This is a genomic window from Hyalangium gracile (genome assembly GCF_020103725.1).
Classification (GTDB): Bacteria; Myxococcota; Myxococcia; order Myxococcales; family Myxococcaceae; genus Hyalangium; species Hyalangium gracile.
The window spans coordinates 170917-225245 of sequence record NZ_JAHXBG010000008.1; the positions used below are offsets into that span (position 1 = coordinate 170917).

57 protein-coding genes and 1 other RNA gene (2 of these 58 only partly in view) are annotated in these 54329 nt (G+C 69.3%); 27 read left to right on the forward strand and 31 right to left on the reverse strand.

The annotated features are described in order from the left end of the window. The 4 genes from KY572_RS18035 to KY572_RS18050 all read right to left on the reverse strand — a co-directional run. Positions 1-724, reverse strand: the 5' portion of a protein-coding gene (locus tag KY572_RS18035) for an isochorismatase family protein (RefSeq protein ID WP_224244037.1). It extends 158 nt beyond the left edge of the window; only the first 724 of its 882 coding nucleotides appear in the window; it begins with the start codon at positions 722-724; its stop codon lies beyond the left edge, outside the window. A gap of 13 nt (positions 725-737) precedes the next feature. Next, positions 738-2402 carry a (2,3-dihydroxybenzoyl)adenylate synthase gene (locus KY572_RS18040; RefSeq protein ID WP_224244039.1) on the reverse strand — a complete coding sequence of 555 codons (1665 nt, stop codon included), beginning with the start codon at positions 2400-2402 and terminating at the stop codon, positions 738-740. Further along, a complete protein-coding gene (gene dhbC / locus KY572_RS18045) occupies positions 2399-3622 on the reverse strand; it encodes an isochorismate synthase DhbC (protein ID WP_224244357.1) in 1224 nt (407 codons plus the stop codon). Before dhbC ends, KY572_RS18040 begins: the two co-directional genes overlap by 4 nt. Positions 3623-3701: 79 nt before the next feature. Beyond that, on the reverse strand, positions 3702-4475 hold the full coding sequence (locus KY572_RS18050; RefSeq protein ID WP_224244041.1) for a 2,3-dihydro-2,3-dihydroxybenzoate dehydrogenase: 774 nt from the start codon (positions 4473-4475) through the stop codon (positions 3702-3704). Between the two features lie 222 nt (positions 4476-4697). On the opposite strand from KY572_RS18050, the gene ftsE reads away from it, so the two are divergent. The 10 genes from ftsE to KY572_RS18100 all read left to right on the forward strand — a co-directional run bounded on the left by ftsE (position 4698) and on the right by KY572_RS18100 (position 15090). Next, positions 4698-5390, forward strand: a complete 693-nt coding sequence (gene ftsE, locus KY572_RS18055) for a cell division ATP-binding protein FtsE (RefSeq protein ID WP_224244043.1) — start codon at positions 4698-4700, stop codon at positions 5388-5390. Further along, complete coding sequence (locus KY572_RS18060; protein WP_224244045.1) at positions 5387-6289, forward strand: cell division protein FtsX; 903 nt, start codon at positions 5387-5389, stop codon at positions 6287-6289. Before ftsE ends, KY572_RS18060 begins: the two co-directional genes overlap by 4 nt. Further along, positions 6286-7401 (forward strand): murein hydrolase activator EnvC family protein, encoded by a 1116-nt coding sequence (locus tag KY572_RS18065; RefSeq protein WP_224244046.1) that lies wholly within the window; start codon positions 6286-6288, stop codon positions 7399-7401. The genes KY572_RS18060 and KY572_RS18065 overlap by 4 nt, the downstream gene beginning before the upstream one ends. A 68-nt stretch (positions 7402-7469) precedes the next feature. Further along, positions 7470-8330 carry an alpha/beta fold hydrolase gene (locus tag KY572_RS18070; RefSeq protein WP_224244047.1) on the forward strand — a complete coding sequence of 287 codons (861 nt, stop codon included), beginning with the start codon at positions 7470-7472 and terminating at the stop codon, positions 8328-8330. 46 nt (positions 8331-8376) lie between these two features. Further along, positions 8377-9705, forward strand: coding sequence for a S41 family peptidase (locus KY572_RS18075; RefSeq protein WP_407659971.1), 1329 nt, complete (start codon positions 8377-8379; stop codon positions 9703-9705). Positions 9706-9770: 65 nt separating this feature from the next. Beyond that, positions 9771-11666: a PEGA domain-containing protein gene (locus tag KY572_RS18080; RefSeq protein WP_224244048.1), complete on the forward strand. Its 1896-nt coding sequence runs from the start codon at positions 9771-9773 to the stop codon at positions 11664-11666. A 26-nt stretch (positions 11667-11692) separates the two neighbouring features. After that, a complete protein-coding gene (locus KY572_RS18085) occupies positions 11693-11962 on the forward strand; it encodes a hypothetical protein (protein ID WP_224244049.1) in 270 nt (89 codons plus the stop codon). Positions 11963-12297: 335 nt separating this feature from the next. After that, entirely contained in the window at positions 12298-13275 is a 978-nt protein-coding gene (locus KY572_RS18090; protein ID WP_224244050.1) for a D-alanine--D-alanine ligase, read from the forward strand. Between the two features lie 149 nt (positions 13276-13424). Next, entirely contained in the window at positions 13425-14222 is a 798-nt protein-coding gene (locus KY572_RS18095; RefSeq protein WP_224244051.1) for a sigma-70 family RNA polymerase sigma factor, read from the forward strand. A gap of 211 nt (positions 14223-14433) precedes the next feature. Next, entirely contained in the window at positions 14434-15090 is a 657-nt protein-coding gene (locus KY572_RS18100) for a class I SAM-dependent DNA methyltransferase (protein ID WP_224244052.1), read from the forward strand. Between the two features lie 20 nt (positions 15091-15110). Here the strand turns inward: KY572_RS18100 and KY572_RS18105 are convergent, their stop codons facing one another. After that, positions 15111-15494, reverse strand: a complete 384-nt coding sequence (locus KY572_RS18105) for a hypothetical protein (RefSeq protein WP_224244053.1) — start codon at positions 15492-15494, stop codon at positions 15111-15113. Beyond that, on the reverse strand, positions 15491-17767 hold the full coding sequence (locus KY572_RS18110; RefSeq protein ID WP_224244054.1) for a TonB-dependent receptor: 2277 nt from the start codon (positions 17765-17767) through the stop codon (positions 15491-15493). Before KY572_RS18110 ends, KY572_RS18105 begins: the two co-directional genes overlap by 4 nt. Before the next feature lie 505 nt (positions 17768-18272). On the opposite strand from KY572_RS18110, the gene KY572_RS18115 reads away from it, so the two are divergent. From KY572_RS18115 to KY572_RS18130, 4 genes are all read left to right on the forward strand, one after another. Then, the gene (locus KY572_RS18115; RefSeq protein WP_224244055.1) at positions 18273-18704 is read left to right on the forward strand and encodes a hypothetical protein; all 432 of its coding nucleotides are present in this window, start codon (positions 18273-18275) and stop codon (positions 18702-18704) included. 101 nt (positions 18705-18805) lie between these two features. After that, a complete protein-coding gene (locus tag KY572_RS18120; protein WP_224244056.1) occupies positions 18806-19102 on the forward strand; it encodes a hypothetical protein in 297 nt (98 codons plus the stop codon). A 16-nt stretch (positions 19103-19118) separates the two neighbouring features. After that, the gene (locus KY572_RS18125; RefSeq protein WP_224244057.1) at positions 19119-19748 is read left to right on the forward strand and encodes a TetR/AcrR family transcriptional regulator; all 630 of its coding nucleotides are present in this window, start codon (positions 19119-19121) and stop codon (positions 19746-19748) included. Continuing rightward, positions 19741-20226 carry a VOC family protein gene (locus tag KY572_RS18130; RefSeq protein WP_224244059.1) on the forward strand — a complete coding sequence of 162 codons (486 nt, stop codon included), beginning with the start codon at positions 19741-19743 and terminating at the stop codon, positions 20224-20226. Before KY572_RS18125 ends, KY572_RS18130 begins: the two co-directional genes overlap by 8 nt. A 218-nt stretch (positions 20227-20444) precedes the next feature. Here the strand turns inward: KY572_RS18130 and KY572_RS48130 are convergent, their stop codons facing one another. Beyond that, on the reverse strand, positions 20445-20729 hold the full coding sequence (locus tag KY572_RS48130) for an MYXO-CTERM sorting domain-containing protein (RefSeq protein WP_407659972.1): 285 nt from the start codon (positions 20727-20729) through the stop codon (positions 20445-20447). A gap of 5 nt (positions 20730-20734) precedes the next feature. On the opposite strand from KY572_RS48130, the gene KY572_RS18135 reads away from it, so the two are divergent. Then, on the forward strand, positions 20735-21319 hold the full coding sequence (locus KY572_RS18135) for a superoxide dismutase (protein ID WP_224244061.1): 585 nt from the start codon (positions 20735-20737) through the stop codon (positions 21317-21319). 7 nt (positions 21320-21326) lie between these two features. On the opposite strand, the gene KY572_RS18140 is transcribed toward KY572_RS18135, so the two are convergent. Beyond that, positions 21327-21464 (reverse strand): hypothetical protein, encoded by a 138-nt coding sequence (locus tag KY572_RS18140; protein ID WP_224244063.1) that lies wholly within the window; start codon positions 21462-21464, stop codon positions 21327-21329. Between the two features lie 153 nt (positions 21465-21617). Here KY572_RS18140 and KY572_RS18145 point away from each other — a divergent pair, with 153 nt between their 5' ends. Further along, positions 21618-21884 carry a GlsB/YeaQ/YmgE family stress response membrane protein gene (locus tag KY572_RS18145; protein WP_224244065.1) on the forward strand — a complete coding sequence of 89 codons (267 nt, stop codon included), beginning with the start codon at positions 21618-21620 and terminating at the stop codon, positions 21882-21884. Here the strand turns inward: KY572_RS18145 and KY572_RS18150 are convergent. Then, complete coding sequence (locus KY572_RS18150) at positions 21881-22477, reverse strand: S1 family peptidase (RefSeq protein ID WP_224244066.1); 597 nt, start codon at positions 22475-22477, stop codon at positions 21881-21883. The genes KY572_RS18145 and KY572_RS18150 overlap by 4 nt on opposite strands. Positions 22478-23100: 623 nt before the next feature. On the opposite strand from KY572_RS18150, the gene KY572_RS18155 reads away from it, so the two are divergent. Beyond that, the gene (locus tag KY572_RS18155) at positions 23101-23643 is read left to right on the forward strand and encodes a hypothetical protein (RefSeq protein ID WP_224244067.1); all 543 of its coding nucleotides are present in this window, start codon (positions 23101-23103) and stop codon (positions 23641-23643) included. Between the two features lie 32 nt (positions 23644-23675). On the opposite strand, the gene KY572_RS18160 is transcribed toward KY572_RS18155, so the two are convergent. Then, positions 23676-23915: a DUF2188 domain-containing protein gene (locus KY572_RS18160; protein WP_224244068.1), complete on the reverse strand. Its 240-nt coding sequence runs from the start codon at positions 23913-23915 to the stop codon at positions 23676-23678. A gap of 210 nt (positions 23916-24125) precedes the next feature. On the opposite strand from KY572_RS18160, the gene KY572_RS18165 reads away from it, so the two are divergent. From KY572_RS18165 to KY572_RS47250, 3 genes are all read left to right on the forward strand, one after another. Beyond that, positions 24126-25514 (forward strand): cation:dicarboxylate symporter family transporter, encoded by a 1389-nt coding sequence (locus tag KY572_RS18165; protein ID WP_224244069.1) that lies wholly within the window; start codon positions 24126-24128, stop codon positions 25512-25514. A gap of 130 nt (positions 25515-25644) precedes the next feature. Further along, positions 25645-26238 carry an ATP-binding cassette domain-containing protein gene (locus tag KY572_RS18170; protein WP_263451770.1) on the forward strand — a complete coding sequence of 198 codons (594 nt, stop codon included), beginning with the start codon at positions 25645-25647 and terminating at the stop codon, positions 26236-26238. Between the two features lie 9 nt (positions 26239-26247). Continuing rightward, positions 26248-26373 carry a hypothetical protein gene (locus KY572_RS47250; RefSeq protein ID WP_263451771.1) on the forward strand — a complete coding sequence of 42 codons (126 nt, stop codon included), beginning with the start codon at positions 26248-26250 and terminating at the stop codon, positions 26371-26373. A 223-nt stretch (positions 26374-26596) separates the two neighbouring features. Here KY572_RS47250 and KY572_RS18175 read toward each other — a convergent pair whose 3' ends face one another. The 5 genes from KY572_RS18175 to KY572_RS18195 form a co-directional block, all read right to left on the reverse strand. Then, positions 26597-27100: an AAA family ATPase gene (locus tag KY572_RS18175; protein ID WP_224244070.1), complete on the reverse strand. Its 504-nt coding sequence runs from the start codon at positions 27098-27100 to the stop codon at positions 26597-26599. Positions 27101-27110: 10 nt separating this feature from the next. After that, the gene (locus tag KY572_RS18180; protein ID WP_224244071.1) at positions 27111-27494 is read right to left on the reverse strand and encodes a VOC family protein; all 384 of its coding nucleotides are present in this window, start codon (positions 27492-27494) and stop codon (positions 27111-27113) included. A 195-nt stretch (positions 27495-27689) separates the two neighbouring features. Further along, on the reverse strand, positions 27690-28514 hold the full coding sequence (locus KY572_RS18185) for a hypothetical protein (RefSeq protein ID WP_224244072.1): 825 nt from the start codon (positions 28512-28514) through the stop codon (positions 27690-27692). Then, on the reverse strand, positions 28511-29845 hold the full coding sequence (locus tag KY572_RS18190; protein WP_224244073.1) for an AAA family ATPase: 1335 nt from the start codon (positions 29843-29845) through the stop codon (positions 28511-28513). The genes KY572_RS18185 and KY572_RS18190 overlap by 4 nt, the downstream gene beginning before the upstream one ends. Before the next feature lie 65 nt (positions 29846-29910). Beyond that, positions 29911-30456: an NUDIX domain-containing protein gene (locus tag KY572_RS18195; RefSeq protein WP_224244074.1), complete on the reverse strand. Its 546-nt coding sequence runs from the start codon at positions 30454-30456 to the stop codon at positions 29911-29913. Positions 30457-30512: 56 nt separating this feature from the next. Between KY572_RS18195 and KY572_RS18200 the strand changes: the two genes are divergently transcribed. After that, entirely contained in the window at positions 30513-31169 is a 657-nt protein-coding gene (locus KY572_RS18200) for a pilus assembly protein N-terminal domain-containing protein (protein WP_224244075.1), read from the forward strand. Positions 31170-31406: 237 nt separating this feature from the next. Beyond that, positions 31407-32924: a cellulose synthase family protein gene (locus KY572_RS18205; protein ID WP_224244076.1), complete on the forward strand. Its 1518-nt coding sequence runs from the start codon at positions 31407-31409 to the stop codon at positions 32922-32924. 22 nt (positions 32925-32946) lie between these two features. On the opposite strand, the gene KY572_RS18210 is transcribed toward KY572_RS18205, so the two are convergent. Further along, positions 32947-33537 carry a hypothetical protein gene (locus tag KY572_RS18210; RefSeq protein ID WP_224244078.1) on the reverse strand — a complete coding sequence of 197 codons (591 nt, stop codon included), beginning with the start codon at positions 33535-33537 and terminating at the stop codon, positions 32947-32949. Between the two features lie 81 nt (positions 33538-33618). Here KY572_RS18210 and KY572_RS18215 point away from each other — a divergent pair, with 81 nt between their 5' ends. Continuing rightward, positions 33619-34668, forward strand: a complete 1050-nt coding sequence (locus KY572_RS18215) for a PEGA domain-containing protein (RefSeq protein ID WP_224244080.1) — start codon at positions 33619-33621, stop codon at positions 34666-34668. Between the two features lie 12 nt (positions 34669-34680). Here KY572_RS18215 and KY572_RS18220 read toward each other — a convergent pair whose 3' ends face one another. Further along, the gene (locus KY572_RS18220) at positions 34681-35271 is read right to left on the reverse strand and encodes a hypothetical protein (RefSeq protein WP_224244082.1); all 591 of its coding nucleotides are present in this window, start codon (positions 35269-35271) and stop codon (positions 34681-34683) included. A 51-nt stretch (positions 35272-35322) separates the two neighbouring features. Between KY572_RS18220 and KY572_RS18225 the strand changes: the two genes are divergently transcribed. Then, positions 35323-37101, forward strand: a complete 1779-nt coding sequence (locus KY572_RS18225) for a M1 family aminopeptidase (protein WP_224244084.1) — start codon at positions 35323-35325, stop codon at positions 37099-37101. Between the two features lie 12 nt (positions 37102-37113). On the opposite strand, the gene ftsY is transcribed toward KY572_RS18225, so the two are convergent. Beyond that, positions 37114-38691 (reverse strand): signal recognition particle-docking protein FtsY, encoded by a 1578-nt coding sequence (ftsY, locus tag KY572_RS18230; RefSeq protein ID WP_224244086.1) that lies wholly within the window; start codon positions 38689-38691, stop codon positions 37114-37116. Positions 38692-38756: 65 nt separating this feature from the next. Between ftsY and KY572_RS18235 the strand changes: the two genes are divergently transcribed. Next, a complete protein-coding gene (locus KY572_RS18235; protein ID WP_224244087.1) occupies positions 38757-39311 on the forward strand; it encodes a hypothetical protein in 555 nt (184 codons plus the stop codon). 9 nt (positions 39312-39320) lie between these two features. Here KY572_RS18235 and rnpB read toward each other — a convergent pair. Further along, an RNA gene (gene rnpB, locus KY572_RS18240) (RNase P RNA component class A) lies at positions 39321-39715 on the reverse strand. Positions 39716-40005: 290 nt separating this feature from the next. Here rnpB and KY572_RS18245 point away from each other — a divergent pair. Then, positions 40006-41772 carry a sensor histidine kinase gene (locus KY572_RS18245; protein WP_224244088.1) on the forward strand — a complete coding sequence of 589 codons (1767 nt, stop codon included), beginning with the start codon at positions 40006-40008 and terminating at the stop codon, positions 41770-41772. After that, the gene (locus KY572_RS18250) at positions 41769-43364 is read left to right on the forward strand and encodes a sensor histidine kinase (RefSeq protein ID WP_224244089.1); all 1596 of its coding nucleotides are present in this window, start codon (positions 41769-41771) and stop codon (positions 43362-43364) included. Before KY572_RS18245 ends, KY572_RS18250 begins: the two co-directional genes overlap by 4 nt. A gap of 18 nt (positions 43365-43382) precedes the next feature. On the opposite strand, the gene KY572_RS18255 is transcribed toward KY572_RS18250, so the two are convergent. From KY572_RS18255 to KY572_RS18315, 12 genes are all read right to left on the reverse strand, one after another. Continuing rightward, a complete protein-coding gene (locus tag KY572_RS18255; RefSeq protein WP_224244090.1) occupies positions 43383-46511 on the reverse strand; it encodes an efflux RND transporter permease subunit in 3129 nt (1042 codons plus the stop codon). Beyond that, positions 46501-47694, reverse strand: coding sequence for an efflux RND transporter periplasmic adaptor subunit (locus tag KY572_RS18260; RefSeq protein WP_224244091.1), 1194 nt, complete (start codon positions 47692-47694; stop codon positions 46501-46503). Before KY572_RS18260 ends, KY572_RS18255 begins: the two co-directional genes overlap by 11 nt. Beyond that, a complete protein-coding gene (locus KY572_RS47255) occupies positions 47691-48920 on the reverse strand; it encodes a TolC family protein (RefSeq protein ID WP_317987865.1) in 1230 nt (409 codons plus the stop codon). The genes KY572_RS18260 and KY572_RS47255 overlap by 4 nt, the downstream gene beginning before the upstream one ends. Before the next feature lie 106 nt (positions 48921-49026). Continuing rightward, positions 49027-49335 (reverse strand): hypothetical protein, encoded by a 309-nt coding sequence (locus tag KY572_RS18275; protein WP_224244092.1) that lies wholly within the window; start codon positions 49333-49335, stop codon positions 49027-49029. Between the two features lie 72 nt (positions 49336-49407). Continuing rightward, positions 49408-49779 (reverse strand): DUF3703 domain-containing protein, encoded by a 372-nt coding sequence (locus KY572_RS18280; RefSeq protein WP_224244093.1) that lies wholly within the window; start codon positions 49777-49779, stop codon positions 49408-49410. Between the two features lie 51 nt (positions 49780-49830). Beyond that, positions 49831-50769, reverse strand: a complete 939-nt coding sequence (locus KY572_RS18285) for an alpha/beta hydrolase (protein ID WP_224244095.1) — start codon at positions 50767-50769, stop codon at positions 49831-49833. A 1-nt stretch (position 50770) separates the two neighbouring features. Further along, on the reverse strand, positions 50771-51283 hold the full coding sequence (locus KY572_RS18290; RefSeq protein WP_224244098.1) for an SRPBCC domain-containing protein: 513 nt from the start codon (positions 51281-51283) through the stop codon (positions 50771-50773). A gap of 8 nt (positions 51284-51291) precedes the next feature. Further along, complete coding sequence (locus KY572_RS18295; RefSeq protein WP_224244099.1) at positions 51292-51660, reverse strand: ArsR/SmtB family transcription factor; 369 nt, start codon at positions 51658-51660, stop codon at positions 51292-51294. A 101-nt stretch (positions 51661-51761) separates the two neighbouring features. Then, positions 51762-52652, reverse strand: a complete 891-nt coding sequence (locus KY572_RS18300) for an alpha/beta fold hydrolase (RefSeq protein ID WP_224244101.1) — start codon at positions 52650-52652, stop codon at positions 51762-51764. Between the two features lie 89 nt (positions 52653-52741). Further along, positions 52742-53305, reverse strand: a complete 564-nt coding sequence (locus tag KY572_RS18305; protein WP_224244103.1) for an imm11 family protein — start codon at positions 53303-53305, stop codon at positions 52742-52744. A 27-nt stretch (positions 53306-53332) separates the two neighbouring features. Next, a complete protein-coding gene (locus KY572_RS18310; protein WP_224244104.1) occupies positions 53333-53806 on the reverse strand; it encodes an SMI1/KNR4 family protein in 474 nt (157 codons plus the stop codon). Next, positions 53806-54329 carry the 3' portion of a hypothetical protein gene (locus tag KY572_RS18315; protein WP_224244106.1) on the reverse strand. It continues 106 nt past the right edge of the window, so only the last 524 of its 630 coding nucleotides appear in the window; its start codon lies beyond the right edge, outside the window; the stop codon is at positions 53806-53808. The genes KY572_RS18310 and KY572_RS18315 overlap by 1 nt, the downstream gene beginning before the upstream one ends.

The following is a 54329-nucleotide window of genomic DNA, read 5'->3' on the forward strand; positions in this document are numbered from 1 at the left end:
TCTCGTCATCGTGCGGGACGGCCTCGGACTGGAGCAGCTCGGCGACGTCCTCGCGTACCTGCTGACGGCTCAGGGCCGGCGTGGCCCGGGAGCGCAGCGCTTCGATCACCTGCTGCGTGGTGATGGTGACGGCGCACAGCTGCGACGCGTAGCGCAGCGCCAGGTGGTGGTGGTCCAGGGAGAAGTCGCCCAGCGCGTCGGCGATGAGGAACGGCTTCACGTCCTTCATGAACGCGTCGCTGGCCGTCTGCAGGCAGCCGATGTGAGCGTAGATGCCGCAGATCATCAGCTGGTCGCGCTCGAGCTCGTGCAGCGTCTCCAGCAGCTCCGTCTTGTGGAACGCGCTGTAGCGCCACTTGGTGAGGACGATGTCCCCCGGCTGCGGAGCCAGGGCGTCGACGATCTGCCGCTGGTGCGGCCCGGCGTTGATGCCCGGTCCCCAGAAGTCCAGCAGCAGGCCGCGCTGCTCGGGCGTCTGTCCACCCGGCTGGGCGGAGTACACCACGGGGATGCCCAGCTCGGAGCAGGTCTGCCGCAGCTTGCGGATGTTCGCCACCAGCTCCGTCACGGGAGACTGGCCCGCGGTGAAGGCCTCCACGAAGTAGCGCTGCATGTCGTGGATGAGCAGCGCCGCGCGCCGGGGCTCGGGCGTCCAGGACACCTTGTTCCTGGGGAGGTCGTTGGCGCCAGGCATGGGATAGGGGGCGATGGCAGGGAGCGCCATGGAGTGGTTCCTTTCAGCTCGCGGAGGTGGGGGCAGCGTTTCGGGGGGAACGGGTGAGGGCCTCGCGCAGCGCCTTCTTGCTGACCTTGCCCACACCGGTCTGCGGGAACGCGTCGATGAACTCGACCCGGTCCGGGATCTTGTAGGCGGCCAGGCCGCGCTCGCGCAGGAAGCTGGTGAGCGCCGTGGCGGGCGGGGGCGGGGCAGCGCGGGGGATGACGAACGCGCAGGTGCGCTCGCCGAGGAACGGATCGGGCAGGGCGACGACCGCCGCGTCACGGACGGCGGGGTGGGCCAGCAGGTGGTTCTCCACCTCCTCGGCCGCGACCTTCTCTCCGCCGCGGTTGATCTGATCCTTCGCGCGGCCCTCGACGACCAGATAGCCCTCGGGCGTCAGCCGCACCAGATCGCCGGTGCAGTAGAAGCCATCCGCCGTGAACGCCCGATCGTTGGCGGCCTCGGCCTTGTAGTAGCCGCGGAAGGTGTAGGGACCGCGCGTGAGGAGCTGGCCCGTCTCTCCCGGAGCCACCTCGCGGCCGTCCTCGTCGACCACCCGGAGCTCGTCGTCGGGCGAGATGGGCCGGCCCTGCGTGGAGACGATGAGCTCCTCGGGATCGTCCAGCCGGGTGTAGTTGACCAGGCCCTCGGCCATTCCGTAGACCTGCTGCAGCGTGCACCCCAGCGTGGGGCGCACCCGCCGGGCCGCCTCGGCGCTCAGCCGGGCTCCGCCGACCTGCAGCACGCGCAGGCTCGACAGATCGTGCCGCCGGGCCTTGGCGGCATCCATCCAGATCATCGCCAGCGGAGGCACCAGCGCGGTGATCGTGACGCGCTCGCGCTCGATGAGCGGGAACGCCTCGTCGGGGCTGGGGTGCAGCGCCAGCACGGCCGTCCCGCCCGCGTAGAAGGTGCCGAACACTCCCGGCGAGCTCATCGGGAAGTTGTGCGCGGCCGGCAGCGCGCACAGGTACACGCTCGACCCATCGAGCTGGCAGATCTCCGCGCTGGCCCGCAGGCTGTAGATGTAGTCGTCGTGGGTGCGCGGGATGAGCTTGGGGATGCCGGTGCTGCCGCCCGACAGCTGGAAGAACGCCACCTCCTCCGGGCGAGGCTTCGGCAGTCCCACCGGCGAGGCGTACAGGCTGCTCAGCGGGATGAACGTCCCGGCATCGCCCGCGACAATCACGTGCCGCAGCGTGGGCACCGCGCCGCGGACCTGCGTGGCCAGCGTGCGGTAGTCGAAGCCCCCGTGCTTGTCCGCGATGATGTAGGCGACCGCCTCGGTGTACTCGCAGAAGGAGGTGAGCTCCGCGCTGCGGTGCGCCGGCAGCGCGAACACCGGCAGCGCGCCCAGCCGGAAGAGCGCGAAGCACACCTCATAGAAGGCGGTGATGTTGGGCAGCTGGATGACCACCCGGTCTCGCGGCTGGATGCCCAGGGACTGGAACCCGGCGGCGAGCTGGTCGGCGCGAGCATCCAGCTCGCGGTAGCTCATGCGGACCGACCCGGCGACCAGCGCCGTGCGGTCCCCGTGGCGCAGGGCCCGCTCGCGCAGCAGTCCGCCGAAGGTCTCTCCGCGCCAGTAGCCAGCCTGGCGGTAGCGCGCGGCGAACTCCTCCGGCCAGAGCGTGCAGCCCGGAAGCGGGCCCGCCGGCCCTGGCGAGACAGGGACGCTCACGACTGCACCTCGACGCCCTGGCCCAGCCCCATCGCCTGGAGCATGGTGCGGAACTTCGCCTCGGTCTCCGCCAGCTCGGACTCGGGCTTCGAGCCGGCCACGATGCCCGCGCCCGCGAACAGTCGCAGCGAGTGCTCATCCACCTCCGCGCAGCGGATGGTCACCGCCCACTGGCCATCGCCCGTCGCGTCGCACCAGCCCACCGTGCCGGTGTAGAAGCCTCGGTCGAAGGGCTCGATGGTGCCGATCGCCTTGTGGGCCAGCTCCGTCGGGTAGCCGCACACCGCCGGGGTGGGGTGGAGCGCGACGGCCAGCGCCAGCGAGGAGATGGACGGATCCAGCAGCTCGCCGCTGATCCGGCTCGACAGGTGCCACAGCGTCGGGGTGTTCACGAGCGATGGCTTCGCCGGCACCTCCAGCGTCTTGCAGTAGGGCCGTAGCGCCTCCGCCACCGCGTCGATGACCACCGCGTGCTCGTGCAGATCCTTGGGCGACGCCAGCAGCCCGGCGGCCCGCTCCTGGTCCTCGATTGGATCGGCGCTGCGGGGGATGGAGCCCGCCAGGGGGTTGGCGAGCACCTGCAGCCCCGAGCGAGAGACCAGCAGCTCCGGGCTGGCGCCCACCAGCGTGCGCGGACGGGCCCCGGCCGCGTCCGCCTGCGCGGGCAGATCCACCGCGAAGGTGTAGCCGGTGGGGTTGCGCTGAGCCAGGTTGCGCAGCAGCTGGGGCAGGTTGATGGGCGTGGCGGCGCTCAGGTGCAGCGAGCGCGACAGCACCACCTTGCGCAGCGGGCCGGCCTGCATCAGCCGCAGCGCCTGCGCCACGCCGTGGAGGTACTCCTCGGGCCGGGGCACCGGCTGCACCGTGTAGCGAGCCGGGGGAGCGCGGTGCACGGGGATGGCCGTGTCGAACTCCAGCGGTCCGGCCCGCTGAATGGTCATCGGCACCACGAGCTGGGCGGGGACGCTGCCGTCGAAGGGCACCGCGCCCACGGCGACGGGGATGTCATGCCCGGCCTCCCGCGCGTCGCGCAGCACCGCCGCCACGCGCCCGGGCAGCTCCGCCAGCGCGTTGGCGCCCACCGGGCAGGGCACGGTGGCGAACGTGCCTCGCGTCAGCATGGTGCGGCGCGGGGAGGCGAAGAAGAAGGAGGAGCCGGCCTCGTAGCTCTCGAGCAGGTGAGTGGCCAGCGCCTGCGGTGCCATGTTTCGTGCGGTCATCACGGTCATTCCCTGATGTTGAAGATGAGAGTCATTCTCAAAATTCGGCTGCGGTAGGACTCCAGGCTGGAGCAGGGGGCTACGCGCCCAGCGTGGCTCCGCCGTCGACGCAGAGGTCGTGCATGGTGATGTGGCGGGCCCGGTCGGAGACCAGGAACGACACCGCGTCGGCGATGTCGGCAGGGGTGGCTATCCGGCGCAGGGGAATGCCCAGGCGGAAGCTCTCGAGCGAGCCGGTGATCACCGCCTGGGCGCCGTGCTCGTCCGCCCAGAGCGAGCGCTGCATGGCCGTGTCGGTGGAGCCGGGAGACACCACGTTGCAGCGGATGTTGTGGGGGGCCAGCTCCAGCCCCAGGCACTTGGTGAACATCGTCGATGCGGCCTTGGAGGCCACGTAGGCGGCCATGTGCATGCGCGGCACCGAGGCGGCGTTCGAACCCACGGTGACGATCACCCCCGCCTTGCGCGGCACCATGCGCCGGGCCACCGCGCGCGAGACATGGAACACCCCGTGGGTGTTGACCGCGAAGGTGGCGGCCCAGTCCTCGCTGCTGAGGGAGAGCACCGGGCCTGGCCGCAGGATTCCGGCGACGTTCACCAGGATGGAGATCGGCCCCAGCTCGCCCTCGATGCGCTCGACGGCGCGCTCCACGGCGGCGCTGTCGCTCACGTCGGCCACGAAGGCGGCGGCGCGGCAGTCCCGCGCGCGCAGCTCGTTCACCAGCGAGGAGAGTCCCTCCTCCTGGGTGTCGAGCGCCGCGATCGAGGCCTCGCCGGCCAGCGCCCTGGCGACGGCCGCCCCGATGCCCTGCGCAGCGCCTGTCACCAGCGCGACCCTGGGGGTCGTTCTCATGTTTCTCCTCCTTCGGTTCCGGCCCCCCAGGTCCGAAGTGATTCCGGGATAATGAAATTGGTTTTCATTATCGATATTGCGCGGTTTGTTCCCACACTCCCCGTGTTTTTGTCAAGAGGTCTACGGTCGGCTCCTGGGCGAACGAGCAGGAGGCGGGGGTGGGGAGGAGTGTCCGCCGTGGAGTGGAGCGATCGGCCACTTGGGGCCACAATCGCCCCGCCGATGATCCAGATGTTCCATGTCTACAAGGCCTACCCGGGCGATCCGCCCGTGCTCTCGGACATCAACCTGCATGTGGAGAAGGGGGAGTTCGTCTTCCTCACCGGCCCGTCGGGCGCGGGGAAGACGACGCTGCTGAAGCTGCTGTTCTGCGGGGAGAAGGCGACGAAGGGGCAGATCCTCGTGGGGGGCCGCAACATCGCGCGCATCCGCGAGTCGGCCGTGCCCTACCTGCGGCGCAACATCGGCGTGGTGTTCCAGGACTTCAAGCTGCTGCCCCACCGCACGGTGGAGGACAACGTGGCCTTCACGCTGGACGTGCTGGGGGTGCCCCGCGCCGAGGCGCGCGAGAAGGTCTACCGCATGCTCAAGCTGGTGGGGCTGGAGCACAAGGCGGGCTCGTACCCGCTGCGCCTGTCGGGTGGAGAGCAGCAGCGCGTCGTCATCGCGCGGGCGCTCGTGAATGATCCGACCATCCTGCTGGCCGACGAGCCCACGGGCAACCTGGACCCGGCGCTCACGGTGGAGATCATGGACCTGCTCAACCAGGTCAACATCCGCGGCACCACGGTGATGGTGGCCACGCACGACAGCACGCTGCTGGCGCGCTACCAGAAGCGCACGGTGCGGCTGGAGCGCGGGTTCATCGTCTCGGACGAGGACGGCGTCAAGGCGGCTCGGCGGATGGCGGTATGAGCGCGCTGGCGAAGGTCTCCTACTTCTGGCGCTCGGCGGCCGGAGGCCTGAAGCACTCGCCGTTCGTGCACTTCATCGCGATCTCCACCATCGCCATCGCGCTGTTCGCCGCGGGGCTGGCGAGGACGGCGGGCCGCGCGCTGGACGGGCTGCTGGCCTCGCTGGGCGGAGAGGTGGAGGTGACGGTGTACCTGGCGCCGGAGCTGCGCTCCGAGCAGGTGGAGGCCCTGCGCGCCAAGCTGGAGTCGGCCAGCGGCGGACACGCACAGCTGGTGAAGCCGGACGAGGCGCTGACGCGGCTGGCTCGGGAGCTGGGAGACCTGGGCGAGGCGCTTGCGCAGCTGCCGGAGAACCCGCTGCCGCCCTCGCTGGAGCTGACGGTGGCACCCGAGCGGCGCACCCCCGAGCTGCTCGAGGCGCTCTCCCAGGAGATCCGCGCGATGGCGGGCGTCACCGGGGTGGACTACGGCCGGGAGGCGGTGGAGCGGCTGACGGCCATCGCCCGGGCGCTGCGCTTCGGCGGGCTGGTGGCCTTCGCGGTGGTCCTCTTCGCCACCATCATCATCGTGTCCGCCACGCTCCAGCTCGCCATCTACGCGCGGCGCGAGGAGATAGAGATCCAGAAGCTGGTGGGCGCCACGGACCGCTTCGTCAAGGCGCCCTTCCTCATCGAGGGGCTGCTGCAGGGCGTGCTGGGCGCGGTGGTGGCGCTGCTGGGGCTGTGGACCTTCGGGCGGCTGGTGGGGCCCACGCTGACGTCCCTCTTCTCGTTCCTGCTGGGGCCGGGCTCCTCGGAGCCGCTGGTGCGTCCCGCGCTCGCGCTGGAGCTGGTGGTGGCCGGCAGCGTGCTGGGGCTGGTGGGCAGCTTCATCGCGGTGGGGCGCTTCCTCAGGGTATGAGCCGCTCGGTCCTCCTCATGCTGCTGCTGGGAGCCACCGCCGCGCTCGCTCAGGACGAGGCGGCGGAGCGGGCCGCCGTGCGCGAGCAGCTCGCCACGCACCGCGCCACCCTGGCCCTCATCGAGTCCAAGAAGGTCTCCGTCCTGGAGGGGCTGGAGCTGCTGGAGCAGATCTCCGCCTTCTCCCGCAAGCGCGTGCAGCTGGTGGAGAAGGATCTGGCCGCCTTCCGCAAGCGCGTCGCCGTCGCCGAGCGCGAGGAGGCGGTGGCGCGCCAGGTGCTCCAGCAGCAGCTGAGCCGGCTCACGCCTCGGCTGCGCGCGCTGTACCGGCTGACGCGCCGTCAGCCCCTGGAGGTGCTGCTCACCTCGGAGGACTTCTCCTCGCTCGTCTGGCGCGCCCGGACGCTGGAGGCGACGATGAAGAGCGACCTCGAGCTGCTGCGCGCCGTGCAGCAGGTGGCTCGGCTGGAGCACCAGGCGGTGCTCGAGCTGCGGCGCCTGCAGGGCTCGCTCGCCTCGCGCATGGCCTTCCTCAAGGAGCAGGTGAGCTTCGCCCAGCAGCAGCAGGCGGCGCTGAAGGACGTGGTGGCCACGCTCTCGGGCGAGGCGGACCTGGCGAAGCGGGCGATGCGCGAGCTGGAGCAGGCCGACGCGGAGCTGACGCGGATGCTGGAGGACCTGAAGGAGGGGACCACGGCCACCGGTTTCCGAGCGCTCAAGGGCAAGCTGCCCTTTCCCACCCAGGGCGTCGTCGAGGTGGGCTTCGGCAAGGTGATCAACCCGCTCTTCAACACCGTCACCGTGCAGAAGGGGCTGGACATCCGCGCGGCGGAGGGCGCCCCGGTGCGCGCGGTGGCCGCCGGCAAGGTCGTCTTCGCCGGGTGGATGCGCGGCTACGGCAACCTGCTCATCCTGGACCACGGGGGCGGCTACCACTCGCTCATGGCCCACCTGGGCGTCGTGACGCCCAAGGTCGGCGAGGACGTCGAGGCGGGGGCGGACGTGGGCACGGTGGGAGACACCGGCTCGCTCAAGGGCGCCTACCTCTACTTCGAGATCCGCAAGGCCGGCCTGGCCGTGGACCCTGCACCCTGGCTGACACACGGCTCCTGACGCGCTGCATGAAAATCCGAGGGCCGTTAGGCTGGGGCCCAGGACCTTCTCAGGAGCGAGCGAACACGGTGGACTTGCTGGGTGGTGTGCAGAAGGTGATGCGCCACATGCTCGTGGCGCGGGGCGTGGAGTCCAAGGTGGTGAACGTGGCCGGCCAGTCCGTGCACACGTACGACTATCGGGGGCAGGGCAAGGGGCCGCCGGTGGTGCTCGTGCATGGGCTGGGCGGCTCGGCCAACGGCTTCTCCCGGCTGTTCCACGCGCTGGGGCGCCGCTTCTCGCGCGTGCTGGCGGCGGACCTTCCGGGCCACGGCTTCTCCGCGGAGTACTGCGGCGGGCCGGTGTGCGTGCGCGGGCAGTTCGACGTGCTGCGCGCCTGGTGCGAGGTGGTGGTGGGCGGGCCGGCCTTCGTGGTGGGCAACTCGCTGGGCGGGGCCATGGCGGTGAACCTGGCCGCGGAGCACCCGGAGCTCGTCAAGGCCCTGGGGCTGGTGGCTCCGGCCGGCGCGGCGCTGACGCCCGAGGCCACGGACGCGCTGCTCTCCTCCTTCGATGTGCGCACGGCCTCCGAGGCGCGCGCGCTCACCCGGCGCCTCTTCCACAAGGCGCCGCTGTCGCTGATGCTCTTCGCCAACGAGATGAAGAAGTTCTACGGCACCCCCACGGTGCAGGCCCTGGCCGCCGAGGCTCGGGCCACCCGCGCCAGCCTGGCGCCGGAGGCCCTGCGCGGCCTGACCATGCCCGTCCTGCTCCTGTGGGGAGGGAGCGAGCGGCTGCTGCCCTCTGAGACGCTGGACTACTACCGGGCCCACCTGCCCCCCCACGCCGAGGTGCACGTGGTGAAGGGCTTCGGGCACGTCCCCCAGGTGGAGCGGCCCGACGAGCTGGTGTCCCACCTGGTGCGCTTCGCCGACGCGGCGGGGCTCTAGGCTCGGGTGTAGACTGCCGGAGCTACTCGGGGAAAGGACGCACCACGTGAACCGCCTGCTCCACTCGTGGCGTGTGGCGCTCGCGACGGGCTTGCTGCTCGTCGCCGCCACCGCGCGCGCGGACCGCGAAGACTCCACCTACAAGAGCCTGGAGGTGTTCGCCCGCGTGCTCTCGTACGTGGAGAACAACTACGTGGAGACGGTGGACAACCGCAGGCTCATGCACGGCGCCATCAAGGGCATGCTCGAGACGCTGGATCCCCACACCCTCTTCATGCCGCCCGAGGTCTTCAAGGAGATGAAGATCGACACCTCCGGCGAGTTCGGAGGCCTGGGCGTGGAGATCGCCCGCCGGGGCGAGCGCATCGTCGTGGTGGCGGCCATCGACGACACGCCCGCGGCCCGCGCCGGCCTGCGCCCGGGGGATGAGATCCTCCGCATCGACGACGAGAACACGCAGGGGCAGGACCTGGCCTGGGCGCTCCAGAAGATGCGTGGCCCGGCGGGCAAGCGGGTGCTGCTCACCATCATGCGCGAGGGCTTCAGCGCGCCGCGCGAGCTGGCCATCATCCGCGACCACATCCGCATCGTCTCCGTGGAGGGAGCGCTCCACGGGGGGATCGGCTACGTGAAGGTGAAGAACTTCCAGGACCGCACGGACCTCTACCTGCGCAAGGAGCTGGACCGGCTGCGCGGCCTCAACGGCGGCAAGGAGCTGCGCGGGCTGGTGCTGGACCTGCGCAACAACCCGGGCGGGCTGCTGGACCAGGCGGTGGCGATCAGCGACCGCTTCCTGCCGGGCAACCTGCCCATCGTCACCACGCGTGGGCGCAACGGCGCCAACGCCACCGAGGAGCGCAGCAAGGACCGGGACACGGAGCCTGGCTACCCGGTGGTGGTGCTGGTGAACGCGGGCAGCGCCTCGGCCTCGGAGATCGTCGCCGGCGCGCTGCAGGACCACGGCCGCGCCGTCATCATGGGGGCGCAGACCTTCGGCAAGGGCAGCGTGCAGACGGTCATCGAGCTGGAGGACGGCTCGGGGCTGAAGCTGACCATCGCGCGCTACTACACGCCCAACGGGCGCAGCATCCAGGAGCGCGGCATCACCCCGGACTTCTTCATCCCGGATGATCCGGGCGGCAAGCCCGGCCGGGAGACGCGGGAGAAGGACCTGGAGCGTCACTTCAAGGCGGAGCCCGTGGTCTCCAGCCCCGAGCATGCTCCTCCCCAGCGCACGCTCCCGGCGAACCTCAAGCCGTGGGAGGTGGCCGCGAAGCTCAAGGATCCGCCCCTCAAGGTAGCCCTGGAGTACATCCACTCCCTGGCCGGAACCGAGCAGGCGGCCCCCACCCGAGCGGGCGCCACGGAACGGTAGTTGCTTTCCCAACTGGCTTTTCGCCGCCTACTCCGTTTAATGCTCACCCCATGTCGGGGAGAGTGATGCGACGAACCTGGAACCGCGTGGTGGACGCGGCGTTGAGCGGCTTGCTGGTGGGCCTGCTCGCCGCCGGTCCCGCGCTCGCGCAGCAGCCCGCGCTGCGCCTGTTGCCCCGTGTCCTGCCGTCCGCGGCGGCGCCGAAGCTCATCGTCCTGGTGGTGCCGCTGGATGCGCCCGCCCAGGCCCAGGTGCCCCGGCTGACGTATCAGGCCGAGCAGCTGCTGGCGGCGGAGGGCCGCTTCGAGCTGCTGCGCCTGTCCGATGCGCTGGATGCGCGGGGCGCCCAGGAGCGCGAGGCGAAGGCGCGGGAGGCCGCCGAGGCGCTGAAGGAGGGCCTGAAGGCCTATGACGAGCTGGACACCCAGCGGGCGCTCCAGCAGTTCGACAAGGCGGCGCAGTCGTACGAAGGCAGCGACCTGTCCCGGCACTTCCCGGAGCTGAGCCGGGCGCGGGTGATGAAGATCGCCTCGTTCGTGGCCAACGGGGACAACAAGGGGTTCGTCCGCGAGCTGAGGGAGATGCTTCCGCGCAACCCCCGCGCCGAGTTCTCCTCCAACTACTTCCCGCCGGACGAGCTCGCCGTCATCGAGAGGATGCGCAAGGGCGTCCTCGCCGACGCGAACCGGACGCTTGAGGTGAAGACGGGCGAGGTGCCCGCTCAGGTCTTCGTGGACGGACAGTTCCAGGGCTTCTCCCCCGTGGCGCTCTCGGGCCTGACGCCCGCCGAGCACTTCGTCACGGTGATCGCGCCGGGCTACGCGCTGGCCCAGGGCAAGGTCCGCGGCGAGGCGAGCTTCACGCTCGAGCCCCTGCCGTCCGGGGATCGGCTGAAGGCGCTGGTGGCCCGGATCGCGAGCAATCCGGACGGGCTGGACCGGGACGCGGCGCTGCGCGAGGTGGGGACGCTCACGCAGGCGCAGCAGGTGGTGGCGCTGATGGTGCGGGGCTCTCCCGGGGTGGCGCCGCAGAACGCCACCGCGGTCCGCGTGGACGTGTCGGATGGCCACAACCTGGCCTATGCGACGGCGGCCGTGCCGCTCTCGGAGGCGGGCAAGGAGCTGGAGGCGGAGGCCCAGGCCCTGCTGACCGGTGTGCTGCAGGCGGACGCGCCGCGCGTGAGGGGCAAGCCGAGCCACCTGCCCGCGCTGCCGTCGACGGGCTCGGGGCGCAAGACGGCGGGGTACGTGCTGCTGGGCACGGGCGCGGCGCTCGTCGCGGGAGGCGTGTTCTTCGGCCTCCAGGCCTCCTCCAAGGCGAACGAGTTCAAGGACGCGCCCCAGAGTTCCTCGGAGGCGGAGCAGCTCCGCTCGGACGGGAAGACGTTCGCGCTCATCGCCGACATCGGGCTCATCGCGGGGCTCGCCTCGGCGGGGACGGGCGCCTGGCTGGCCTTCGCGGGAGGGGATGACGACGGCAAGGCCGAGGCGCGCCCGAACCGTCCGACGCCCACGCCTGCTCCTCGCCGCGAGCCGACGCCCGCGCCGCGCCGTGAGCCGGCGACGGAGCCTCGCCCCGCGGACAAGCCTGCCACCGAGCCTGCTCCCACGCCTGCTCCCTCCGGCAAGCCGGCCGCGAATGCTCGCGAGGAGGAGAAGCGCAAGCGCGAGGAGGAGGAGCGGAGGAAGCGCGAGGAGGAGGAGCGCCTCAAGCGTGAGGAGGATGGAAAGAAGAAGCGCGGGGAGGAGGAGCGCCTCAAGCGCGAGGAGGAGGAGCGGCGCAAGCGTGAGGAGGCGGAGCGCCTCGAGCGCGAGGAGGAGGAGCGGAAGAAGCGCGAGGAGGCGTCCAAGCGCGAGCAGGAGGAGCGGCGCAAGCGCGAGGAAGAGGAGCGGAAGAAGCGCGAGGAAGAAGAGAAGAAGAAGCGGCCTCCCCTCGACGAGGATGACCTCCGGAACTACTAGCCATGCGCTCTCAGAAACTTTCGTGGATGCTCCCGCTCCTGGCCGTGCTGACGGCCTGCAGCCTGCTCGTTGACTTCGATCCCGAGGGCCAGCCCTGCGAACCGGATGGCGGATGTCTGGAGGGCTATTCGTGCGTGGACATGCAATGCGTCTCCTCGCCCGGTGACACTCCGGATGGAGGTGTCTCCGGAGGCACTGACGGAGGGGGCGACGCAGGCACCGGCGGTACCGACGGCGGCCGCGATGGCGGTGCCGATGGCGGTCGGGATGGCGGCCTCGACGGTGGCCGCGGCTAGGGCGGGCCGAGGGAGTTTCTTCGCTCCCGCCCTCCTGTCGGTCGCGGTCTCTCCGAACTGGTCTGCTTGTCATACCAGTTGGGGGCCGGTTCGCGCCCAAGGCGTCGTCGCGCTGTCACGGGTGCCCTCCGGGGCATGCTGAATTGTTTGCCTGTCTGCTCGTGTGCGCGTGGCTGCGCTGCCGCGCCGTGGCTGGAGGGCCACAAGCTACAGAGATGTAACCCCGTGAAATTAAAGGGTTAGCCCCACTCGTGTTGGCAGTTTTCGTGACCTGTAGCACGAGTGATGTTGGCATCCGGCGTGCTGAAGAACGGACCCAGGAGGAAGTCATCAACATGGGCAAGCGCGTCGGAGTGCTGATGGGTGGGTGGGGCGAGGAGCGGGAGATTTCACTGAAGACAGGCGAGGCGGTCGTGGCCGCGCTGGAGGAGTCGGGCCACACCGTGACCCGCGTCTTCGCCGGGCCGGGGCTGGACCGGGTGCTGCGGTCGGCGGAGATGGACGTCGCCTTCCTCGCGCTGCACGGGCGGATGGGAGAGGACGGCAAGGTGCAGGGGCTTCTGGAGCTGCTCGAGCTGCCGTACACGGGCTCTGGAGTGCTGGCCTCCGCGCTGGCGATGAACAAGCCCTTCGCCAAGAAGCTTTTCCGGCTGCACAACCTGCCCACCCCGCAGGGCTACCGCATCGGCCGGGACGAGCTGGACAAGCTCCAGGAGCGCCACGGCGACCTGGGCTTCCCCGCGGTGGTGAAGCCGGCCTGCGGCGGCTCGTCGGTGGGGCTGGCGATGGTGAATGACGTCGAGGCGCTCACCGCCGCGGTGGCCCAGGCGTGCCGCTACGGTGGCGAGGCCCTGGTGGAGCGCTGCGTGCGAGGCCGCGAGGTGACGGTGGGCATCCTGGGCGGCGAGGTGCTCGGCAGCTGCGAGATCGCCACCCCCCGCGAGGGCTTCGACTTCGACGCCAAGTACAAGAGCGGCTCGCGCTACCACCTGCCGCCGCGCATGTCTCCCACGCGCGTGGCCAACGTGGAGCAGCTGGCGCTCTCGGCGTGGCAGGCGCTGGGCTGTCGCGGCTACGGCCGGGTGGACCTCATCTGCTCGGACGAGGACAACGACGTCGTCCTCGAGGTCAACACGCTGCCGGGCATGACGCCCACCAGCCTGCTGCCGAAGATCGCCGCGCAGCGAGGCCTGAGCTTCCCGCAGCTCTGCCAGCGCATCCTCGACCTGGCCAGCCGCGACGAGGCCGGGGTGACCGAGGCGCCGGAGACGGCCACCGTGCAGCCCGCGCCGCGCCGCGCCGTGGGGGGCTGAGGCGGGAGCGGGCCGTGCTCCCAGCAACCGCACGGCTGTAACAGCAGCAGTCCGCTCGCACGAATCGTCGGGGAGTGCTCGCTTCACGAGCGAGCCTCCCGAGCATGAGGGTGGGTGAACTACAATGGTCGGCCCTCCGACTCCTGCTCATGGCCGACTCTCCCTCCCTCCCGGCACTCGAAGCGCTGGCTGCCCACGCTCAGGCGGTCTTTCCTGACTTCAACGTGGGGCGAGAGGCCTTCCTCCGCTTCCTCGCCGAACGGCCCGAGGGCCATTCCCACTCCGCGGAGCTCTACCTCGCCTTCGCCTGCGTGCAGGGGGACGCGGCGGCGCTGGAGGAGTTCGAGCGGCGGCTGGAGGGGCTCGTCGGAGCCGCCATCACCCACCTGCGTCCCAGCCGGGCCTTCGTGGACGAGGTGCGGCAGCGGCTGCGCCAGAAGCTGCTGCTGGCGCAGCCGGGCAGCCCACCGAAGCTGCTGGAGTACGGCGGGAGAGGCTCGCTCACCCAGTGGCTGCGGGCGGTGGCGCTGCGAGAGGCGCTCAACCAGCTGGCGCGACAGCAGGCCCGCCCCGCGCCGGACTCCCTCGAGGCGATCGCCGAGATGAGGGCTCCGGGGCCGGATCCCGAGCTGGCCCTGCTCAAGCGCCGTTATGCCCCGGAGTTCAAGGCCTCGCTGGAGGCCGCGCTGAGGGATCTGCCGCCGCGCGAGCGCAACTTCCTGCGCCTCTTCTTCATCGAAGGGCTCACCGTGGAGCAGATCGCCCGCATGGATGGCACGCACAAGTCCACCGTGTCGCGGCGGATGGCGAGCGCCCGGGAGAGCGTGCTCGCGGAGATGCGGCGTCAGCTCCAGGAGCGCCTGGAGCTGAGCATGTCGGAGCTCGACAGCCTCATGGGCCAGCTGCGCAGCCAGCTCGACCTGAGCCTCGCCCGTGCCCTGAGCTAGCGGCTCGGCCGTTTCGGTGGAGCGGGCGCTCTGGGTTGACGTGCCACGCCCTCGATGTTACCCAAGGGACGTCGTACCGCAGCAGTGACGCTGCTGCGGGTCTCCTCTCCGAGGGGGCGCACAAAGCTACGTCACCTGAACGCACGGGCCGTGAGGCCCGAGACGCGGTGGGGTGACGAGCTCTCGTCATCTCCCCGCGGAGGAGCTGGAGATGACCAAGAAGACGACCCCTGACGAAGTGGCCACCGCGTACGACGTCTGGTCAGACGTGTACGACACCCAGAGGAATGCGACGCGAGACCTGGATGCCATCATCCTCCAGGCGCAAGCCCCCTCCTTGTTTCGAGGAGACGTCCTGGAGCTCGGCTGTGGCACCGGGAAGAACACCGAGTGGCTCGCACCGAGAGCGCGCAGCCTGCTGGCGCTGGATGGCTCGGAGAAGATGCTGAAGCGCGCCCGCGAGCGCCCCGGGGTGCAGCAGGTGCGCTTCGTTCAGCATGACCTGCGCGAGCCCTGGCCGACCGGGGATGCCTCTCACGACACCGCCACCTGCAACCTGGTGCTGGAGCACATCGAGGACCTCTCCTTCATCTTCTCCGAGGCGAGGCGTGTCCTCAGGCCCGGCGGCGCCTTCTTCATCTGCGAGCTGCACCCGTTCCGGCAACTGCAGGGCAAGCAGGCCCACTTCGTGAACCCGGAGTCCGGCACGGTCCAGACTGTGCGCAGCCACCTGCACGACGTCTCGGACTACCTGAACGCGGCCCTGGACGCAGGCCTGGTGCTGGCCCGCGCTCAGGACTGCCGGGACGACGAGACCGAGAGGATGTCGGTGCCTCGCCTGATCGCGCTGCTCTGGCGAAAGCCCTGAGCGGGCTTGGGCTCAGTGGGTCATGGCGGCGCGCAGGTCCCGTCCAGCGCGCTGCCGGAGGCGCCCTCGCAGGTGCCGCTCACACAGTCGCGATCGGCGAAGCAGGCGCTGCCCTCCTCACGCGGGGCCACGCACTTCCCATAGCGATCGCCGGGGGTGAAGTGGTTGGAGCAGGTGAGCGACGCCTCGCACTCGGCGGACACCGTGCAGGGCTCGTCGAGGCCCCGCCGGGGGTAGTCACACACTCCCGAGGGCGCGGGCTCATTGCCCTGGGAGGGCTTGGAGCAGACGAGCTCGTCCGCGCAGTCGCCATCCGTCTCGCAGCGTTCACCCAGGCCGATGCTGCAGCCGGTCCCCAGGAGGGCAACGAGCATGAGCCAGCCATACCGCCAGCCTCGCCTCATAGCGCAGCCTCCACCGCGAGCACGAAGGAACGTCCGGCCTCTTCCACGCCGGACCCGTGGGTCCGGTACGTGGCATTCAGCAGGTTCTGCAGCGTCCCGGACACGCGCAGGCGCGGGCCCCACTGCACGCCTCCGCGCAGGTGGAACGCGACGAAGCCCGGAGTGCCGTTGCAGTCGGGGACCTCCGCGCAGGTGCGCACGTCGAGGCGGTCCGCCGCGGACAGCTCGCGCTGCGCGGTCGCCCAGCGGGCCACGGCCTCGAAGAAGAGGGAGTCGAGCGGCGTATAGGTGGCGCGCACCAGGCCGTTGAGCGGCGGCGTGCGCGAGAGCGGCTCGAGGATGAGCGGCTCTCCGGGCAGGGTGAGATCCTTGCGGCGCTGCTGGGTATATGTCCACGTCGCGTGGGTGGCGAGGCTGAGGCGGGGGAGGACCTGGAAGGCCACGGCGGCCTCCAGCGCGTGGAGCTGGGCCCGGTCCCGGTTCTGCCGGGCGAGGTAGGGAAGGCCGTCGGGGTTCTCTGTCGCTCCGTCCAGGGCCGTTGGCACGTTGCCCACCAGCCCCGAGACGAGGGTGTACGCGTAGAAGAACTCGGCGCTGAGGCGCTCACGGTGCGCGCGAACACCGAGCTCCGCCGTGTAGGACTGCTCGGTGCGCAGGGCGCGCCCGGGCACGAGGAAGCCCGGGCCCTCGGCGCCCAGGCGCAGGTAGTCGTCGATGTTCGGGGCTCGGAAGCCGGAGCCCAGGTTGGCCAGGAGCGACAGCCCCCGCGCGAGCCGGTACTGGGCGCCGAGCTCGGCCGCCACACCCACGGCGTTCAGCGTGTCCTCCGGCAGCACGGGAGGAGGGGTGGGCGCGGAGGCGAAGAGCTCGGCCAGTCGCGCGTCCTCCGGCAGGTGCGTGGAGTTGAACTGCACGCGGCCGCCGAGGTGCCAGGAGAAGGGCTCCCGGGCATCGCTCGTCAGCAGGCCGAACACTCCCGTGGAGATGGAGGTCGGCGCTCCGGGGTAGCGCGCGTCCGCGGTCCGGGGGGAGAAGCTCTCCGCTCCGGCCAGGGGACTGCGCCCGGCGAGGCTGGTGACGCGGTCGCGGAAGAGGTCCAGGCCCATGACGAGCTGGGGGCGCAGGGGCAGCGACTCGAGCGGGGACGTCTCTGCCTCGATGCGCATGCCCACCGTCCACACGGTGGCGGCGTCGCGCTCGATGCGGTCGCGCGAGACGCGGAAGCGGTCGACCTGCTCGTTCTGCCGGTGGGAGCTCAGCTCCACCGCCCAGCGCCTCAGCAGTCCGTCGGAGGTGTGCTCCAGGCGGCCGTGGAGGAAGTCCCGCTGCTGCTCGGTGAAGCGGCGGAAGTCTCCGGGCGCCGAGCGGTCCAGGCGCGGCGCGTCGGACTGACGCACCCCCTGGTACTGGAAGGCGAGCTGCAGGCTGGGCGCCAGCCGGTGGCGCAGCTTGAGCGAGGCATCTCCCTCCTGGTAGCCCGTGTAGCGCTGGAGCCCCACGCGCTCTCCGCCGCGCAGATCGTTGAAGTCGCGGAGCGTCACGCCCGCGGCCACGGCCGTGTTCTCCAGCGAGAGCCCCGCGCGCAGGTGGCCCTGGAGGCTCATGTCCGCGGTGCCCGCCTGGGCTCGGAGCTGCCCGATGGGGGTCAGCTCCGAGGTGAAGCGCGGCCAGAACGTGCGCACGTTGATCACGCCGCCGAGCGCGTCGGAGCCATAGAGCACCGAGCCGGGGCCGCGGACGACCTCGATCTGATCGATGAGGAAGGGGTCCACCGTGTTGAGGTATTGGTTGGGCCCCGAGCGGACGGTGGCGTTGTTCAAGCGCACGCCGTCGACGAGCAGCAGGATGTGCTGTCCGTACAGACCGCGGATGATGGGGGCGCCTCCGCCGTGGTTCGTCTTCTGGAGGAACACGCCCTCCTGCTCGGCCAGCGCCTCGGGAGTGGTGCGCGCCGGCCTGCGAGCGAGCTCCTCCCGATCGACCACCGTCACCGCGCGCGGCGCCTCGTCCGCCGGCTGGGCAACGCGCGTGGCCGTCACCACCGTCTGGGCGGACGGCTGCTCGTCAGGCTCGAGGTTCGCGCTGGGCGCCTGGGAGGGTGGGGCGCTCTCCTGCGCCTGGGGAGCAGGCTCGGGCGGGGGAGGGGAGTCCGCGGGGGCTTGAGGGGGCGCCGACTCGGACTCGGTCGATACAGCCGGTGACTCGGCCGGGACCTGAGGAGCGTCGGGTGGTTGTTGAAGGAGCAGGACGCTGAGCAGCGAGATGAAATGCACGGGAACTCCGCACGGGGGGAGTGGAGGGTCAGCCGTCTCGCGGAGCTATAGCCTGCAAGGGCGTGTGAGGGAATCGGGTGGGAGCCCCTCAGGGGAGGCTGTCAGAGGACGGACTGTCGCCCAGGAGGTGCTGGCGGACGGAACCCGGCTCAGCCCAGGTTCAGCTCACGGCTCAACCCATCACGGAACGTTGACTCGGGGGGGAGCGAGCCTTCGAGCTTCCGAGCGATCATCTGCTCAAGCGCCAGCACTCCGAAGAAGTCGGAGCAGCCTTCACGGCCTGGGGCCAGCAGCTCCTCGTGCCCGGTGGCGACGCCCACGTCCCTGACCGTCTCGCGCTCCTTGGGATTTCAGCCCGCTGGAGGATGAGCGGTTCGGTCCGCTCGGTTCCAGTTCCTGACAGCCATGACGAAACCATGACAAAGACATGGAGCGCCCATGGCCATACTCCTTTCCCTACGCTGTAGGTTGGTCACCGTCGCCACCCAGCTCAGGTGAACCCGCCATGCCCATGCGTGTCATCACTGCCGCCCTCCTCGTGGAAGCGGTCACGGAACTGTCCAGGGGCTCCAAGCTGGTCCGGGTGAAGGATGTCTTCGCCTGGTGTGACAGGCACTCGGTCGACTACAAGGGAGACAGGCTCAAGAACCTGGCGATCTGGGAAGCCGACCGCGAGGAGGCCCGCGGACAGCGCCGACTCCTGAAGTTCAAGAGCGGGGAGAGCAAGCAGTCGCGGGTGGGGTGGGCGCTCATCGCTCACGGAGACAAGGCGCGTGAGGCCGCTGCGCGGCTGGGCTGGCGCGAGCAGCGCTGGAACGGCGAGGCCTGGGACTGGCTGGGGGGATGCCCACCGCCGCCGCGCCGTCCTGGGACGGATGAGGCCACGGACAGCGGAGAGCCTGACTGGGGCTCGGCGGCCGAAGGCTCCTGGCCATAGGCGCGCGCCCAAGGAGGGACGCATCCCCCCAATGGGGGTGGTTTGGAGTGAAGGAGGGTTCACTCTCGGGGCAGTCGTCCTCCCATACCCCGGAAGCCTGGGTGCTGAGCAAACCCTCCAACCGGCACAAGGCGGTGCCCCTGACCCCCGAGCAGTTCCACTACGCCTTCTCGAACACGCTCACCGCGGAGCAGTCCGCGGTCGCCTACGAGCGCTACCACGTTCCCGCTCCGGGCCGCTTCGTGTTTGACGGCGCCCTCGCCAACCTCAACCCTCACTCCGCCACGAAGGTCGACCTGCGGAGGGCAGCCGGGCCAGAGGCGGCCGGCCCGCTCTCAGGGGGAACTGCTCCTCGAGGAAGGGCCCGGTCTTCTCGTACTGGACACCATACCGACTAGTTGGTATGGTGGCTTCATGGGTCGTACACAGAGCAACTCCAAAACGAAGTTCCTGGATGCCGCGCTGCACGTCATCCGCGCCAAGGGTTACGAGGCGACGACGGTGGACGACATCTGCGCGGAGGCGGGGCTCACCAAGGGCAGCTTCTTCCACCACTTCGAGAGCAAGGAGGAGCTCGCGCTCGCGGCGGCCGAGCACTTCGCCACGATGGCGGAGGGCGCGTTCGCCGCGGCGCCGTACCGGCAGGCGGAGGACCCGCTGGATCGCGTCCTCGGCTACGTGGACTTCCGCGCGTCACTGATGAAGGGCGAGCTCCCCGACTTCACCTGCCTGCTCGGCATGATGGTGCAGGAGACGTACGAGACGCACCCGGAGATCCGCCAGGCGTGCGACCGGCACATCAGCGCGCACGCCCGGACGGTGGCGAGCGACATCGCCGAGGCGAAGAAGCGCTACGCCCCGCACGCGCCCTGGGAGCCCGACAGCCTGGCGCTCCACATCCAGGCCGTGATCCACGGCGCCTTCATCCTGGCCAAGGCCCGCAACGGCCCCGAGGTGGCCGTGGAGTGCCTCACGCACCTGCGCCGGTACCTGGAGACCCAGTTCACCCCACCCCAGCACAAGAGGAGAAGCGCCCATGGCTAGCAAGCAGAAGATCACCACCTGCCTCTGGTTCAAGAACAACGCGGAGGAAGCGGCGAACCTGTACGTCTCCACCTTCAAGAACTCGAAGGTGCTCAGCGTGTCGCGCTACGGAGATGCGGGGCCGGGGCCGAAGGGGGAGGCCATGCTGGTGACCTTCGAGATCGAGGGCCAGCCGTTCATGGCGCTGAATGGCAACCCGAAGTCCACGTTCACGGATGCGAACTCGCTGTTCGTGAGCTGTGAGACGCAGGAGGAGGTGGATCACCTCTGGAACAGGCTCATCGCGGACGGGGGCTCGCCGTCGATGTGTGGCTGGCTCAAGGACAAGTTCGGAGTGTCCTGGCAGATCATCCCCACCACGCTGATGGAGCTGATGGGGGACAAGGATCCCGCGAGGTCGAAGAGGGTCATGGAAGCCATGATGAAGATGACCAAGATCGACATCGCGAAGCTGAAGCAGGCCTACCACCAGGCTTGAGCAGGTTCGACGAAGCCTTCTGAAACGCGCAGCGGGCCCGAGTCCGCACCCGGTCCGCCCGCCTGCCGGGCGCACTTTGTCCGAACTGGTCTACTTGTCATACCAGTTCGGTACCGGTCCGCCCACAGGGTGCCCCCGGCTCCCGAGCCGGCCACCGGCCCGGGTGCGTGTGCCTCGGTCATTCGTCCCGACAGGCTCCGCGCCTGTTCCGGCCTGGCTCAGGCCCTCCGGCGGCGGCCACCCGCGCGCCCGAGGAGCGACAGGAGCAGCAGACCGAACATCGAGGCACCATCCCCCGACCCGCTGCAGCCGCAGCCACCGCCGTCGCCGTCACCATCGCCGCCGGGAGCCTCCACGCAGACGCCGCCTGCGCACACCGCCGCGGCGGTACCGGGCGCTCGCCAGCGGGTTGGAACCTTGCCAACATATTGGCAGCGCTGCTGACAGGAAGGCAGCGGGCGGGTAGAGCCGACACGGGACGCTTCGTCACCCCGAAAGGACATGCCCCGTGCCGTTCACACTGCCCGAACTCCCCTACAAGAAGGATGCCCTCGCCCCCCACCTCAGCGCGGAGACGCTCGAGTTCCATCACGGCAAGCACCACGCCGCGTACGTGACGAACCTCAACAAGCTGCTCGAGGGAAAGCCCGAGGCCCAGCGCTCCCTCGAGGAGGTCATCCTCGGCAGCGACGGGGCGGTCTTCAACAACGCCGCCCAGGTGTGGAACCACACGTTCTACTGGAACTGCATGAAGCCCGCCGGAGGTGGTCGCCCGACGGGTGAGCTCGCGGAGGCCATCACCCGCGACTTCGGCTCCTTCGAGCGCTTCCGCGAGGAGTTCGTCAACGCCGCGACGACGCAGTTCGGCTCGGGCTGGGCCTGGCTCGTGCTCGAGAAGGGCAAGCTCGCGGTCACCAAGACGGGTAACGCGGACCTGCCGCTCAAGCACGGCCAGAAGGCGCTGCTCACCATCGACGTGTGGGAGCACGCCTACTACGTGGACTTCCGCAACGCCCGCCCGAGGTACATCGACACCTTCCTCGAGCACCTCGTGAACTGGGACTTCGTGCTCCAGAACCTCAAGGGGCGCTGAGCCAGCCTCAGCGCTGGGTGACGATCACCGCGTGGGGGAGCTCCGGCGCGCGGATGAACTCGCTCCGGCCGAACCCGGCCGCCCTGAACATCCGCTCGTACTCGGCGAACGTGTACGCGTCTCCCGCCGGCGTGCTGGCGAGCATCGTCAGCGCGGCCGCATGGCCGCATGGCCAAGGAGCGAGGAGCCAGGCTCACCGGTCGCTCCAGGCGAGCTTGGTATCTCGCCCACGCTTGCACATCTCTACGGGAAGGAAACGCACCGCTGGCGGGACCTCGCGTCCCAGGGAGCGACACGTATGGAGATGATCGCGTACATCATCGTCGGCTGCATCACCGGTCTGCTCTGCCGGGTCGTCGTGACGAACGCCAGGAGCATGGGGCTCATCCGGTTCGTCCTCGTCGGCATGGTGGGCGGCATCGCGGGCGGCATCGTGGGTGGGGCCTTCAACGTCCGGCAGGAGCCCTTCGCCGTCGACATCCCCTCCATCGTGGGGAGCGTCCTGGGCGCAGCCATCGCCGTCTTCGTGGTGGTGGCGCTCAGTCGAAACAGAGCCCACGTCTAGAGCTCCGCGGCGAGCTGTCGCACGATGGGGGCGAAGTCGGCGGTCGGCGTCGCGATGCTGCAAGCGGCGCCCCCGTGGACGAGCCCCACGACGCGGAACCGAAGGTCCACCACCGGGGAGCCGGAGTCTCCCTTCTCCCCGTGCAGCGTGGTGAAGAGTGCCTGTGGGACGCCCGGAAGGGAGGGGCAGCGGCCCAGTCGCTGGAGCCAGGCCTGCTGGACTTCGCCCGGCGGATCGTAGCGTCCCGCGAAGAGGAGCCCCTCTCCCGGCTGGGGCAGCGCCGGGGCGACCGGCAGGGCCAGGACGGGCGCCACCGCATCGAGCTGGAAGAGCGCCACGTCCCGGTCCCGATCGACGAAGACGGAGGTGCCGCTCAGCTGCGATCCATCGTGCAGCTCGAGCTCGATGCGCTGAGCGCTCGAGGCGACACAGTGGGCCGCCGTCAGCACATGGCGGCCGTCCTCGACGATGACGCCCGCGCAGTGACCTGGCACCAGCAGCACCGTGGCCTCTCGGAGGACCCGCGCGTCCAGCTCCGGCGGCGCGGAGCCGCATGCCGCCACCAGGGCTCCCAGGAGGAGGCCTGGGTACAAGGAGAGTCTCTTCGCCCGCATCGTCGTCCCCCTCATCCCCGCAGGCACGAGCGGGCAGTGGTGAACACTCCGAGGGAAGGATGCGCACCGGCGGGAGCCATGCCTGGAGCAGGGTTGGCCTCCAGGCAGGGGGGCGCGGCGCGAAGCCCCCGTGCGGTACTCTGGTCGCATGGAGTTCGATGAGTCGGAGCCGCCGCCCCGCCATTCGCGAGCGCTGCGAGTACTGATGGCGCTGGGCGGCGGCCTGCTGGTGCTCCTCATCGCCTCGCTGTTCCTGGTCGATGCCTGGTCCCGACGACAGTACGAACCCACGATCGCTGGGTTTCAGCAGGACGTGACGGAGAACATCGACTTCTTCTGTGAGCAGCAGACCCTGCTCTCGCGCGAGCTGTGGTTCCACGAACCGCGCACCCAGGGAGATGCCGGGCCGCTCTTGAATGCCTGGGTGGCCTGGGAGTCAGGGCCGAAGCTGCCCAAGGACTCGCCCCTCGCCATTCCGATCCCACTGCCGCGACGGCTCGGTGGCTTCCGGGAGTGGCTGGCCTCCCAGTCCGATGTCCCCCAGCTGGACTTCGGCTGGATGGACAGGCTGCACGCGTACGACCGTTGGGAGCTCCGAGCGGATGCGCGGCTTGCGCCACGGCAGTCTGTCGATGCCGTCTCCGCCTGCCGAGTGGCGGCCGATGAGCGCCGAGCAGCTGGCACGGATGCGGGTGGTCGTGCTGAGCAGCATCACCTTCGCGAGCCTCCCCACGCCCGTGGAGGTGGCGAAGAAGGCTCGGAGCTGTGGCGAGCCCGCGGTGACACGCTGCGTGGCGCTGGGGGAGGCGGCGTTCTGGATGAAGTACCTCGGGAACTTCGCTCGGGATTCGTACCCGGAGGCCTATGCCTCGTTCGAGGAGGAGCTCGCGGCTGCGCCATGCCCTACCGGGCTCGCGCGGAGGATGTGGGAGCACGGCGTGACGCTCGAGGAGGCTGACGAGGCGCGCGGCATGTCCGGGCTACCTGCTGGGACGCTGCGGTGGACTCCGCGTGGTCCCTTGAGGGAAGTCCTCGTGGGGAACCTCCTCTCGCACAGCCTGCTCTCTCTCGAGAGGCTGAAGGACTTCCGCCAGACGCTCACCGCGGGAGGCTTCAAGGACGAGCCTCGAGCCCCGCGCCGGTGACGCCGCTTCATGGACCGGGACGTGTCGCCTTCTCAGCTTGGCGTCTCTCGCGGGTCGTCCCCGTACGTGGACTCGTAGTCCATGTTTCCGTTCTTCAGGTGGACCTTCACCTGGCTCGGCTCCTCGGTGCGAGCCCGCTCCTTCGCCGCTTCTTCCGCGCTCGCCTTCGTCTCGTACTCCTCGCGGAAGCCCCGGTCGTTCTCGCGTGTCACCAGCCACTTCGATTGATCCGCATTCGGCACGACATGGTAGACGGTCCTGTCACTCGCCATGGTTTCTCCTCTTTCACGTGTCTCCGTTTCAGGTGGGGATGATCCGTTCCTGGATCAACTCGCCCTCGATCGATCGGACGCACGCCTTGGCCTGCCCACTGTGTCAGGCTGCCCGCTTGCTGATCGGAGGTTTGAGCCGCTCCTGAGGTAGGCTGCCGCCCCGTGGTAGGCCCGCGCTTCGCGGCGCCCGCACCTATGGGGGAGCACGCGATGGGGAGCGACATCAACACCGGGACTTCGGAGACGGCGCGCCATGCGCCGCTGGGGACTCGCCGGGTCAAGTCGCACCACCTCTACGTGGCCGTCATCGTGGCCGCCCTCGCTGGCGTCGTCGTGGGGCTGGTGGCGCCGGAGTTCGCCAAGTCCCTCAAGCCGCTGGGCAGCGGCTTCGTCAGCCTCGTGAAGATGATGATCAGCCCCATCATCTTCTGCACCATCGTGCTCGGGGTCGGCTCGATCAAGCAGGCCGCGAAGGTGGGCCACGTCGGTGGGCTCGCGCTCGGCTACTTCCTGACGATGTCCACGATCGCGCTGGCGATCGGCCTCTTCGTCGGCAACCTGCTGCACCCGGGCTCCAACCTCCAGCTCACGGAGGCCCTGCGTGGCGCGGGCGTCAAGGCTGGCGGCGGCGAGAGCAAGGGGACGATCGACTTCATCCTCGGCATCATCCCCTCGACGCTCGTGTCCGCCCTGACCTCCGGGGAGGTGCTCCAGGCCCTGTTCGTGGCGCTGCTCGTGGGCTTCGCCGTGCAGGGCATGGGGGTGATCGGCGCGCCCATCCTGCGGACGATTGCCTACCTCCAGCGCCTCGTCTTCAAGGTGCTGTCGATGATCATGTGGGCCGCGCCGCTGGGAGCGTTCGGCGCCATGGCCGCCGTCGTCGGCGCGACGGGCGTCGATGCGCTCAAGAGCCTCGCGGTCATCATGGTGGGCTTCTACGTGACGTGCCTCGTCTTCGTGTTCGTCGTGCTGGGGCTCATCCTGCGGCTGGCGACCGGGTTCTCGGTGTTCCGGCTGCTGAAGTACCTGGCCCGTGAGTTCCTGCTCATCCTGTCGACGTCGTCCTCCGAGACCGCGCTGCCCCGGCTCATCGCGAAGATGGAGCACCTGGGCGTCTCGCGGCCCGTCGTCGGCGTCGTCGTGCCCACGGGCTACTCGTTCAACCTCGATGGCACGGCCATCTACCTCACGATGGCCTCGCTGTTCATCGCCAACGCGCTCGGAAAGCCCCTCTCGCTGAGCGAGCAGATCGGCCTGCTCCTGTTCATGATCGTCGCCTCCAAGGGCGCCGCCGGGGTGACGGGGGCCGGAATCGCCACGCTCGCCGGTGGCCTCCAGTCGCATCGGCCCGAGCTCGTCGATGGTGTCGGGTTCATCATCGGCATCGATCGCTTCATGTCCGAGGCTCGCGCGCTGACGAACTTCGCGGGCAACGCGATCGCCACGGTGCTCATCGGCAAGTGGACCGGGGAGATGGACAGGGACAGGGCCGAGAAGGTGCTCGCGGGCACGCTCCCGTTCGACGAGCATCACCACGAGGCCAGCGAGGAGCATCACGAGCCGGTTCCGGCCGCTGAGAGCGGGGGCAAGGCGGGATAGCGCCATCCGAGGAGCACGACGACGAGCACGACGATGATGTGCGTTGAGGCGCTCGAGTTCGCCTCCTGGAACAACGGGTCAACTCCGCCATCTGGAACCGTCAACGCCCCGGCACGACTTGGAGGCGCGTATGAAGGCCGCCGCACCCAGAGGGTCGAACACGCTGGTCTGTAGCACCCATCAGTTGACCCGGGGCTTCGACAGTGCCCCGGTCTTCGAGAACCTGCAGCTCGAGGTGCATGAGCAGGAGCGGGTCGGCCTCGTCGGGCCCAATGGCTGTGGCAAGACGACGCTGCTCCGCCTGCTGGCGGGCCAGGACAAGCCGGACGCGGGCAGCATCGCCATCCGCAAGGGCGCCCGGGTCGGGTATCTGTCGCAGATCCCGGTGTACGAGGACGGAGTCTCCGTCCGGCAGGTGCTCGAGCAGTCCTTCGCCGAGGTGCTGGAGGTCGCCGAGCGGATGCGCCGGCTCGAGGCGCGAATGGCCCAGCCGGAGACCGGCGCCGAGGCCGGGCTGATGGAGCGGCTCCTCAAGGAGTACGAGCACCTCCAGCTTGAGCATGAGCGGCTGGAGGGCTACAGCGTGCAGGCCAAGGTGACGGCGGTCTGCGAGGGCCTGGGCATCCCGGAGAGGCTGCAGTCCTCGATGTTCGTCACGCTGAGCGGTGGCGAGAAGACCAAGGTGGGGCTGGCGCGGGACACGGTGATCGGCTCGTTCCGCTAGAGCGTGCCGGTGGAGGAGGGTGAGGCGCGGCACATCCTGGCGCGCTTCCTCTTCTTCGGGCCCGCTGTGTTCCGCAAGGTGACGGAGCTGAGCGGCGGCGAGCGGGTGCGGCTGCGGCTGGCCCAGCTCATGTGAAGGAGCGGGAGGCGTTGGAGCAGGAACGCACGGCCCTCTACGACGCGCTCATCGCGGTCATGGAGGGATGAAGGCGGCTGCAACCTCCATGCCCAAGTCCCCACCGCCTCCAGTGGAGGGCTCGTGTCGGGCCTGAGCGCCAGGAACTGGTCTGCTTGTCATACCAGTTCGCAACAAGTCCGGCCGCCAGGGTGGGCGCTGGTTTCAGAGTCTGAGAAGGTGGTCAGGGAGGTGGGCCTGGGATGACCTCCGCGCCTACCAGCTCGTCGGCGGTCGGTCGCTCGAAGAATCCCTCCATGAAGTCGAACATGGCGTCGGTCACCTCGAATGAATAGGTGGCGGCCTGCTCGGTATTGCGGCGGCGGACGCGCTCGCGGCGGGTGTTGGCGTCCACGTCGAGGAAGTGAAGTCGGGTGGGGAAGCCCACCTGCGCGGCGCGGGCCCGGAACCTGTCCCGGTGCTCGCGCTTGGACAGCCCCACGTCGAAGATGACGTCATGCCCACGCGCGAGGAGCTGCTCGGCCATGCGCCACATCTGTGCCTCGCACCGCGCGGTTCTCTCCAGCGCCCAGGCCAGATCGGGCTTCAGGGGATAGTCCATCATGAACAGCGAGGCCATCCACTCATCGATGGAGAAGCGGATCGCCCCGACGCGGTCGGCGAGCACCAGCGCGTAGGTCGTCTTGCCAGCTCCCGTGGAGCCGCAGATCAAGTGCACCGTTGGCATGGCCCCTCCTTTACTCCTCCTTCGAGTACGGCACCGTGATGCACTCGAGGTGATTCCCGTCGGGATCGTCGAAGTACACGCCGCGCCCACCGTGTAGGTGGTTGATCTGGCCGGGCTTCGACTTGCGCGGGTCAGCCCAGTGCTCGATGCCACGCTCGCGTATCCGAGCGAGGATCGCATCGAACTCGGCGTCGCTGACGAGGAACGCGACGTGCTGACCGTGGAAGTCCACGGGGGGCTCGGCGTAATCGATGCTGGCCGCATCGGCGATGTCGATGACGTGGAAGAAGCCAGACCTGCGGGGCGCGGGAAGGCCCAGAACTTCAGCGGTGAAGCGTGCGGAACGTGCGGCGTCGCGAGACGGAAGGATGGTGTGGTTGAAGCGGATGGCCACGGGGAGGACCTCATTCTGCGCGGCAAGGCGCGCCGCGAGAAGGTAACGGCATCCCGGTACCGTCACCAAGCAAGTCGCTAGAACCTTGTAGACCTGTCGGAGTTCGTGCGCAGAAGGACTCCAGTGGCGGCGATGCCTGAGCACCAGACGCCCTGAGCACTGCCAGCATGGATGGCGGGTGACGAGAGGTGCCCCTCAGTGAACCGGGGTAGGGGGCTCTTCGTAGCTGTAGGTCCGCTTCAGGGCCTCGCAGAACTCGGCATCCTGACTCAGTGCCTGGACAACGGCTGCAAAGGACTTCCCCGCGCTACGCACTTCTCGGGCGGGGAAGCCCTGTGTGGCGAGCGCCAGGTTGTGCTTCGCGCCGAGGCACACGGATTCTTTCGGCTTCACCACTTCATCGAGCGCTTGCCGATCCAGTTCCCACTTCCGGAACTGCTCGACGTCTCGGCGGCTGTAGTGGGTCTCGCAGAGCCGGATGGCTTCCGTGGTGTTCTGGAAGAGCCACGCCTCGATGCTGTAGTAGGGCACGGTCTGCTTGAGTCGCTCCATGCGCTGCGTGGCTCGCGCTTCGAGGGCCGCGCTCTCTGGCCTCCTGCCCTCCTTCTTTTCCCACTCCTCGAGCTTCGACTGGATGAGCTGGCGGACCTTCACCCAGACCTGCTCCTTGAACTTCGTCACGTTCTCGCTGGAGTCACGATCCTTCCAGGTCCTGTCCCCATCGAAATGGAAGAACGCCCATCCGTTCTCCAGCAGTAGCTGGGTCGCGAGCGTTCTCACGAGTTCCACCTGCTTGTTGCGATCACGAAGCTTGGTGCTCTTCCAGACGTTTGCGTGGAGGGCCTGCAGGGCCTCCTTGTTCCGTACAGGCTCGAAGGTGATCTTGTCCTGTTGGGTCTGGACGTGCTCGTCAACCTGCTTGAGCAACTCCTTGACCAGCCGCTGGAGCGTGTCGAACGCGTCTGCCCCTGAATCTTCCGGCAGCAGCAGGATCGAAAGGCAGGGCGCGCGGCGGTTCACCACAATCCTCGGGTCCGGAGGATCTCGCTGACGTGCTGGATGCCCACCTGGTAGGCACTGAAGAAGCCTTCCGCGTCTTCGGCGGTCATGTTCTCCCAGCGCAAGATCTCGCGCTCTCCTTGTTGCTCCGATCGGCACAAGACGAAGGAAGAGCGGACCTCGTCGGCGGACTCGAAGCCCAGGTAGTCGAGCAGCAGCGGATTCTGACTCGTCAGGAAGGACTGCCGCTCTCCCAAATCATTGAGGCAGGCCTCGATCCACTCGTGGTGCATGCCGTTGACCAGTTCGTCCGCCACCACGCAGGTTGGGTTGCATGCCAGGTAGTAGTAGAAGGAGAGCAATCGCTTCTGCCCGTAGCTCAGCAGCGTGTGATTGATGATGGAACGATCGGACTTGGTGAAGTCGAAGCGCATGTTGCCGAAGTCGATGATCTCCATCCCTTGAGGCTCGGTCCTACGGGCGGTGCGTTGGAGACGAATCTTTGCGGACTTGAAGCCGAGGAGTTGGATCACACGCTCGAGGAATTCGGCTCCTGATGTACCTGTTTCGACCCGGAGTTCATCAGTGTCTGGAGCCTCCTGGATTTGCTGTTGGATTCTCGTAGCGAATGACGCGGGGCTTCCGTCACGGAAGCTGACTGCATACTGCCCCTTGTTCTCTAAGGAGTGTGCGGAGCAAGACTGCTCCGAGTGGGTAATTTCGTTGAGATATTCCAGGGATTCATCGAAGCGTTGAAGGAGTAGGAGGTTGTACCCTGCGAGGAGTGCGAGCGTCAGCGTCACCCCTCGGTACTCCGAGGCCTTCTCCGGAAGCTGAAACATCATGAGCTGCACGACGCTCCACATCATTTGTGCGCCCGCGATCGGAGCTGAAGAAATCCACTCGTCTATGAGGGAGCCATCCAGCTCACACAGGGTCAGTTTCGAGCCGTCGAACTTGAGAGCGCGCTCATGAGGCAATCTCTGCCCACTCAGGATGATCTCGCCCGAGGTCTCATAGCGCTCACTGCGCGCACGCAGACCTTCCTCAAAGAGCCCACGCATATCTGGAGTCAACCCTGGATCTGGCGGAGTTGTGCCTCCCGCTAGCCTGTTGCGAAGTCGGATTGTCGCTCGCGCGCCCGGTGCCTCCAGGTCATATTCGATCGAGAACGGGGCTCTAAGCAGTGGGCTGAAATTCCAGCTCAAGATCGACACGATGAGGTTCAGCAGCGTGGTCTTGCCCGTGCCGTTCTTCCCGAGCAGCACGTTGAACGAGTCCCGGAAGCGCAGCTCAGTCCCCGGCGTCACATTTCGGAACTGGTCGATCTTCAGGCGCTTGAGCTTGACCATGGCAGGAGTCCAGGACGCTCACCTTAGCGCGAGGCTCGTGTCGGTCCACTACCCGACTCGGCTCTTCAGCCGGGTGGTAGGCGCTTCTTCATCCGCAGCAGGCCGTAGGCCGCCAGGCTCGAGGCATCCTTGATGCGGCCCTCCAGCACGAGGGCCTCGAACTCCTCGACCGTCACCCGCCTGCACACCAGATCGCTCTCCTCCGGCGACAGCCGCTGTGGCCCCGGAGACAGCTCCTCCGCCAGGAACACGTGCATGCCCTGGGTGGAGTAGCCCGGCGCGTTGAAGACGTGGCCCAGGTACGTCATCCGCCCTGCCACCAGCCCCGTCTCTTCCTGCAGCTCGCCCGCGGCCACCGTCTCCGGCGACGCGTCCTTCTGGTCCTCCCACATGCCCTGTGGGAACTCCAGGTAGCGGCCCTGCACCGGATACCGGAACTGCTCCACCAGATGAAACGCGCCGTTCTCGTACGGGATGATCAGCGCGAAGTCCGGCTTGCTCACCACCCCGTAGATGCCGCTCGAGCCGTCCTGCCGCTCGATGGCGTCCTCTCGCACCGTCATCCACCGGTTCCGGTACACCTCTCTCGAGGAGATTGTCTTGATGCTCATGGGCTGGCGCTCGCCACGGGTTTGAACTCCACGACCTGGATCCTACACTCCGCGGCATGCGCCTCCTTCGCTGGCTGCTCCTCCCCCTCCTCCTCGCCGCCCCGCCAGCGGTGGCTGAAGAGCCCCCCATCCGCCTGGCTCCCGGTGAGCAGCAGGTGCTCGACGTCCCCGGCCTCCGCCGCGTCGCCGTCGCCGCTCCCGACATCGCGGACGTCAAGGTGGTGGGCAAGGGCCAGCTCCTCATCACCGGCCAGCGCCGCGGGCGCACCACCCTCACGCTGTGGACGGACACGAAGCAGTTCCAGCGCTCGCTCCTGGTGGACGCCCCCCGCGCCGAGGACCTCATCCGCGAGCTCAAGGCCTTCGGCTTCACCGAGCTCGAGGTCCGCACCGTCAACGAGCGCCTCGTCGTCAACGGCCACGTCGAGTCCGTCCAGGACATGCGCAAGCTGCGCTCCGTCGTCGCCGGCCGCTCGGACGTGACGCTCCTGGTCGGCCTGGATGCCCGCGTCGTCCAGGCCGCCCTCACCGTCACCGCCGAGCAGATCAACACCGCCCTCGAGCGCGCCGGCATCGTCGCCGCCAAGGCCGTCGTCGTCGGCCAGCGCATCCTCCTCGAGGGCTCCGTCTCCGACGACGCCGAGCGCGAAAAGGCCCAGCGCATCGCCGACTCCTTCTATGGCGAGCTGCGTGAGGCGCTCGGTCCACCTTGACACACATGGTGGTCAAACGAGTGGCCCACTTCAGGGGTTTTGTTTGACACGACCTTGACGCATCCCTATTGTCCGGCGCCATTGTCTACCCAGGGGGTAAAACCCTGTGTTTTCGGGCAGATACACGCGGGGGCTCAGCGGACCCAAGGAGCGGCGGTCTGGGAGAGCGCAGATCCACGGCCGCCGCGCATGGAAGCACCGCGAGGAAGTCCCCGCGGTAGAGGCTGAGCGTCACCGATGACCACTGTCGAGATCATCTTCCTGGGCGTGTACTTCGCCGTCCTGTGTGTGCTGGCCGTGTACGGCTCGCACCGCTACCGGATGGCGTACCTGTACTACCGCCACAAGTTCAAGCTGCCCACCCCCAAGGGCGTGCTGCCTACCCTACCGCGCGTCACCATCCAGCTGCCCATCTTCAATGAGATGTATGTGGTGGAGCGCCTGGTGGACTCGGTCTGCCGCATCGACTACCCGCGCGAGCTGCTGGAGATCCAGGTCCTGGATGACTCCACGGACGAGACGTGCGGCATCGCCCGCGCGTGCGTGGAGCGCCACCGCCGGGCCGGCCTCAACATCGTCTATATCCACCGCACCAACCGCCAGGGCTTCAAGGCGGGCGCGCTGGAGAACGGCCTGAAGCTGGCCTCGGGCGAGTTCGTCGCGGTGTTCGACGCGGACTTCGTGCCCACCCCGGACTTCCTGCGCCGCACGGTGCCCTTCTTCGTCGACTCCAAGGTCGGCATGGTGCAGGTGCGCTGGGGCCACCTCAACCGCGAGTTCTCCATCCTCACCCAGGCCCAGAGCATCTTCCTGGACGGGCACTTCATCATCGAGCACACGGCGCGCAACCGCTCCGGCTGCTTCTTCAACTTCAATGGCACCGCCGGCATCTGGCGCCGCGCCACCATCGAGGACGCCGGCGGCTGGCAGCACGACACGCTCACCGAGGACCTGGACCTGAGCTACCGCGCCCAGCTCAAGGGCTGGCAGTTCATCTTCCTGCCCGAGGTCATCTCCCCGGCCGAGGTGCCGGTGGACATGAACGCCTTCAAGAGCCAGCAGCACCGCTGGGCCAAGGGCTCCATCCAGACGGCCAAGAAGCTGCTGCCCACCATCCTCAAGAGCGACCTGCCGTTCGAGGTGAAGCGGGAGGCCTTCTTCCACCTCACCAACAACATGGCCTACCTGTTGATGGTGCTCCTGTCGGTGCTGATGCCGCTGTCCATGGTGGTGCGCTTCCATCACGGGCTGTACGGCACGCTCTTCCTGGATCTGCCCTTCTTCATCACCGCCACCGCCAGCGTGTGCTTCTTCTACGTGGCCACCCAGCGCGAGCAGGGCATCCGCGGCTGGGAGCGGGTGAAGTACCTGCCGTTCCTGATGAGCCTGGGCATCGGCCTGGCCATCAACAACGCCAAGGCGGTGCTGGAGGCGCTGCTCAACCAGCAGTCCGGCTTCGCGCGCACGCCCAAGACGGGCTCCGAGGGCAAGAAGGTCGTCCAGGTGAAGAAGACCTACCTGGGCGCCAAGACGCTCATGCCCCTGGTGGAGCTGGCCTTCGCGGCCTACTTCACCGGCGCGCTGTGGTTCGCCATCGACGCGCGCATCTACACCTCGGTGCCCTTCATCGTCCTGTTCCAGGCTGGCTTCCTGTACGTGGGCGCCTCCAGCCTGCTCCAGGGCCGCCTGAAGCCCGCCGAGCCCGCTGCCAGCATCAAGGCTGCCGCCGAGGAGCAGGCGCACCGGGCGGCTTGAGCGCTCTGGCGTCCGGGGCTTGCTACCCGGCGTCCGGCACGCCCGCTCCGGCGTCCGGAGCCTGAGTCCCCGCGTCGGGGCCCGGTACGCCCGCGTCCGCCGGCTCCGGGCTCACCGCCGGAGGAGGGCCCCGGCGCAGCACCTGCTCCGTCCACGTGGGCGCCGGTCCGCTCGGGGGAGGGCGGCACGCCTCGTTGATGGACGTCTTCCACACCGAGCGCAGCGTGAGGGTCTCCCGGCCGCAGGCCGTCACTTCCGTGGGGAACTTCACCGGGCAGGGCGTGCCCGCGCTGAAGCCCGTGGCATGCGTGGAGCCCACGAAGCCCTCGGGCGTCCGGCCCAGCACGATCGTCACCGCGCCCCCATCCGGGGTTGCTCCCACGCCCCCGTCCGGGCGGGTGTGGAGCAGGGAGAGGGAGAGGATCCGGCCATCGTCCTCTGCGAGGTAGCGGAAGGCCGGGTTTCCTACATGGTGATACTCGCCCGCCTGGCTCTGTTCGCAGCCAGGAGGGACGTTCACGGTCGGCGGACCGACGTTACGGGTAGGGCAGGCGACGAGACTGGCGGAGGCGACAGCTCCCAGGGTGATCCCCAGGGGAAAGGGTCGAGACATGGCCGCGCATCTTTCATCACCCGGTGGCGGATGGCACAGGGTTTGACCCCCCAGTTACGACTCTCTAACCTTCGGGGTGCCATGTCTTTCTCCCGTGCCTTCGTCTTCGCGCTGGTGGCCACCCTGGTCGCGCCGCCGGCTCTCGCCCAGGACGACCTGTTCGTCCCCCTCCCGAACGAGGGAAAGACCAAGCCGAAGGCCAGCAAGCGCCGCCCCCCGGCCAAGAAGGCCACGGCGAAGAAGTCGGAGCCGGCGCCCGCGGATGACGATCTGTTCGTCCCGATTCCCTCCAACAACCCCAGCCCTGCCAACAACAAGAAGCCCGCCACGGCGAAGAAGCCGCCGGAGCAGGCCCCCGCGGATGACGATCTGGTCGTCCCCATCGCGCCGACGAAGACCGAGATGCTCGTGAAGCTGGGCGGCGGCATCAAGGGCGCGCGCCTCTTCGTGGACAACAAGGACATGGGCCCGCTGCCCATGTCCGCGCCCATCTCCATCGACACGGGCGAGCACACCATCGTCGTCCGCCGGCCGGGCTTCGCCGACTTCAACCGCCGCGTCACCGTCCAGCAGGGCAAGCCGTGGGAGCTGCCCGTGACGCTCGAGGCCGTGGCCGGCGTGGTGACGGTGACGTCGGACGTGCCGGGCGCCAGCGTGGCCATCAACGGCCAGACGCGAGGCCAGGTGCCGCTCTCCAGCCTGGTGCTCAAGCCGGGCTCGTACGAAATCGTCGTGAGCAAGGAGGGCTTCGAGCCCGAGACCAAGAGCCTCTCGGTGAAGGCGGGCAAGGACTACACGGTGACCACCAGCCTGCGGCCCTCCGAGAAGCCCACCGCCGTGGCCAGCTCGGACCGTCCGGAGCGCCCGGTGCTCACGCCCACCGACTCGGGCGTCGACACGAGCCCCAGGATTCCGCTCACGGACGAGGAGCCGGAGGTGAGCACCAGCTCGCCCTGGTACAAGCGCTGGTACGTCTGGGCCGGCGTGGGCGTGCTGACCGCCGCCGCCGCGGGCGCCGTGGTGGCCACGCAGGGCGGTGGTGCCAAGCCGCTGTCCGCCGACACCGTGTGCAACGGGCCGTGCGACGCCACCATCAACGGCAGCGGCATCATGCGGCTGGGCGGCCGCTGACGACGGCCAGGGCTACTGCCCGCGCAGATCGTCCTCGGCGCCCTTCGTCGGGGACTCCAGCAGCAGGAACACGTTGCTCACGCGGCCCACGCCCGAGTAGTCCAGCGCCGTCGCGCGCACCTTGAAGGGCGCGCTCTCGGGCAGCAGGCTCGTGATGTCCACCACGCCCGGCTCGAAGTTGAAGGCCATGGGGCCCACGCTGTCGACCTGCTCCTTGCCCACGCGGACCATGTCGGTGAAGCCCACCGCGCCGCGGTTGAGCACCTGGCCCTTCTCGTCCAGCACCTCGAGCAGGATCAGGTTGTCCACCGAGAAGCCCTCCTTGCCCGCCGCGTCGCCGTAGAGGCGCGCCCGGGCGCCCTCCAGCCGCAAGAGCGGCGTCTCTCCCGTGGCCACCACGCGCGGGGTGCGCTCGAAGTCCCGCGTGTCGATCTCCACGTCCTCGCGCCGGGCGTCGATCTGCGACGTCTCCCGCTCGGGCGTGTCCGCCAGCAGCTGCAGCGGCCGAGGAGGCCCGGAGCGGGTAGGTGTAGCGGGCACCTGTTTTACGCAGGCGAGAAAGGAGACAGCCACAGCGGCCAGGAAGAGTTTGCGGGCAGTCATGCCAGGGCTTGTAGCGAGCGCTTCGCGGAGGGGTCAACTAGCATTCCCCCCATGGCGCCAGCTCGTTCGTGGATCATCCTCGCGCTGCTCCTGTGCGCGGCTCCGGCCCTGGCCGGCGGTTCGCCCGAGGTGCAGCTCTGTCTCCAGCACCTCAAGCCCTCGGAGCGCGAGCGGGCCGAGAAGCAGCTCGGTCCCCTGAACGAGCTGCCGCTCTACCGGGTGCAGCTCGACGTGGATCCGACCAAGCGCGAGGTGACGGGCAAGGTGCAGGTGGAGGTGCTCGCGAGGAAGCGGACCCTCTCCGAGCTGTTCCTGCGGCTGACGCCCAACGCCTCCGGGAGGAAGGTGACGCTCTCGGACGCGAAGCTGGATGGCCAGCCCGTGGCCCTGGAGCGCCCCGAGCCGACGCTGATCCGCATCCCGGTGAATCCGCCCCTGGAGCCCGGCGCCCTGGCGAAGCTGGAGGTGACCCTCCAGGCGAGCGTCCCGCGAGGCAAGGCGAACACCGGCTCGCTGCTGGCGGCGCTGGGGGCCTCGGGGCCGCCGGGAGACTACGGCGCCTTCTCGGCCGTGCCGGACTTCCTGAGCCTGGTGGGCATCGTGCCGATGATGCCTCCGCTGAACCCGGATGGGACGCCGTGGGCAGGGCCGTCGGGCATCGGCGATCTGGCGCTCTATGAGCCGTCCAACGTGCTGGCCACCGTCACGGTGCCGTCCGGCTGGCAGGTGCACGCCACGGGCGTGGCGATGGGCGAGGTGCCCGAGAAGACGCGCGGGGTGCGCTACAGCTTCGCCGCGGCGCTGGTGCGCGACTTCCCCGTGTTCGTCTCGCGCGGCTACGAGAGCGTCTCGAAGACGGTGGGGGACGTCACCGTGGAGAGCTTCTATGCCTCCCGGGACGCGGCGGTGGGCAAGCGCGTGCTGCAGTACACGGCCTCCGCGCTCCAGACGTTCGAGTCGAAGCTCGGGGCGCTGCCCTACAAGCACTTCCGGGTGGTGGAGGCCCCGCTGTCGGACGGCGCGGGCGGCATGGAGTTCCAGGGCCTCATCACCGTGGGCACCTCGCTGTACCGCGGGGCGGCGGACCCCAACAGCATCTTCGAGGGCGTGAAGGGCATGGAGATGTTCCAGGGCATGCTGGAGCAGATGTCCGCGCTGGGTGGGGGGCAGGCCGGCGGCGCGGCGAGCCCGTTCGCGCACATCGCCAAATCCATCGAGCGCACGGTGGAGTTCACCGTCGCGCACGAGGTGGGGCACCAGTACTTCGCGGGCCTGGTGGGCACCGACCCCATCAAGGATCCGGTGGCGGACGAGGCGCTCACCCAGTACGCGGCGGTGCTGTACTTCGAGTGGGCGCACGGCAAGGCGGCGGCGGAGTCCCTGCGGCAGGAGGCGCTGGTGGCCGCCTACCAGATGCACCGGATGATGGGCGGCGAGGACGGCCCGGCCCAGCGGCCCACCGAGGAGTTCAGCAGCTCGGTGGAGTACGGCGCCATCGTCTATGGCAAGGCGCCGCTCTTCTACCACTCGGCGCGCAAGCTGGTGGGGGACGAGGCCTTCTTCCGGGGCCTGCGCTCGTACGTGGACACCTACCGCTACAAGTGGGCCTGCGTGGACTGCTTCCGCAAGGAGCTGGCGAAGACGAGCTCCGGCACCTCCGGGGCGCTGGAGCGCCTCCAGAGCCGCTGGTGGAAGGAGACGCACGGAGACGAGGACCTGGGCGCGCCCAGCCTCGAGACGCTCATGGGCAGCAGCATGGGGGACATGAAGCTCGACCCGGAGACCATGAAGCTGCTGGAGGAGATGCTGGGCGGCATGTCGGGCAAGTAGGCCCCGGCCGCCTCAGTCGAACAGCGCCTTCACGAACTCGCGCGGCTCGAAGCGGCGCAGGTCGGCGATCTTCTCGCCGACGCCCACCCAGAGCACGGGGATCTTCAGCTCGTCGCAGATGCCGATGATGACGCCGCCCTTGGCGGTGCCGTCCAGCTTGGTCAGCGCGATGCCGGTGACGCCCACCGCCTCCGAGAACTGCTTGGCCTGCTGGATGGCGTTCTGACCGTTGGTGGAGTCGAGCACCAGGAGCACCTCGTGGGGCGCGCCCTGCAGCGCCTTGCCCATCACGCGGTGGACCTTCTTGAGCTCCTCCATGAGCGGGGCCTTGGTGTGGAGCCGACCCGCGGTGTCCGCGATGACGACGTCCGCGCCCGTCTCCCGCGCCTTCTTCACCGCCTCGAAGATGACGGCGCCCGGGTCTCCGCCGTCCTCGCCCTTCACCAGCTCCGCCTTGGCCCGAGCGGCCCACACGTCCAACTGCTCGGTGGCGGCGGCGCGGAAGGTGTCTCCCGCGGCGAGCACCACCTTCTTCCCCGCGCCGGTGAGCTGCGCGGCCAGCTTGCCGATCGTCGTCGTCTTCCCCGCGCCGTTGACGCCCACCACCATCACCACGTGCGGCGGCCCACCGCCCTGCAGCGTGTTCGGCGTCGGCAGGTCGACGATGCGCGCCACCTCCTCGCGGATGAGGGCCTTGATGCGCTCGGGGTTGCTCAGCTCGTTGCGCTTGAGCTTGTCGCGCGCCAGCTCCACCAGGTTGGACGCGGTGCGCACGCCGATGTCCGCGGTGAAGAGGATCTCCTCCATCTCCGCCAGCACGGACTCGTCCACCTGGCGGTTCTGGCCGAACAGGCCGTTGAGGCGGGCCATGAAGCCCTGGCTCTTCGTCTTGTCCAGGCCCTGCGCCAGCGTCTTGCCGGCCTCGGCCTGGAGCTTGGCGCGCTCGGCCGCCGCCTCCGCCTGACGGGCCGCCTCGGCCTCCGCCGCCTCGCGGGCCTTCTGCTCCCCCAGGAGCCGCTCGGCCTCCTCGCGCTCGCGGCGCTTGCGCTCCTTGGCCTCCTCGTCGGCGGCCTTCCTCGCGCGGTACTCGGCGCGCTTCTCCTCCTCCTCCTTCTCCTTGAGGACGCGGGCCTCGGCCTCCAGGCGGGCGCGCTCGGTGGCGTCCGTGGCCTGGCTGGCCGCGCGGGCCGCCTGCTCGCGCTGACGGGCCAGCTCCTCGGCGCGGGCGTGGGCCTGCTCGGCCTCTCGCTGGCGGGCCAGCTCCGCCTCCGTCTTCGGCAGCTCCACGCGCAGCTGGGGCGTCTCGGCCGGGAGCGTCGGCTTCTCGGCCTCCGCGGGCACCGTGGGCTTGCCGGGCTTCTCGGGGACGCGAGGCGCCTTGAAGAAGAGCTTGCGCCCGGCCAGCACCAGCAGGAGCAGGAAGAGCAGCCCCAGCCCGTAGCCCACCACCTGGGACGCGGGGCTCGCCTCGGGGGCCGGCGCGCCTGGCGGGGTGCCGGGCTGGCCCGGTGTCGTCTCCGGGGGAGCGGGCACGGGGGCAGGGGCGGGCACCTGCGCGGCGAGGACGTCCAGGGCGGTCGGAGTCTTCATGGGCGGACCGCTTATACCAATCCGGTGTTGGATGCAGCGCCTCTGGACCGGTAAAACCGTCCCCCATGCGCCTCTCGTCCCTGTCCCTGCTGCTCCCCACGGCCCTGCTGTGCGCCTGCATCATCGAGGCACCGGGGGGCGTCTCCGAGGCCGAGCGCCGCCAGGCGACGGTGCCGCAGGTGCCGCCGTTGACGCTGAAGAACGGCGCCAACCTGGGCGGGAAGGTGGAAGTCGTGGGCGCCACGGTGCAGCCGGGCCGGATCGTCCCGGGCGAGGCGGCCCGCATCACCGTCTTCTTCAAGGTGCTCCAGCCCCTGGACGAGGACTACATGGTCTTCGTCCACGTGGAGGACTCGGACGGGCGGATGGAGCGGATGAACCTGGACCACAAGCCGGCCGGCGGCATCTATCCCACCACCCAGTGGAAGCCGGGCGAGACGGTGAGGGACGAGTTCTCCCTGTACCTGCCCTCGGGGACGGCCTCACGCGCGGTGAACCTGTGGATGGGGCTGTGGGATCCGCGCACCGACGCGCGCCTGCAGCTCAAGAACCCGGAGGCGGTGCGCAACGACGGGCGCGACCGCATCATGCTGGCGCAGGTGCCAGTGGCGCAGCGCTAGAGGGAAAAAAGCCGGAGCGGCCCTGTAAGCCGAGTTTTGTCCCCACCCCTTTCGGGGCAGGTGGCGAACATTCGTCTAGGGCCCTGGTTGCCCAGGGGCCTCATCAGCGAGCAACCCGAGCGCATCGGACGGGCCATCCTTGTCCCCCAACCGCGAGGACGCGCTCCTATTGGCTCTTGCTCCAGGTGGGGTTTACCGTGCCGCTCGAGTCACCCCGAGCGCGGTGCGCTCTTACCGCACCGTTTCACCCTTACCCGCCCCTTGCGGAACGGGCGGTTTGTTTTCTGTGGCACTGTCCTGCGAGTCACCTCGACTGGCCGTTAGCCAGCACCCTGCCCTGTGGAGCTCGGACTTTCCTCCCGCCACCCGTTCCTGCAGTGGCCAGCGTTCACCCGGGCCGCTCCGGCATCCGCTGCATACAACAGGTCGGGGGCCAGGGTCACTCCGCCTGACAGGACTTCTGTCGGCTTCCCGAAGCGTGCCTTCCGCCAACGGTCAGTGCCTGCCCGCCTGCCCTCTATGAGAGCTTTTCGGGGCTGGCGGTGTTACGAACCCCCCAGGGGAGTGCCCGGCCCGGTCCTTCCAACGTCGTCCCATCCTCCGCTCGCTCCTTCGCCTCATGAGGCCTTCGCACCCCGGTCCCTCCCACTCCTGGTCCCTGCGATGGCACCTCACCTTCCTGATCGGGGGGGCGATGCTGCCCGTGGTGGCGTTCTCGGGGCTTGTCGTGCTGCAGCTCGCCAGCGAGATGCAGCGCTCCATCGAGCGCCGCCTGCAGCGCGCGGCCCACGTGATGAACGCCTCCTTCGAGCGGGAGGTCGCGGCGACGGTGCGCACGCTCCAGGCGCTGGCGGGGGCCGCGTCGCTCGACCGGGGGGATCTCCACGGCTTCCGGGAAGAGGCCATCCGCGTGCAGGCGACGCAGCCCTCCTGGCTCACGGTGCTGCTGCTGACGCCGGAGGGCCAGCAGCTCGTCAACGTGCGCCAGCCGCCCGGAGCGCCCCTGTCCCAGGCCACCGAGCCCGAGAGCGTCCGTGGCATCGTCGAGACGCGCCAGCCCACGGTGGGCAGCCTCAAGCGGAGCCCCTCCTCCCAGCGGTGGGCCTTCCCCGTCCGGGTGCCGGTCATCCGGGACGGCCAGCTCAAGTACGTGCTCACGGCGGTCATCCCCCCTGAAGCGCTGGAGGCCGTCGCCACGCACGAGCAGCCCGCGGAGGAGGGGGAGTTCACCCGCACCATCGTCGACAGCCAGGGCCTCATCGTCTTCCGCACGCGCAGCCCCGAGCGCTTCATCGGCACGCCCGCCACGGCCACCTATCGCAAGAACACCCTGGCGGCGCTCGAGGGGGTGTTCCGCAGCGTCACGCTGGAGGGGACACAGTCCTATGTGGCCTTCAGCCGCTCGCCGTCCTCGGGCTGGGTCTCCTCCGTCGTGGTCCCCGTGGAGCTCATCGACGGCCCCCTGCGCAGATCGCTCTGGGTCGTCGCCGTCTCCGGGCTGCTGGCCATGCTCGTGAGCACCGGGGGCGCGCTCGTCTTCGCCCGGCGCTTCGCCCGTGGCATCCGCTCCGTGGCGGTGGCGGCGGACTCGCTGGCCCACGGGGAGCAGCCGCTCATCGAGCCCTCGACCATCGCGGAGGTGGATCGGGTGGGCCAGTCGCTCGTGGTCTCCGCCGAGCGCCTGCGCCAGCACGCGCAGGAGGAGCAGCGCGCCCGCGAGGGGCTCGAGGCGGCCGTGCGCGCGCGGGACGAGTTCCTCTCGCTCGCCTCGCACGAGCTGAAGACGCCCCTCACCTCGCTGATGCTCCAGACGCAGCTGCTCCAGCGCCGGCTCGAGCGCAACGAGTCCCTGCCGCCGGGGGGGCTGACCAGGCTGCTGGACCAGACGGCCCGGCAGACGCGGCGGCTGTCGCGGCTGGTGAACGACATGCTCGACATCTCGCGCATCACCGCCGGCAAGCTCGCGCTGGAGCGTGAGACGTTCGAGCTGGCGGCCTTCGCGAGCGAAGTCGTGGCCAAGCTCACCCCCCAGCTGAGCGAGGCGGGGTGCGAGGTGTCGGTGCGGACGACGGAGCCTGTCCTCGGGCACTGGGATCGCTACCGGCTCGAGCAGGTGCTCACCAACCTGCTCACCAACGCGGCGCGTTATGGGGCCGGCACCCCCGTGGAGGTCTCCGTCCGTCGCCTCGAGCAGCGGGCGGAGCTCCGGGTGAGGGATCAGGGCCGCGGCATCGCTCCGGCCGACCAGGAGCGCATCTTCCGCAAGTTCGAGCGGGCCGTGGGCGGCCATGAGGTGGCCGGGCTCGGGCTGGGACTGTTCATCGTGCGCGAGATCGTCGAGATGCACGGCGGGTCGGTTCACGTCGAGAGCGCGCTCGGGCAAGGTGCTACCTTCGTCGTCATTCTTCCTCTCCAGGCGTCTCTGGCCCTGGAGGACGTGTCAAAGGAATCCCTCGGATGAAGCTCACCACCAGCGTGTTGCTGGTTGCGGGCCAGCCGCCTGATCCCGCGCTCCTGGCGACCGTCCATGAAGTCCTGGGCGGGAAGGCCGTGCACGCCGCTTCCGGTGAGGAGGCGCTGTGGTGGGCCCAGCAGGAGGACTTCGTCGCCGTCCTCGTCGAGGCGTCCCGGATGACGGCGGCGCGAGAGGGCCTCGAGCTGGCGCGCAAGCTCCGCGAGCAGGAGCGCTCGCGGCACACGCCGCTCCTGGTCCTGACGGACGCTCCCCGGGACGTCATGCCCCTGTTCCAGGGACAGGCGCTCGGGCTGGTGGACTACCTGCCGAAGCCGCTGGAGGCCGAGCTGCTGCGCGCTAAGGTGTCGGCCTTCGTGGAGCTGTTCCGCGAGCGGCAGGAGCTGAGACAGCAGGCGGCGCGGCTCCACGAGGAGGAGCTGGCGCGGCGGCAGTCGCTGCACGAGGAGCGGCAGCGCTTCTTCGCCCTGGTGGAGAACTCGCCGGACTTCATCGGCATCGCGGATGTGGCGGGGGTGCCCGTCTACGTGAACCCGGCGGGCCGCCGCCTGGTAGGGCTGGGCCAGGAAGAGGACGTGGGGCGCATGTCCATGGTCCAGTACTACGCGCCCGAGGCCCAGTCGCTGGCTCAGGAGATCATCATCCCCACCATGGTGAGGGAGGGCCGCTGGGAGGGAGAGGCGCGCTTCCGGAACTTCAAGACGGGGGCCTCCATCCCCGTGTCCGACACCCACTTCAGCATCCAGGATCCCGGCTCGGGGCGGGTGATCGGCTACGGCACCATCACCCGGGACATCTCCGACAGGCGGCAGGGCGAGGAGGATCGCGAGCGCATCCTCAAGGAGCTGGGCGAGGCGGTGCGGCTGCGGGACGAGTTCCTCCTGGTGGCCAGCCACGAGCTGAAGACACCGCTCACGCCGCTGAGCCTCAAGCTGCAGTCCCTGGAGGCCGTGGCCCGGGCCGAGCCGGACTCACCGCTGGCCCAGCGCCTGGTGAAGGACGTGGAGCTGATGCGCCGCCAGGTGCGGCGCCTGGCCGATCTGGTGAATGACCTGCTGGACGTGTCGCGCATCACGACCGGACGACCGAGGCTGTCCTACGAGCAGGTGGACCTGCCGGTGCTGGTGCGGGAGGTGGTGGAGCGGTTCGAGTCCCAGGCCGAGCGCGCGGAGTGCACCATCGAGGTGACCTCGGAGAGCTCCATCCTCGGAGAGTGGGATCGGCTCCGGCTGGAGCAGGTGCTGACGAACCTGCTGTCCAACGCCCTCAAGTACGGCGCGGGCAAGCCGGTGCACGTCCAGGTGCGCTCCGGAGTCACCCGCGCGTGGGTGCTGGTCCGGGACGAGGGGATCGGCATCGAGCCCGAGGCGCTCGAGCGCATCTTCCAGAAGTACGAGCGGGCGGTGTCCTCGCAGCACTACGGAGGCATGGGCCTGGGGCTGTACGTCACCCGGCAGCTCGTGGAGGCGATGGGCGGCGTGGTGCGGGTCGTCAGCACGCCGGGGCAGGGGGCCACCTTCACGGTGGAGCTGCCGCGCTACCCGGGGCGCGAGCAGAAGGGCGAAGGCTTCCCCCTATAAAGGAGGGAAGCCGCGTCCTCACGCCGCGGGCTTCCGCGTGGCCTGGCGCGAGTCGAAGCGCTCCCGCAGGCCGTGCACGAAGGCATAGAAGGTGGGCAGCGCCAGCAGGGTGAAGAGGGTGGACGTGAGCAGCCCGCCCACCATCACCACCGCCAGGGGCCGTTCGACCTCGGTGCCGTGCAGCGGCAGCACCAGCAGCGGCAGCAGGCCGAGGATGGCCGTGCCCGCGGTCATCAGCTTGGGCCGGACGCGGCCGAGGCTGGCCTCGCGGATGGCCTCGGGGAAGGGTCGCCCTCGGGCCAGGAGCTCCTTCGTCTGCGCCACGAGCACCAGCCCGTTCTGCACGGCGATGCCGAACAGCCCGATGAGGCCCACGAGGCTGGAGACGTTCCATGTCTCTCCGGTGATGAGCAGCGCGAGGATGCCGCCCACGAAGGCGTCCGGCAGGGTGGCCAGGATGACGAGCGCCTCGGCCAGGGAGTCCAGCGCCAGGTACAGCAGGAGGAAGACGGCCAGGATCGCCACCGCGATGGCGATCGCGAGCGACTGCGCGGCGCGCTCCTGGCTCTCCACCCGGCCGCCCACGTCGAGGAAGTAGCCGGTGGGCAGGTTCAGCTCCGCCGCCAGCCTCTCGCGGACCTCGGCCGCCGTGCTGCCCAGGTCCCTGTCGGAGACGCTGGCCTCGGTGGCGATGCGGCGGCTGCCCGCCTCGCGGCGGATGCTGCCCGCGCCGAACGTCTCCTCGATGGTGGCCAGCTGGCTCAAGGGGATGCGGGTGCCGTCATGGCCGTCCACCAGGAGGTTGCGGATGGCGTTGATGTCTCCCCGGCGGTGGTCCGCCAGGCGCAGCACCAGGTCATAGCGCCGCTGCCCCTTCCACACCTGGGGGAACTCCTGGCCCACCAGCCCCACGCGCAGGGCTCGGATGACGTCGCCAGGGGTGAGGCCCACGCGGGCCACCGCCGCCCGGTTCACGGTGATGCGCAGCTGCGGGAGGCCGCTGAGCTTCTCCACCCGGAGATCCTCCACGCCCTCCACCTTCGCCATGATGGCGCGGGCCCGCTCGCCCAGCGTGGCGAGCGTCGCGAGGTCCGGTCCGAAGATGCGCACCGAGATGTCCGCGGGGCTGCCACCCAGGCCCTCGTCGATGCGCATGCCCAGGGGCGTCGTGAAGAGGGCGGACACGCCGGGGACCTTCTCCACCGCCTCGCGCATCTCCGCCTCCAGGGTCGCCAGGTTCCTCGCCCTGTCTGGCTTGAGGACGATGAGCACGTCCGAGATGGTGTGCGGCATGGGGTCCTCGGTGCGCTCGGCGCGGCCCGTGCGGCGCACCACGTCGTCGACCTCGGGGAACTCGCGCAGCACGTCCTCCACGCGGTGGTTGAGCCGGTCCACCTCCTCGAGCGAGGCCTCCGGGGGGAGGATCGTCTGGAGGAGGAAGGCGCCCTCGTCCAGGCGGGGCATGAAGTCGCTGCCCACCGCGAAGGCCAGCCCCAGCGCCGGCACGGTGATGGCGAGCGCCACCAGCCGCACGAGCCCCGCCCTGCGCATGCAGGCATCCAGGATCGGCGCGTAGACGGCCTTCACCTTGCGGATGAGCCACACGTCCTCGGGCTGGTCCGGGCGGTGGGGGCGCAGGAAGAGGCCGGAGGCGACCGGCACCAGCGTGAGGGCCAGGGCCAGCGACGCCGCGAGGCACGCCACCACGGCCGCCGCCAGGGGGCGGTACATGCGCCCCTCGATGCCCGTCATGGCGAACAGGGGGATGAAGACGGACACGACGATGAGGGTGGTGAAGGCGATGGGCCGGCCCATCTCCATCGAGGCGGCGAGCGCCTCCTCGCGCACGGACCGTCTGCCGGCGCCTTCCCGGAGATCGTGGATGATGTTCTCGGTCACGATGATGGCCGCATCCACCAGCAGGCCCACGGCGATGGCCAGTCCTCCCAGCGTCATGGTGTTGAGGCCGATGCCCGCGGCCTTCAGCAGCAGCCCGGCCAACGCCAGGGACAGGGGGAGGGTGAGCGTGACGATGAGCGCCGCGCGCCAGTCTCCCAGCAGCGCGAAGAGCACGAGCACCACGAGGAATGCGCCGAGCAGGATGGCTCGGCTGACGCCCCCCAGCGCGGAGCCCACCAGCTCGGACTGGTCGTAGACGATGCGCAGCTGCACGCCGGAAGGCAGGCTCTGCCGCACCTCGGCGATGGCCTGACGCACGCCCTCGGTCACCCGCATCGTGTCCGCGCCGAACTGCTTGCTGACGCGGCAGCTCACCACCTCGCCCTTCAGGCGGTGGGCGAGGCCTCGACGCACGGCCGGCGCCTCGCGCACGTCCGCCACGTCTCCCAGCAGCACGGGGGTTCCGGCGCGCACGGCCACCACGGCGCTGCGCAGATCATTCACCGTCTGGGCCCGTCCCACCGCGCGCACCGTCCACTCCATGGGCCCCTGCACCACGAAGCCGCCCGAGGCGTTGAGGTTGGCGCCCTCCAGGGCGTGCTCCACCTCGTCGAGGGTGATGCCTCGGGCCACCATCTCGTCCGGATCGAGCTGGACCTGGAACTGCCGCAGGTAGCCGCCCAGGCGCTCCACTCCCGCGACCCCTGGGACAGCCAGCAGCCGGTTCTTCACCTCGAACTCGGCCAGGTCGCGCAGCGTCATCAGATCGGCCGTGCCGGGCTCCGCCTCGAGGGTGAACTCGAACACCTCGTTGAGCCGTCCGGTGAGGCTGGAGACGAGCGGTGCGTCCGTGCCGGGAGGCAGCTCGCCCTGGGCCTGGGCCACCCGCTCGGCGACGTACTGGCGGCTGCGGAAGTAGTCCGCGTCGGGCTCGAACTCCACGGTGACCTGGGTGACGCCGAGCTGCGAGGTGGAGCGGACGCGGCGAACCTCCGGCAGGCCCGCCAGCGCCACCTCCATGGGAATGGCCACGGCCGTCTCCAGCTCCTCCGCGCCCATCGCCGCGTTCTGCACGATGATGTTGAAGATGGGGGCGGACAGGTCCGGGAAGACGTCCCGGCGCAGGCCCTGGAGGGCCACCGCTCCCAGCGCGGAAGCGGCCAGGGCGAGCAGCACCGTGAGGCCCGGCCGGGAGAAGGACGCCCGCAGGAGCCGGTTGATGGGCGAGGGGCTTGCTTCAGTGCTCATGCGCTTCCCCTCCGCCCGCGGACTTCTCCACCTCGGATCTGAGGAGGAAGGCTCCCTCCACCACCACCTGGTCTCCTGCCTTCAAGCCCGAGAGCACCTCCACGACTTCTCCGAGCGTCCGGCCTCGTCCCACCTGTCGCCGCGCGAACACTCCCTTCTCCTCGGTGGGGAGGAAGGCCACCCAGCCGTTCTCCAGGCGCTGGAGGGCCTGGGTCGGGACGGTGGTGATGGCGGCTCCGGCTCCTCCCAGGGGAATGGAGGCGGAGGCGGACATGCCGGGCCTCAGCAGGCCGTCGCGGTTGTCCAGCTCCAGCCGCACGGGGATGGTGCGTGAGGCGGCGTCCACCTGCTGCCCGACGTGGCCGACCCGGGCGGAGAACTCCTGGCCCGGGAAGGCCGCGAAGGAGACGCGCGCCTCGGCGCCCTGCTTGAGGCGTACCGCATCACGCTCGAAGGCGTGGACGATGAGCCACAGGTGGTTGAGGTTGCCGATGCGGAAGAGGGGCTGCGATGGGTCCGCCATCTGGCCGAGCCGGGCGTTGCGCTCGATGACCGTGCCCTCGATGGGCGAGCGCAGCGTGAACCCCGGCGCTCCCTGTCCGTGGAGCAGCTCCTCGCTGCCCGCGCTCAGGGCCACCAGCTGGGCCCTCGCGGCGGAGACCTCGGCCTCGGCGGCGGCGGCCTCCGCCTCGGCGGCCTGTACGTCCTTCTGGGCCACGATGCGCTCGGCGGCGAGCGTGCGCTTGCGCTCGGCGGCCTGACGGGCGGCGGTGGCGCGGGCCTGGGCCGACTGGAGGGCGGCGCGTGCCTTGCCCAGCTCGGGGCTCTGCAACTCCGCCAGCTTCTGTCCTTCCTTGACCTGCTGGCCCGTCGTCACCGCCACGGCGCTCACTCGGGCAGGGATGGAGGAGGCCACCTCGGCGTAGGCGTTCTCGTCGAACGTCAGCTCGCCCAGGACGAGGACGCTCTCGCCGACGGGACGCGTCGACACCGGCGCGATGGTGATGCGCAGGTCCCGGAGCATCTCGGGATCGATTCGGATGTGGGCCGCGTGCTCCTCTTCGGAGTGGGCCTCCTCCCGCGCCTTCTCCTGCGGCGTGGGGTGCTCCTCGTGCTGATGCTCTTCGCGCTTGCAGGCGGCCAGGGCGATCAACGTCATCAGGAGGCCATAGAGGGGCTTCATGGGAGGACTCCTGTCGCGACGGAGAGCTGCACACGGGCGAGGGCGGCTTCGAGGAGGCTGTCGAGGTAGGCGGCACGAGCATCGAGCGTGTCGCGGCGCACGATGAGGAACTCGGCGAGCCCCATCTCTCCGGCCTCGTAGGACTTACGGGCGAGCGACTCGTTGTCAGCCAGCAGCGGAAGGGCATCGCGCTCCAGCAGCGCCAGGGCCTCCTGCCGCTTGTGGTGGTGGGCGAGGGCGGCCTCCTGCTGGACGTCCCGAGCGCGGCGGGCGGCTTCCAGCGCTGCCTGGAGGCGGCGCACCCGGGCTTCTCCCGTCACCTGGGCCTCCTGTCCCCGGGCGAAGAAGGGCAGGGGCACGTTGAGGGTGCCGAGGATGGCGGACTCGCCGGCCTCGCGCTGGTAGCGCACGCCGACGCCCACGTCGGGCCACGCGCTGCGCTGACCCAGGCGCAGCTCCGCCTCGGCCTGCGCCAGCTCCGCCTCCAGGGCCGCGATGTCCGGGCGCACTGCTGTCCGCGAGGAGGGGGTCGTCGATGCAGAGGCCAGGGCCCGCAGCTCCCCGCGCAGTCCGAGGGCGTGCTGGGCGGGGAGTCCCAGCAGGGCCCTCAGCTCCCCGAGGATGGCGGCTTCCTCGCCTTCCGTGCCCGCGACGTCCGCCCGGGCTCGAGCAAGCGCCACGCGTGCCACGTTCACGTCCACGACGGGGACGTCCCCCGCCTCGAAGCGCCGCTGGACGGAGTGGGCCGTGTCCTGGGCGGCCTGCTCGACGGCGCGAGCCAGGCGCAGTCGCTCCTGGACGTGCAGGGCGCGCAGGAAGGTGGCGGCCACCTCGCCGAGGACGCGTCGCTCCACGTCCTGCCGCCAGGCCGTCTCCCGGGCGAGGCCCGCGCGGGCGGACTCCAGACGGGCCCCCCGCTTTCCTCCCAACTCCACCTGCTGGACGAGCCCCACTCCCACATCCAGGGCCTGCTCTCCATTGGAGCGGGTGCGCGGGCCCGCCTCCGTCTGCAGCGTCGGGTTGTCCCGGAGCAGGGGAGAGGCGCCGGCCACGGGCCCCTGGGCCTCGGCGACACGGCCCGCGGCTTCGAGCAGGGCAGGGGACTGCCGCCGGGCCATGGCCACGGCTTCGTCGAGAGTGAGCTCTGTCGGCTGTGCCGCACCGGAGCGCGGCCAGAGAAGCGCGGCGGTCAGCCCGAAGGCTGCCGTCGCAAGTCGAACGGACACGGAGAAGACCTCGCGTAAGGAGGCAGGCGCCAGGACGGCGGTACCCGGGACGGACGGGGGTACACCGGCCTGGAGAGGCCCGCGGACGGAATGACGGTCGTGTGGCCTACGCGAGGGCGACTATGGGCACGTGGAGGATCTCGCCCACCTCCAGGGAGGGCGGCTCCTGCTCTTCGTGCGAGATGCTCGGGGAGGGAGGGAGGTCCTGCTCGAGGGACGGGGAGAGAGAGAGCACCACCGGGGGCACATGGCTGCAGCAGGAGCAGTCGGTGCAGTCCGGAGCGCACTCTCCGCGCTCGTCATCATCCGGGCAGCTCTGCGCGCAGATGCTCCCTGGGGCTCCGGCGGACACGAAGCCGGAACCGCCGATGGAGGCGACGAGCAGCGCGATGAGGCAGAGCCAGATCCGGAACACTGGAGTGCTTTGTAACACCTTCAGGCCAGGGAGACCCAGGTGATCTTGCCGGAGTGTCCAGCGGACCGGCATTTACCCCCGGGCTCTCTCCGAGGACTCGCCCGGCTCACGCAGCAGGGCCTGCAGGTCCTCGGGGATCGGCATGGGCGTGAAGATGCCCACGTTGGCGCCCCCCGTGTTGCCCAGCGGCGCACGCCCGAGCAGGGAGCCCGGACCCGCGAGGACCAGGCGAGGAAGCTGTCCGAGCATCTCTCCCCAGTTCCTCCGGCGCCAGGCGAAGGTGAACATCGCCCAGTGGACGCGGAGGTGAGGCCCCGCGTAGGCCTGACTGAGGATGTGCGCGCGCTCGAGGAACCGCCAGGCGCTGCTCCACTCGCCTCTCGTCTCGGCCTCGACGGACTGGCGAAGCTCCGTCTCGAAGTGCCCGCGCAACCTGGGAGTCATGTCACGCCAGAGCCTAGCCGATCCGGCTTCGCGGCGGATGCGACGGCGCAGCTACATCACGCGGTCCAGGAACCCGGCCAGCCGCTGCTCGTAGTCCTCGCGATCGGCGTCCCAGATGGCGCCGTGGTCCCCCTTGTCCGGAAACCAGGTGGCCTTGGGCCCCGAGTACGCCTCCGCCAGCGCTTGGGTCTGCTGATAGGGAACCAGGCCGTCCCGCATGCTGTGAACGAAATAGACCGGCGTTCCCTTCGCGAGCGGCAAGGAGCGCTCCGGGCTGAGCCGCCCATCGAACCGGCCGCGGAGCATCGTCAGCTGGATGAGGAGCCGCGTGAATCCCTTGGGCATCGAGCGTGTCCCCGGAAACTCCTCGATGAGGCGCTGGAAGCTGGCCATCGGGTTCTCCGCGATCACTCCGTCGAGCCCCGGCATCTCGGGCAGCGCGACCAGGATCGACGCGGCCCCCACCGAGCTGCCCATGGCGTACACCTTGTCGTACTGGCTCGCGAGGTGGAGGTAGGCCGAGAGGACGTCTCGGGACTCGCGGTGTCCGTAGGTCAATCCGGGCACGGGGCAAGGCGCTTCGCCATGGCAGCCGAGATCGAACGTGAGCACGTCGAGCCGGCGATCCAGGAAGAAGCGGATGTGCTTCGTGAGCTGTCTGCGGTCCGAGCCGCCACCATGGATCAGCATGATGGCGCCCTGCGCCGTGCCCCTTCCATTCGCCTCCGCGCGGATGAGCCACCCGGGCAGCTCATAGCCGTTGATGGAGGGCACACGGACTTCGCTGAACTCGAACTCGTGGGTGCCGCGCAGGTTCCCGCACTCCTTGCCCCAGTGTTCCGCGAGCTCGGCGCCACAGACGGCAAGGTCCCGGGTCGCCCCCTTCCAGGAGGGGAAGAGCAACTGGTTGCTGGCGGACCAGAGCCCACCGGCCAACAGGAGCGGCACCACGAGCGCGACGATTCCCACCCATTTCAGTCGCCGTTTCATCTCAGTTCCCCGCGAGCGCCTTCACCAGGTCGTTGAACTTCTCGGTGCCCTCGGAGAGCACGGTGGTGAAGCCCATGCGGAGGGCGGCGTCACGGTCCGCGAGCGAGGTGAAGCGGGCGACCAGCTTCCACTTCGTCTGCCGGCCGGCCTCCTCCAGCGTCACGGTCATGAGGTTGTCGTGGGGGCCGCCGTGCTTGCCGTGGTCGACGTTCTTCCACACCAGCTTCTCGGGCTTCACCACCTCGACGAAGACGAACTCCATCTTGAACTCGGCGCCGTCCGGCGTGCGCATGACGTGACGCCACAGCCCGCCAGGGCGCACGTCCATCTCGCACACCGGGTTCTCGAAGCCACGGCCGCCGTACCACTTCGCGACGTGCTTGGGGTCGGTGAGGGTGGTCCACACCAGCTCGCGAGGGGCGTCGAAGGTGCGGCGCATGACGAGCACCGCCTCTTCGACGGAGGGGGGATCGACGTCGATCTTCATCGGGGGGTCCTTTCGGAGGGCAGACATGGTCGAAGTCACCTGCGGGGCTTCCGGGGTGGGGGCGGAGCCGAGGGAGCGGCCTGCTGCAGCTCCTTCAGGTGCTCGGCCAGGCTGTCGAGGCTTCGATCCCAGAAGCGCCGGTACTCCTCGAGCCACTCGGAGACGGCTTGCAGGGGCTCGGCCTCGAGGTGGCAGGGGCGCCACTGCGCCTCCCGGCCGCGGGAGATGAGGCCCGCGCCTTCCAGCACCTTCAGGTGCTTCGAGATGGCCGCCAGGCTCATGTCGTAGGGCTCGGCCAGCTCCTTCACGGTGGCGTCCCCCGTGGCGAGCCGGGCCAGGAGTCCCCGCCGCGTCGGATCGGCCAGGGCAAAGAGCGTGGCGCTGAGTGGGTCGGTCGTCGTCATGGCGTATTCAACCAAATAGTTATCAACCGAGAGGTTGTCAACTGGTTGGTTGAATACGGCCTCATGGCCACCGGCCCGGAGTGCCTGGGCACGGCTCGCTGCTACTTCTGGAAGGTCCAGGGGGTGTTGTCGCGCTTGCCGTCGAGGAACGGGAGCACCGTCGAGATCAGCCGGGGCGTGGTGAAGATGTCGTAGTGGGTCGCGTCGGGGATGATGGCCAGCCGGTTCTTGCTCTGGTTCTCGCGCTGCCAGCCGGCGTCGCGCAGGTCGCCTCCGAGCAGCTGGTAGAACTTCACCGCGTGCTCGAGCCGGAACATGTCCGAGTCGCCGTAGACCAGCATCACCTGCGCCTCGATCTTGGGGATCTCCTTCGACCAGTCGTACTTCTGGCGCATCAGGTCGCCGAGGATGCCGAGCAGCTTCGGGAAGTCGTCGACCTTCGGCGCGAGCGCGGCGTAGGTCTTGTACATCGGGGTCTCCTTCATGCCTTCGGCGGCCGCGGACGTCAGCTGGACCTGGAGCGCGCGCACGTCGGCGTGGAACCCGTCATCCGAGAAGCCGCACGAGACCAGCGCCAGGCGCCGCACGCTCTTCGGCTTCTGGATGGCCATCCGCAGCGCGACGCCGCCGCCCATCGAGTAGCCAATGACGTCGACCTGCTCGTGGCCGAGCCGCTTCACCAGGGCGGCCATGTCGTCGCCCTGCAGCTCGAGCTTCCACTCGCGCTTGCCGAGCGCGGTGCGGCCGTGGCCGTGCAGGTCGACGGCGATCACCTTGCGGCTCTGGGCGAGCTGCTCGAGCGCGGCGCCGAACATCTCGATCGAGCCCAGGCCGCCGTGGAGCAGCAGCACCGGCTCTCCCTTGCCGTGGACCTCGAAGTAGTAGTCGACGCCGTTGATCGACTGGCGGCCGGTCTGGACCGGCTTCGCCAGGGCGGCCGTGGCGGCGAGGAGAACGGCGAAACCCGCGAAACGACTGAGCGTTGCCAACATGTGAGCCTCCGGTGGATTCGTGCCTCAAATCCACGTCGAACGAGGCTCTGGAGGATCGACAGCGAATTTCGGCGGTATTTCCGCCCGGACTAGACCTCCTCGAACCTTGTGCCTGTGGCCCACATGCGCTCCAAGGCGTCCTTGATCTCCCCGGAGACGATCAGCGGGCCCGTCCACCCCTCACACCGGAGCACCCTGACGCTTCCGACCTTGGCCTTGTCGATGCGCAGGTCACGCACGGAGAAATAGCGACCCACCATGTCTGGGAGCCCGTCTTCATGAGTCCAGAGCTCGATCCGGGACGCTGTTTCGTCGATACAGCGGATGAGGCGTGTGGCAACGAGGATGAGGTACTGCTCCGGGTGTCCCTCCACGTCCACGGGGAGCAGTTGCACATCATCCGGCGCCAGCTCCGAGAACATGGCCGCGACCCGGACATGGACCACCGGGAGGCCAACGTTCGCTTCCGAGTAGTCCAGCGGCTTGCCCGCGATCTCGACGGGGATTCTCAAGCGCTCCGTGATGTGGACGGGCGTTCCGCACGTGAACTGCCTGTCATCCACCTGTCGGCCATGTCTGTCCGTCGGCGTGTTCAGGTGCCAGCGGTGCGGGACGTTCACATCGTCGGCCAGCTCGAAGAAACGCTTGGGCATAACCTCGGGTGGGTAGAGCCGCGCCCGTTACTCTCCCAGCCAGTAGAGATTGCGTCGGGTCCGCAAGATGCCTTCTAGAAACTCGGAGAAGGAACGAGCAACCGGCCCGCAGTACTTCGGGTTCGGCCATGCCTCATGGTAGCCATCCATGAGGGGATACCGTCCGTTCTCCTGCCTGCTCACGTCGAGCAAGACGTAGTTGCCGTCTTGAACATCGCAGATCGCGTAAGCGGAAGCTGGGCCCCACTTGTCCTCATCCTCGCCATAGATGGCCACCCTGGCCCGCTTGATCTTCGACAAGGGAAGGATCTGGTAAGGGCAGTCAGGGAGCCGCTCGAGCAGCTCTGCCCCGTTGCAGTGCCGGTAGAAAGAGCGCAGGTCTGGATCCAGCTTCCATCCCATGCGCTGCTCGAACTGCGCGATCTCCTCGGGTGTAGCGGGAGGATACGGGAAGTGAGCGCGTGATACCTCTTCCAGCAAGCTGCTGAGGGGAGCGGCCATCAGTAGTCCAGGTAGGGAAGATCAGGGCCCACGGTATTCCAGGGGGGCGCGCCTGCGTAACAAGCGGGATACGCCTTGTTGAAAAGGTCGTGAGTGTCGGGCGGCGCGGGGAGGATGTTCTCCGCGTCCGTAGGGTCGCCGCCGTGCAGAAGATCCCGGATGTGGTGTCCTGGCCACGACTTCCCATCCGCCGTTGGCCAGTTTCCGAATTTCCTGCTCCAGTCCTCGCGGAACTTCTTCCGGGCGTTCTCCCACAACTTGCGCTTCGCTTCGTTCTCGCCCTTCGTCAACTCGGGGTAGGTGCAGCAGCAATGAAAGAAAGCGCGGCGCCCTCCCGCCTGGACGCCTCCCCCTTGCCAATCGAGCTTGAGATCCGCCAGCCAGATGCAGCCCATGAGCTTGTAGCCCTCTATGGCGCACTGGCGTGTGCATGCATCCATGAACCGTTGATTGCACTGCCAGGGGCCATAGAAGAATGTCGGCTTGAAGCTACCGACCGCCGCACTGATCAGCGGTCCTTCCA

Excerpts from the sequence above, each read along its gene's own strand:
- dhbC (WP_224244357.1), bottom strand. The coding sequence starts at position 3,622 with ATGACCGCACGAAACATGGCACCGCAGGCGCTGGCCACTCACCTGCTC.
- KY572_RS18050 (WP_224244041.1), bottom strand. The coding sequence starts at position 4,475 with ATGAGAACGACCCCCAGGGTCGCGCTGGTGACAGGCGCTGCGCAGGGC.
- ftsE (WP_224244043.1), top strand. The coding sequence starts at position 4,698 with ATGATCCAGATGTTCCATGTCTACAAGGCCTACCCGGGCGATCCGCCC.
- KY572_RS18060 (WP_224244045.1), top strand. The coding sequence starts at position 5,387 with ATGAGCGCGCTGGCGAAGGTCTCCTACTTCTGGCGCTCGGCGGCCGGA.
- KY572_RS18065 (WP_224244046.1), top strand. The coding sequence starts at position 6,286 with ATGAGCCGCTCGGTCCTCCTCATGCTGCTGCTGGGAGCCACCGCCGCG.
- KY572_RS18080 (WP_224244048.1), top strand. The coding sequence starts at position 9,771 with ATGCGACGAACCTGGAACCGCGTGGTGGACGCGGCGTTGAGCGGCTTG.
- KY572_RS18085 (WP_224244049.1), top strand. The coding sequence starts at position 11,693 with ATGCTCCCGCTCCTGGCCGTGCTGACGGCCTGCAGCCTGCTCGTTGAC.
- KY572_RS18090 (WP_224244050.1), top strand. The coding sequence starts at position 12,298 with ATGGGCAAGCGCGTCGGAGTGCTGATGGGTGGGTGGGGCGAGGAGCGG.
- KY572_RS18095 (WP_224244051.1), top strand. The coding sequence starts at position 13,425 with ATGGCCGACTCTCCCTCCCTCCCGGCACTCGAAGCGCTGGCTGCCCAC.
- KY572_RS18100 (WP_224244052.1), top strand. The coding sequence starts at position 14,434 with ATGACCAAGAAGACGACCCCTGACGAAGTGGCCACCGCGTACGACGTC.
- KY572_RS18105 (WP_224244053.1), bottom strand. The coding sequence starts at position 15,494 with ATGAGGCGAGGCTGGCGGTATGGCTGGCTCATGCTCGTTGCCCTCCTG.
- KY572_RS18115 (WP_224244055.1), top strand. The coding sequence starts at position 18,273 with ATGCCCATGCGTGTCATCACTGCCGCCCTCCTCGTGGAAGCGGTCACG.
- KY572_RS18125 (WP_224244057.1), top strand. The coding sequence starts at position 19,119 with ATGGGTCGTACACAGAGCAACTCCAAAACGAAGTTCCTGGATGCCGCG.
- KY572_RS18130 (WP_224244059.1), top strand. The coding sequence starts at position 19,741 with ATGGCTAGCAAGCAGAAGATCACCACCTGCCTCTGGTTCAAGAACAAC.
- KY572_RS48130 (WP_407659972.1), bottom strand. The coding sequence starts at position 20,729 with ATGTCCTTTCGGGGTGACGAAGCGTCCCGTGTCGGCTCTACCCGCCCG.
- KY572_RS18140 (WP_224244063.1), bottom strand. The coding sequence starts at position 21,464 with ATGCTCGCCAGCACGCCGGCGGGAGACGCGTACACGTTCGCCGAGTAC.
- KY572_RS18145 (WP_224244065.1), top strand. The coding sequence starts at position 21,618 with ATGGAGATGATCGCGTACATCATCGTCGGCTGCATCACCGGTCTGCTC.
- KY572_RS18155 (WP_224244067.1), top strand. The coding sequence starts at position 23,101 with ATGCGCGGCTTGCGCCACGGCAGTCTGTCGATGCCGTCTCCGCCTGCC.
- KY572_RS18160 (WP_224244068.1), bottom strand. The coding sequence starts at position 23,915 with ATGGCGAGTGACAGGACCGTCTACCATGTCGTGCCGAATGCGGATCAA.
- KY572_RS18165 (WP_224244069.1), top strand. The coding sequence starts at position 24,126 with ATGGGGAGCGACATCAACACCGGGACTTCGGAGACGGCGCGCCATGCG.
- KY572_RS18170 (WP_263451770.1), top strand. The coding sequence starts at position 25,645 with ATGAAGGCCGCCGCACCCAGAGGGTCGAACACGCTGGTCTGTAGCACC.
- KY572_RS18175 (WP_224244070.1), bottom strand. The coding sequence starts at position 27,100 with ATGCCAACGGTGCACTTGATCTGCGGCTCCACGGGAGCTGGCAAGACG.
- KY572_RS18190 (WP_224244073.1), bottom strand. The coding sequence starts at position 29,845 with ATGGTCAAGCTCAAGCGCCTGAAGATCGACCAGTTCCGAAATGTGACG.
- KY572_RS18195 (WP_224244074.1), bottom strand. The coding sequence starts at position 30,456 with ATGAGCATCAAGACAATCTCCTCGAGAGAGGTGTACCGGAACCGGTGG.
- KY572_RS18200 (WP_224244075.1), top strand. The coding sequence starts at position 30,513 with ATGCGCCTCCTTCGCTGGCTGCTCCTCCCCCTCCTCCTCGCCGCCCCG.
- KY572_RS18205 (WP_224244076.1), top strand. The coding sequence starts at position 31,407 with ATGACCACTGTCGAGATCATCTTCCTGGGCGTGTACTTCGCCGTCCTG.
- KY572_RS18210 (WP_224244078.1), bottom strand. The coding sequence starts at position 33,537 with ATGTCTCGACCCTTTCCCCTGGGGATCACCCTGGGAGCTGTCGCCTCC.
- KY572_RS18215 (WP_224244080.1), top strand. The coding sequence starts at position 33,619 with ATGTCTTTCTCCCGTGCCTTCGTCTTCGCGCTGGTGGCCACCCTGGTC.
- KY572_RS18220 (WP_224244082.1), bottom strand. The coding sequence starts at position 35,271 with ATGACTGCCCGCAAACTCTTCCTGGCCGCTGTGGCTGTCTCCTTTCTC.
- KY572_RS18225 (WP_224244084.1), top strand. The coding sequence starts at position 35,323 with ATGGCGCCAGCTCGTTCGTGGATCATCCTCGCGCTGCTCCTGTGCGCG.
- ftsY (WP_224244086.1), bottom strand. The coding sequence starts at position 38,691 with ATGAAGACTCCGACCGCCCTGGACGTCCTCGCCGCGCAGGTGCCCGCC.
- KY572_RS18235 (WP_224244087.1), top strand. The coding sequence starts at position 38,757 with ATGCGCCTCTCGTCCCTGTCCCTGCTGCTCCCCACGGCCCTGCTGTGC.
- KY572_RS18245 (WP_224244088.1), top strand. The coding sequence starts at position 40,006 with ATGCTGCCCGTGGTGGCGTTCTCGGGGCTTGTCGTGCTGCAGCTCGCC.
- KY572_RS18250 (WP_224244089.1), top strand. The coding sequence starts at position 41,769 with ATGAAGCTCACCACCAGCGTGTTGCTGGTTGCGGGCCAGCCGCCTGAT.
- KY572_RS18255 (WP_224244090.1), bottom strand. The coding sequence starts at position 46,511 with ATGAGCACTGAAGCAAGCCCCTCGCCCATCAACCGGCTCCTGCGGGCG.
- KY572_RS18260 (WP_224244091.1), bottom strand. The coding sequence starts at position 47,694 with ATGAAGCCCCTCTATGGCCTCCTGATGACGTTGATCGCCCTGGCCGCC.
- KY572_RS18280 (WP_224244093.1), bottom strand. The coding sequence starts at position 49,779 with ATGACTCCCAGGTTGCGCGGGCACTTCGAGACGGAGCTTCGCCAGTCC.
- KY572_RS18285 (WP_224244095.1), bottom strand. The coding sequence starts at position 50,769 with ATGAAACGGCGACTGAAATGGGTGGGAATCGTCGCGCTCGTGGTGCCG.
- KY572_RS18290 (WP_224244098.1), bottom strand. The coding sequence starts at position 51,283 with ATGTCTGCCCTCCGAAAGGACCCCCCGATGAAGATCGACGTCGATCCC.
- KY572_RS18295 (WP_224244099.1), bottom strand. The coding sequence starts at position 51,660 with ATGACGACGACCGACCCACTCAGCGCCACGCTCTTTGCCCTGGCCGAT.
- KY572_RS18300 (WP_224244101.1), bottom strand. The coding sequence starts at position 52,652 with ATGTTGGCAACGCTCAGTCGTTTCGCGGGTTTCGCCGTTCTCCTCGCC.
- KY572_RS18305 (WP_224244103.1), bottom strand. The coding sequence starts at position 53,305 with ATGCCCAAGCGTTTCTTCGAGCTGGCCGACGATGTGAACGTCCCGCAC.
- KY572_RS18310 (WP_224244104.1), bottom strand. The coding sequence starts at position 53,806 with ATGGCCGCTCCCCTCAGCAGCTTGCTGGAAGAGGTATCACGCGCTCAC.